Origin of the sequence: Kitasatospora sp. NPDC058406 (assembly GCF_042722765.1) — a bacterium.
Taxonomy (GTDB): domain Bacteria; phylum Actinomycetota; class Actinomycetes; order Streptomycetales; family Streptomycetaceae; genus Kitasatospora.
In genome coordinates this window covers 1-53107 of the sequence record NZ_JBHXKE010000012.1, presented here as the reverse complement: position 1 = coordinate 53107, position 53107 = coordinate 1, and the positions used below count along the sequence as shown (strand labels likewise).

Here is a 53107-nt window from a genome sequence, read left to right as displayed (position 1 = left end):
AAAAAATAGTACGAATAGAATGTCTGATCGATATTAATTCGAGCAAGTGATCCAACGACTTTCGGAACACGACCCTCCGGTTCGCCTCCCGGGCCGCGCACGCCGGACCCACCCCGCGTTCACGCCGACGCAAGGGGCCGCTAAGGTGCCACTTCAAGGGTCACGGGGCCAGTTGACGAGCGCGGCCGCACCGGATGCCCTCCCCTCGTTCACCCCTGCCCTGGGAGGCCTGATGAGCGCCCCCGTCACTGTCTGGCTCAACCGCACGTACGCCGAGAACGTGTTCTTCATCGAACAGTTGCGCGCCGCACCGCGTCCGGTCCGGATCCACGCCACCCACCTCGACCCCGACTCCCCGGTCCTCGCCGCGGCCGACCACGCCGGTCTGGAACCCGCCGACCTCACCCCGGACGCCTACGTCGCCTTCGCGCTCGACTACTGCGCCCGCCACTCCGTCGACGTCTTCCTGCCCCGCCTGCACCAGCTGGCGATATCCCTGCACCGCCACGAGTTCGAGGCGGTCGGCACCTCCCTCGCCTGCCCGCCCGCCGCGGCCATCGCGGCCTTCGCGAGCAAGGCGGACGGCTACGCGGCGATCGCCGACGCCGGGCTCCCCACCCCGCCCTGGTGGCTGGTCCGCACCGCCGAGGACCTGGTCACCGCCGTCGACCGGATCGAGTCGGCCGGCCTCACCGCCTGCCTGAAGCCCGCCTCCGGCGCCGGCGGCGAGGGCTTCCGGATGCTCACCCGGGAACCGTTCGGCCTGCACCGGCTGGCCGGCTGGGACAGCCGGGTCCAGGTCGACCAGGTGGCCGCCGCGCTGACCGACGCCGCGCGGGAGAACCCCGGCGAGCCGGCCGACCTGCTGGTCATGCCCTACCTGGACGGCCCCGAGATATCGGTGGACTGCCTCGCCGACCTCGACGGCACCCTGCTGGCCGCCGTGGGCCGCAGCAAGCACCGGCGCCGCCGCACCTTCACCACCGCGCCCCGGTACCTCGAACCCGCCCGCCGCCTGGTCGAGGCGACCGGGATGGCGTTCCTCTCCAACGTGCAGTTCCGCCACCTGCACGGCGAACCGGTGGTCATCGACGTCAACACCCGCCCCTCCGGCGGCCTGCACCAGCTGGGCCTCTGCGGCCTCAACCTGCCCTGGAACGCGGTGCAGCTGGCGCTCGGCGAACGCCCGGACACCGAGTGGACCGTGGATCCGGCGAGCGTCGAGTACACGCTGGTCTCCGGCGTCCAGCCGGTGCTGCCGCGCCAGTCGCCGTTCGCCCCGCCGCCCGCGCTGCCGTCCGTCGCCCCGGCCGGGCACCCCGAGGTCCAGCTGGTGCACTGACCGCTCCGGAGCGGGCCGCTCACCCCTTCAGAGCGGCCCGTTCCAGTCCAGCGTCGGCTCCAGCACGCCCTCCAGGGTGAGCAGCCAGCGCTTCACGTCGATCCCGACCCGGCCACCGCCGAAGCCGCCGATCCCGTCCGCCGCCACCACCCGGTGGCAGGGCACCAGCATCGCGACGGGGTTGGCCGCCATCATCTGCCCGACCGTCCGGGCCGCCAGCCCGGGCTCCTCGACACCGCCGAACACCCCGCTCCGGGAGGCCAGTTCGCCGTACGTGATGGTCCGCCCGTACGGCACCTCGCGGAACAGCGTCTGCAGCACGGCCCGGTGCGGCCCGGTGCTCAGGCTCCAGTCGATCGGCAGGTCCAGCTCACGGCGCCGGCCCGCCAGGTACTCGCCGACCCGGTCGGTGACCGCGGCGATCTTCGTGTCGTCGGCGCAGCGCGGCAGCTCGCCGGGGTTCCCGAGGTAGCCGATCGCCGCCACCCCCTGCGGCGTCACCGCCACGTGCAGCGGGCCGCTCGGCAGCGGCGTCTCCACCGTCAGCCACGACATCGGCCCCGCCCCGTACCGCTCCACCACGTCCGAACCCCCGCCCAGCCCCGCCGGACCGGCCGCCGGCCACCCCGTCGCCCGGGGGACGCGCGCGGACCACCCGCCCCGCGCGCCATCGTACGGCGGGCCGGGTACGCGGTCCGGTGCGTCCGCCGTTACAGCCGGCCCTTCAGCTCCGCGGCGAGCGCCCGCGACCAGTGGGACAGTTCCGCCCGGTCGGGAGTCCGGCCCTCGCAGAGGGCGCCGAGCTGCGCGTCGTTGATCCGGTTCGGCCCCGGGATCTCCAGCAGGTACGCGAGTTCCTCCAGCACGGTGGCGAGCCGCTTGGCGTCGGTGTGGTCCAGGGCGACGGCCGCCTCGTGGTGGCCGATGGTGAGTGAACCGGGCATGACCTACCTCCTCCGTCCGCCCCCGCACTCCCTCCACCGTACGACCGCCCGGCCCGGCGTGCCCCCCGTACCGCGCGCCGCTACCGCGCTCCCGCGCCGCGCCGCCGTACCGCGCCGCCGTGCCGTGGCCGGTCCTCGGCGGGCCCGGTCAGTCGGGCCCCCCGCCGGGCCCCGGGCGCACGCCCGCCGCAGCCGGCGCCGCCTCCCCCGGCGGCTGCGCCGGCCCGTCCCAGCCCCGGCCGCGCACCTCGCGCACCGCCAGCACGGCCGCCCCGGCCAGCAGCTGCCACCCCGCGCCGAACAGCAGGACGCGGGACACCCCGACCCGGTCGGCCACCGGCCCGGCCGCCGCGAGGCCGAGCGGCCCGAGCACGAACGCGCCCAGTCCGCCGAACGCGGTCACCCTGGCCAGCACCCCGGCCGGCACCCAGCGCTGCCGCGTCGAGTCGAACAGCGCGCCGCAGACCGCCGATCCCGCCCCGGCCACCGACGCGGCCAGGAGCGTCCAGCCCAGCGCCGCCCCGGCCGCGAGCGCCGCGGAGGGCAGCGCCCAACCGAGGCTCGCCACCGTCGCCACCGCGAGCGGCCGGGCCGGCCTGCGTCCCAGCATCAGCAGGCCGCCCAGCACCGCACCGACCCCGTACACGCCCATCACCAGGCCCCAGGCCCGCGCCCCGCCCAGCTCGCGCTGCGCGGTCAGCGGTCCCAGCACCAGGAACGGCGCCCAGACCAGCAGGTTGAAGAGCGCCATCTGCACGGTGGTGACCCAGAGCCAGCGCCGCGAGCGGAACTCCGCCCAGCCGGCGCGGAGTTCGGCCGACATCGAGTCCGCGCCACCCGCGCCCGGCCCGGCCTTCCCGGCCTCCCCGGTCGGCCCGCCCGGCCCGACCGGCCCGACCGCCGAGGTCCGGGCCAGCGCCAGCGCAGCGATCCCGTACGTCACCGCGTCGATCAGCAGCACCGCACCCGGACCGTACCCCGCCGTGATCACCCCGGCGAGCGCCGGTCCGGCCACCATCGACACCGAACGGGCCAGCCCCAGCAGGGCGTTGGCGTCCGGCAGACGCTCCTTCCGGCGCACCAGCGCCGGCACCGACGCGCCCAGCGCCGGTATGAACAGCCCCTCGCCGAGCCCCCAGGCGGCGACCAGCGCCGCCATCGCCCAGACCGGCGCGTGCCCGGTCGCCAGCGCCGCCGCGAACCCGCCCTGCACCGCGCAGCGCAGCACGTCCGACCCCAGCATCACCCGGCGACTGCCCAGCCGGTCGGCGACCACCCCGCCGACCAGCATCACCAGCACGATCGGCAGGATCCGGGCAGCCATCACCCAACCCAGCTCGGTCCCGCCGCCCCCGCCGTCGAGCACCGCGAACGCCACGGCCACCGGCGCCATCGAGGAGCCGACCAGCGAGGTCGCGTAACCGACGAAGAACCACCCGAAATCACGTTCCCCCAGCACGGCCAGACGGCCGTCCGGCCGTCGGCGGCGGGCCCGCCCCCACTCCGCTTCCCCTGTCACGGGCGCCAAGTCTGCCCGCGCACGAAGGCCGCCGACAAGGACTTCCGGTGAAAAACCTGAGCCTATTCGACTCATTTTCTCGAAACCGCGCCACCACCGCAGTAAACTCCCGGAAAACCCTCTCCCACCTGCTATTTACTGCGATGGCAAGCACTACTCCGGCGCCCTCGGACATCGCCGTTTACTGCGGAAAGAAGACGCCGATGCCACCCCAGCCGCCGGTCGAGTACGCCGTCGCCGTCGAGCGCTACCTGGCCGCCTCTGGGCTCGGCGCCGCCTCCCGCCGCGTCTACCGGATCGCCCTGCACACCTGGACCTGGGCCCTGGCCGACCGCCCCGCCCCCACCGGCCCCGAGCGGCGCCGCGCCCGTCCGCCCGTCCTGCCGCTCGCCCGGCTCGACCACCCGGACACCCCCGCCCGCCTCCTGGCCGCCGCCGACCGGCGCGCCGGCGAGGCCGACCCGCGCACCCTCAACCGCGAGCTCGCCATCCTGCGGGCCGCCACCTCCTGGTGGCGCGCCCAGGACTGGATCGACACCGACCCGGCCGCCGGCCTGCGCCCGCACACCGCCCACGCCGCAGCCCCGGCCCCGCTCACCCCCGAACAGCTCCACACCCTCTTCGCCCTCGGCGCGCCGCTCCGCGAGCAGACCCTCTGGCGCCTGCTGCACGAGAGCGGAGCCACCGTCGAAGCCGTCCTCGCCCTCGACGTCGACGACCTCGACCTCCCCGGCCGCCGCACCCGCCCCCCGGGTCCGCCCCTGCGCTGGCAGACCGGCACCGCCCGACTGCTCCCGCTCCTCCTCACCGGCCGCACCGCCGGCCCGCTGTTCCTCACCGACCGGCGGGCCCCCGCGGCCACCCCCGCCGCCGACCGCTGCCCCCACACCGGCCGCGGTCGCCTCTCCTACCGCCGCGCCGCCGAACTCTTCACCGCCCGCACCACCGCCCTGTCCCCCGGCGGCTGGACCCTCCGGCGGCTGCGCCCGGCCGCCCGAACGCCCGCCCGCCGGACGCCCGCCCCCTGAGGCCGGCGGACGTGCACCCCTCGACCGGGCGGAGCGCCCACGGTTGCGCGGCCGAAGGCGCACCGGGCCGCGCGGCGGGCAGCAGAACGGCCGGCCGCGGCACTCACGTGCGGCGACCGGCCGTCCCGGGGGTCACGCCTGGGCGAACCCCCGGCGCACCTCCGCGTCGGTGACGACGCCGTTGTGGTGGTCGAGGTCGAGCCGCGCGAGGCCCGCCAGGTGGGCGACCTGCCGGTCGCCGAGCAGCCCGGCCGCCAGCTCGCTGCGCTCGAACGGCCCGACCGCCTCGACGAGGTGGGAGGGGATCCGCGCCGCCCCCGTGTCCAGGTAGGCGTCGCCCTCGCTGGCCCGGGGGGCCTTGAGGCCGTTCCCGATGCCGTGCCGCACCCCCGCGAGCACGGCCGCGAGGGCCGCGTACGGGTTGGCGTCCGCGCCCGGCAGCCGGATCTCCAGGTGGAGGCCCGCGCCGTGGCCGACCACCCGCACCGCGCAGGCGCGGTTGTCCCGGCCCCAGGTGAACCGGGTCGGGGCGAAGGAGTGGTCGCGGAAGCGGCGGTAGGAGTTCACGTAGGGCGCGTAGAGCGGCGCCGTGACCGGAAGCACCTCCAGCAGTCCGGCCACCGCCTGCTCGCCCAGGTCCGACAGCGCGGTACCGCCGGGCCCGCCGAGCACCGGCCCGTCCGCCCCGTACAGGGAGACGTGCAGGTGCATCCCGCTGCCGGTGCCGGTGGCCGGGGACGCCATGAACGTCGGCGCCAGGCCGTGCCGGTCGGCGACCGCCCGGACGGCGTGCTTGAACAGCACGTGCTGGAGGCAGGCGAGCCGCGGGTCGCCGTACGGGAAGGTCACCTCCACCTGCCCGGGGGCGCCCTCCAGCTTCACGGCCTCCACCGGCAGGCCGGCGCCCGCGAGGGCCCGGCGCAGGCTCCGGGTGAAGTCGGCGACCGTGCGGGGCTGGTCGAGGGCGTAGTCCCGGTTGTCCCAGGTCGCCGGGCGCAGCCGGCGGAAGTCCCGGCCGGCGGCGTCCCGGACGCTCCCCTCGTAGAGCACGAACTCCGTCTCCACACCGACCTGCACGCTCAGGCCGTGCTCGGCCAGCAGGGTCAGCTGGTCGTCCAGCAGCGTGTCCGGCGCCACCGGCAGCGGTTCGCCGCCGGACACCGGGCGGCAGGGCACCAGCGCCGTCGCGGGCAGCCACGGCAGCAGCCGAGCGTCCGCGAGGTCGGCCGCCAGGGCCACGTCGGAGAACCCCGTCCCCCACGAGCCGAGTGCCCCGCTCCCGTCCGCCGACATGCCCAGGTCGGTGTCGAACACGTACCCGCACATCTCCGGGGCGAGCCGCCCGGAACCCAGCCGGTCCAGCAGCACCCCGGCGTCGAACTCCTTGCCCTTGAGCCGGCCCTGCCAGTCCACCGCCGCCAGCAGCACGGTGTCGACCCCGCCGCCGCGCACCAGGGCCCGCAGCGGACCGGTGGCGGGGGCACCGACCGGGCGCGCCTCCGAGGAGGCCGGGAGCGCCGGGGAGGGGGCGGCCGCCCGCCGACGACGGGCGGCCGGTCCGCCGGACATCAGATCACGCTCCCGGTCAGCTCGGTCAGTTCGGCGCTCTGCTGCACCGGCGGGTTGTAGGAACGGCCGGCCTTCAGCCACCACAGGCCCGCGCCCAGGAGCGCCACCAGCAGCGCGACGGGCGCGTAGTTGAACGTGTCCGAGGTGACCGGGTACGCCTGGGGGAGGCAGAACAGCACGGTGACCACCGCGACCCAGCAGACCGCCACCACCCCGATCGGCCGGCTCCACCGGCCCAGGGTCCACGGGCCGGCCTGGAACGCCTTCCCCCTGCGCAGCCGGAGGTAGATCGGGATCGCGTAGGCCGGGGTCATCCCCAGGACGTTGATCGCCGTCACCGCCCCGTACGCCACCGGGCTGTACAGCGCGGGCAGGGCCAGGACCAGTGCCGCGCCCACGGCCAGCCAGACGCCGGCCACCGGGGTCCCGGTGCGCGGCGAGACCCGGCTCCAGAGTGCCGAGCCCGGCAGTGCCCCGTCCCGCGAGAACGCGAAGACCATCCGGCTGGCCGCCGCCGTCTCGGCGTTGCCGCAGAAGAGCTGCGCGACGATCACCACCGCGAGCAGCGCCTTGGCGCCGTTGAGGCCCAGCGCGTCGAGGAAGATCTGGGCCGGCGGCACCCCGGTGGCCGAGTCGATGGTGCCCGCGTAGTCCTGGATCGCGAACAGCATGCCGGCCAGCAGCACAAAGCCGGCGATCCAGCTCACCCAGATCGCCCGGACGATGCCGCGCGCGGCGGAGACCGACGCCCGCGTCGTCTCCTCCGACATGTGCGCCGAGGCGTCGTAGCCGGAGAACGTGTACTGCGCCAGCAGCAGACCCAGGCAGGACACGTAGATCGGGTTGGTCCACCCGGTGTTGTTCACGAAGTGCGTGAACACCCAGGTGGTGTCCTGGTGCTGGGAGGGCACGATCATCAGCGCGCCGACGATCACCACGACGCCGCCCAGGTGCCACCAGACCGAGATGCTGTTGAGCACCGACACCAGCCGCACGCCGCGGAGGTTCAGCCCGGCGTGGACCACCAGGATCACCATGAAGATCAGGAACAGCTTGCCCGGGGTCGGCTCGAAGCCCCACTGGAGGTTGGCCAGCGCGCCGACGAACGACGCGGCGCCGTAGTCGATCCCCGCGATACCGCCCACCAGGCCGAGCAGGTTCAGCCAGCCGGTGGCCCAGCCCCAGCGCGGACCGCCGAGCCGGTGGGCCATGAAGTAGAGGGCGCCGCTGGTCGGGTAGGCGCTGGTGACCTCGGCGAGCGCCATGCCCACCAGGACGACCATCAGCCCGACCCCGACCCAGCCCCAGAGCATCACGGCCGGGCCTCCGGTGTTCAGGCCGAAGCCGAACAGCGTCATGCAGCCGCTGAGGATCGAGATGACCGAGAAACTTATCGCGAAGTTCCCGAACTCGCCCATTCTGCGGTTGAGTTTGGGCTCGTAGCCGAGGCGACGGAGCTGGCTGTCGTCGCTGCTGGGAGTTGCGTGTGCGGGTGGCATCGCCGGACCTCCGGGGGGACGGATTCGTGCGGACGGGGAAGCGGCAGGGCGGGCGGGTTCAGCTCTGGCCGCTCGAACTGCCGACGTAGGCCTGGTGCCTGGCGGTGAGCAGCAGGCTCTCCGCCAGTTCCGGGGAGTCGGCGACGTGGATCCACGGCGCCTGGGACGCGAACGACCCGAGGGCACCGAAGACCTCGACGGCCTCCCTCATCCGGACACCGGCCCACAGCGCGTGGGCGAGATGGCTCAGGTCGACGACCGGCCACTGGTCGGGCTGCTCCGTCGCGGTCCAGCTCTCGAACGCGGCCACGGCGCGGTCCCGGTGGGGTTCCCTCAGCCACTGGCGGCGCGCGATGTCCCGCCGCCGGTCGCTGCGGTACTGCTCGACGGACAGGTACAGCGGCAGCACGAACAGCGGCGAGCCGTAGGGCGCGTTCGGCAGCACGAAGTTGACGAAGTCGGTCGCCGACCAGCGGCGCACGGTCAGCCAGTACCGCAGCATCCGGACGTGCGCCTCGCGGTTGAACGGATCGCGCCGGTTCGCCTCGAAGAACAGGCCCCAGGGGCCCGGCGGCAGCATCATGTCCGGTCCCGGATCGCGGTGTTCGGCCCTCCGCTGCTCGGGGTCCAGGGTGGCGAGGGTGAGCAGGCAGAGCCAGGGCACCGGGTCGGCGGGGTGCTCCTCCACCGCGCGCCAGCTCGACTGCCGCGCGTTCTGCTCCAGCTCGACGGCGTCCCGGCGTCCCGCGGCGTGGGCGGCGGCGGCCCGCTCCACCTCGACCCGGAGCCGCAGGATCGCGAGGTCGGGACTCCCCGGCTCCTCCTGGGCCCAGTGCTCCAGCGCGTCGGAACGGGGCGCGACCACACTCAGCACCTGGGTCCTCGCCGATCTCCGGCTCCAGTCGCGCCCGGTCGAGTCCAGCAGAGTCCGGGTGGACAGCCACCGTCCGACCCGCAGGTCGTCGACCGCGGCTCTCAACTCGGCATCCTGGCCGGCGGGGTGATACACGAGCCGCGCCGGCTCCCGGCCGGGCATCGCGTCCATCTGCCGTTCCTTCCTCAGGGCTCAATTCCGTACGCGGGCAGCCTCACCACCCCGGCCAGCCAGGGGAAACCGCTGCCGGGGAATGGGTCGGCACCGTGCACCTCGTTCTCGGCACGGGCCTGACGCGACGTCAGGATAGTCATGGAATACGCACGTTAGGTGACCGGACCGTGACAACGTTAGCGGCGAACCGGTCTCACACGATCCCCATTGATCCGATCCGTCACCGTGCGCCCCCGGACCCGCGGACCGCCCCGGGCGCACCGGCCGACCCGCTGAGCTGTGGTTCTCGGAGAATCGTCCGGATGTCACGAGGAGCCGCCCGGCCGCGCGCAGGGGGCCCGGCAGCCCCGGACGGCCGTCGCGGCGGCGCGCAGAAAAAAGGTGGCGGGCGGACGGGCGGGCGCCGGTGGCCGCCCCGCCCGCCGGGGACAGGCCCACGCGATCGAGCCCGCCGGCCCACGCGATCGGGCCCACGCGAACGGCCCCGGGCGCATCGCCCGGGGCCGTCGGCCGAGCCACCCGCGGTCCGGAGCCGGAGCCCGGCCGGGGTGACGTGCTGAGCCCCCTGTCGGATTCGAACCGACGACCTACGCTTTACAAGAACACCAGTGGATCGATAGCTTGCTCGGAGAGGTCGGGAGAGGGGCGGATAGCCCGACCGGAGGCGTGCCAGCCCCTCCAACTCCGAGGCTAGGAGAGGGGGAGGGTGGCACAAAGAGTGGGGGTTGTGGACCGGATGTGGACTCAGGACACTGCGCGGAGCTGCGGCTTCTCCCGCTGAGCAAGAGCCGCACGCACCGACTCCACAACCTCTGGACCCGCGTGCTGGTAGAGCCAGGTGACCTTCGACCCGCGGTCGTGGCCCATCACCGCTTGGACGTCCTTCTCCGGCACGTTCGCGTCCTTGAGTCGGGTCGCGAAGCGATGCCGGTAGTCATGCATCCGCGGCCACCACTCCACCCTCCCAGTCTCAGGGTTGGTCACCTTCCGAGCCACCCCGGCGGCCTGGATCGCTTCGATCCACACCCGTCGGAAGTTGTGGTGGCTAATCACCCCGCCGCGCGGCCCGCGAAAGATCAACTCCTCCGGGTGCATCCCGGAGTCCGTGTCAGACCTTGCGTCCTTCGGCTTCCAGCGCGTGATCATCTCGTCCACGGCGGCCAACGCACGGGGGGTGAGGGGGACTGTCCGGAAGCCAGCGTTGGTCTTGGGCGCGGGTTGCCGGAACAGGGTGCCCTTGTCTGCCGCGATGACCTCGGCGACCCGTACGGTGGCTGCCGCACGGTCGACGTGGCAGAGCCGCAAACCGGTGTACTCGCCCCACCGCATGCCCGTCTCGTCCGCGACCGCTATGAGCGGGTGGTAGTAGGTCGGCAGGTGCGCCAGGATCCGATCGCACTGCTCGTCGGAGGGCGGCTTGAGGTCGTCGGGGTGCCGGGCCGGCGGCGCCTCCAGCTCGACGCCGAACGTCGGGTTGGTGGTGATCCGCTTGTCGAGGATGGCGGCCTGCATCATGCGCCGCATGAACTCCAGGCATTTCTTGCGGGTGTGGTAGCCCTTCACCTCGTTCTGCAGCCAGGCGTCGAAGTCGATGAAGCCGATACCGGAGAGCTTCCACCCGCCCCACCGCGGCTGGATGTGCTTGGTCCAGATCCCCTGCTTGCGGTTGCGGGTGGTGGGGCGGCCCTTCTTCTTCTGGCTCTCCCACCAGATCTGGTGCCAGTCGGTGACGGTGATTTGACCGCGCTTCGGGTCGAGGTAGGTACCCTGCCGGACGGTGGTCCGGACCTCGTCGAGGAAGGCGAGTGCTTCTTTCTCCTTCGCGAAGTTCTTCGCCTTCTGCTTTCCGTCCGGGCCTCGATACCGGGCCTGCCACGACCCGATGCAGTCACGCCGGGTCCGCCGGTCGCCGGGGAACTCCTCAAGGCAGGGCCTGCATCCGCAGGTCTTGATTCTGATCTGACGGGGGTTGTTTTGCGCCCTACGAGGCAACTCGGGCTCCTGTAGCCGTCCGCTGGGAGGGGATGTGCGGCAGCAATACAGGCGCGCCGCAGGAGCAGACTGCCTCACTTTCGGGCTGGGGGATGGCGAGTTCGGCCAGGACGGCCCGGACGGCGATGAGCGCTGCCGCAGTACCGAGGCCGGCGGGGATGGTGATGATGAGGGTCGCCGGGTCCCAGGGCGTGAGGGTGACCACTGGAGCGGTACTTCTGCGGACGGTGATACACATGCGCGTCCCCCTCGGGGCATGGTGAAGTGCCAGTAGGGCCGCTGGGGGAGGACGGGTCAGCGGTGTGCTGCGTGGTGCTTGAGCACACGAACATAGCGCGCATAGGCCGCGCACGCGAGCATGAAGGGGGCGTACGGCACCGAGTGCCGCGCCGTCTGCGGGGGATGCCGGCTAGGTGAGGGGATCGACGGCGGCCAGCGCCGCCAGTTGCCTCTCGACGATGCGCTGCTCTTCGGCGGTCAGCCGCCGGTACAGCTCCAGCATGCGCTCTTCGGCGTCCGGATTGAGCGGGCCCGGGGTTCGCCGGTTGGCAGCGGCGAAGACCCGCTCCCGCGGCTCGCCAAGGGCGTCCGCGAGCTTGTCGCAGCTCTTGCGAGAGGGGACGCGGGAGCCGTTGGCCCAGGTGTTCACGGCGGAGACGGACACGTTGGCCCGCCGCGCGATCTCAGTCTGCGTGAGCTCAGGGCGGACGTCCTGCACGCGTCGGATCAGCTGCGGGAGCGTTTCGCCGCCCTCGTCAACCGTGTTCATGTCGCCAGCATGCCGGAATGCCTTCCACATATACAAGCGCAACGTGGAAGGCTGGCGCGATTCCTACCATAGGCGAACTTACGTTCGATTGCAGCCGACGCACCCAAACTCTCCGACACTCCCCGCACCTCTTGACCGACATCCACATCCACTGTAGAAATGTGGATGTCGGCAGCGACCAGCTACCGACAGAGATGCGAGGTCCCCATGTCCCGCCTGCACCGCAAGAGCAACGGTCGGCCGATCCGCGAGGCCATGGCCTCCGCGGGGCTGTCCATCCCGCAGCTCGCCGCGGCCACCAGGGTCGCGGACCCGGACGGCCGAGGCGTCAGCAAGTCCATCATCGGAGCCCTCGTCTCCCGCGGGACTTTCACGCGGGACGTGGTCCGAATCCGGACGGCATGGCTCGTCGCCAGCGCCCTCGACCAGCCGCTCCAGGACCTCTTCGACATGCCTGGAGCTTCTACTTCTACACCGGAAAGGTCAATGCCTCATGAGCGTGACCACGCTTCCGCTCCCCCTCCTTAAGCAGCGTGAGCTGCAGGAGTACTTCGGGGTCTCGGACTGGACCGTCAACGGCTGGATCCGCAAGGGCTGCCCGGTCCAGTACCTCCCCAACGGGCACCGCCGCTTCGACCTGGCCGACGTCCGTACGTGGATGGCCACCCAGGCGCCCGCCGGTCGCGAGCAGCGGCGCCGCCAGTCCGAGCACGCGCTGGCCCAGCGCTCCGCCTAACCCCCCTGACACGGGTTGGGCCGCCCCTCGGCTCCACACCAGGGACGGCCCCACGGCCCACCGATCAACACCCGAACACGGAAGGAGGTAGGCCCACCATGGAGCCTACCCGCACCCCTGCCGGATTCCCCCCGGCGCCCACTCCCGTCGTCCCGCTGCGGACGGTGCTCGCGGGCCTCGCCGTACTCCGGACCCGCGCCGGCCTGCCCGCCCAACCGGTCGACACCGTCGAGATCGCCCCCGACGGCCGTCGCGTCACCGTGACCGCCTCGATCGCCGAACTGTCCACCTGGTACGACACGACGAAGCCCCCCGGTGTCGCAGTCGGCGGTCGACACGAACCCCGCCCGGACGGCCAGATCTACGCGACCGGCGGCCTGGACTGGGTCCTGTCGCTCGGCCAGCTCCCCGGCTGCCCCGGCGTGACCCTGTCGGTCGTCGGAACGTCGGCCGCGGACGAGATCCTGCCGGACACCGCGCTCGTGCGGGAGATGTACCCGCAGGCGGTCCGCCGGCAGCACCAGACCCGCGAGGCCGCGGACGTGCTCCGGATGGGGTGGGTCGCGTGATCTGGCTGCTGTACATGGCGGCCGGGTGGACGGCTCTGGGGATCGTCGCCTGCCGCGAGGAGATCGCGGACGTGTGGCGGTCCTACCACCAGCGGGCGGTACTGCGGTCGCGTCCGTGCCCGTGTGGCTGCGGCAACCCGTGGCGCAAGCACAGCCCGATCCGGGGCGCCCGATGATCCCCCTTCTCCTGTTCGGTCTGCCGATCGCGGCTGCCCTGCTCATCGCCTACTGGCCGTCCCGCGAGCAGCTCGCCCGCCGCCGCCGGCGCCGCGCCTACCGCCGGGCCCGCACCGTCACCATCCCCCGCCAGCGCACCAACGACCTCCCGAAGGACGACCGATGACCACCTTCAGCTTCGTCCCGGCCACCCGCGAGACGGCCCGGGCCCGAATCGGCCTCCAGGGCCCCGCCGGGTCCGGCAAGACGAAGTCGGCGATCCGCATCGCCGAGGGCCTCGTCCAGGGCGGTGACATCGGCATCATCGACACGGAGCGAGGCTCCGCGCTGACCTACGCCCCGGTGCCCGGTCGGCCGGACCTCGGCGGGCACCGGTTCCTGCACCTGCCGCTGGACAACTACGACCCGCGCAACCTCATCGAGGCCACCCGGGCCGCGGCGGACGCCCAGCTGCCCGCCCTCATCGTCGACTCCTGGTCGCACTTCTGGAACGGCAAGGGCGGTCTCCTCGAGATCGTCGACCGCGCAGGCTCCGAACGCGGCGCGGGCGGCACGTTCGGCGGCTGGCGGACGGGCAACCCGATCGAGCAGGACATGTTGGAGGCTCTCCTCAACTACCCGGGGCACGTCATCGTGACGATGCGGACCCGCGGGGACTACGTGATCGAGGGCAAGAAGGTCACCAAGGTCGGCGTGAAGGCGGTGCAGCGCGAGGGCGCGGAGTACGAGCTCGGCCTGATCATCGACATGGTCGAGGGCACCGGCACCGTCACCAAGACGAGGTACGAGCCGCTGGAGGGCCTGGTCGTCCATCACCCGGGCGAGGAGCTCGCCGGGGTGATCCTGGAGCAGCTCGGTCAGGGCGTGGACCCGGTGCAGCAGATCATCGCCGAGCTGTTCTCGGACGGGATGACCTACCAGGGCGCGATCGACCTGCACGCCCGGGCGAAGCAGCGGGGCCTGCTCGACCGGCCGGCTTCCCGGCCGGGCTCGGACGAGGCGTCCACGCTGGGCGAGCTGATCGCCGGGGTCGGGAAGTCCCTGCGCCCGGCCGCCGTCCCCGCCCAGGCGCCGCCGCCGGCGGCCGACCCCGACCCGGCAGCCGGGGCGAACGGCGCGGTGCCGCACTCCCTGTCCGACGCCCAGGCCGCCACCGACCGACTGGACGTCCCGACGCCGGCCACTCCGCCGCAGATGCGGAAGATCCACGCCGCGCTCGGCCAGATGGGGATCACGGACCGCACGGAGCGGCTCTCCGTCCTCGGCGCCATCGTCGGCCGCGAGATCGACAGCGCCAACGAGCTCACGAAGGCCGACGCGGGCGAGGTTATCGACCTCTTGGACGCCGCCCTCTCCCAGGACGACCCGGAGGCGAAGTTCCGCGAGTGGGTGGCGCGGACCACGCAGGCCAACGCGGCCTGACCCACCCCGGGCCGGCGGGGCCGCGCGCCCCATGCCGCTCAGCGCGGCCCCGCCCCCACCCCCCAGAGAGGAGGTACACCGTGGTCACCCCCACCCCCGAACAGGCCGACGCCATCGCCTCGTACGGCGACGGCACCGATCTCGTCATCCAGGCCGGCGCCGGATGTGGCAAGTCCTCGACGCTGAAGCTGATCGCCCGCGCCGACCGCCGACGCCGCATGGCGTACGTCGCCTACAACCGGTCGATCGCCGCCGACGCGAAGCGCTCGTTCCCGGCCAACGTCGCCGCGTCCACCGGGCACGGACTCGCATTCGACCCCCGGCACCTGCCGCGCCTCCAACGGCCGCGCCAGACCGCACTCGACGCGGCCAAGGCCCTCGACATCGACCGCATCACCGGCGGCGTCCAGCGCATCCCCACTGACCTCGGCCACGTCAAGGCCATGACGTCGAAGGTGACGATGCGCGCCGCGCTGGAGACCGTCGAACGCTACTGCCACTCGGCGGACGACGACCTCGGTGCCCGGCACATCCCCCGCTACGACGGGCTCACGAGCCCGGACGCCCGGGCCGCACTCACCACGGTGGTGCTGCCGGTGGCCCGTGCCGCGTGGGCGGACCTGCGGCGCGAGGACGGCGTGCTGAAGCTCAGCCACGACCACTACCTGAAGCTGTGGGCGCTCGGCCGGCCGCGCCTCGCCGCGGACGTCGTCCTGCTCGACGAGGCCCAGGACACCAACGACGTCCTCGCCCGGGTGCTGCTGGACCAGGAGCATGCGCAGCGCATCGCGGTCGGCGACTCCGCCCAGCAGATCTACGCCTGGCGCGGTGCCCGCGACGCCCTCGGCACGTTCGAGCGCGAGCTCGGGGCCCAACTCGCCACCCTCAGTCAGAGCTTCCGGTTCGGCCCGGCGATCGCCGACGCCGCCAACCGGTGGCTGTACCTGGTCGGCACCGACATGCGGCTCACCGGCTGGGCCGGCTGCGAGAGCACCATCGGCCCGGTCGACCAGCCAGACGCGGTCCTGTGCCGCACCAACGCGGGCGCGGTCGGTGTTGTCCTCGAGAGCCTGGCCGCCGGGCGCCGGGTGGCGATGGTCGGCGGAGGCGGGGACATGAAGCGGCTCGCCTGGGCCGCCCGCGACCTCCAGGCCGGCCGCCCCACCGACCACCCCGAACTCATCGCCTTCCCCACCTGGTCCGCGGTACGCGAGTACGCCGAGGAGGAGGACGGCAGCCTCGAGACCCTCGTCAGGCTCATCGACGAGTACGGGGCGGAGGACATCGCTGACGCCGCGGATGCCCTCGCTTCCGAGGACGAAGCCCAGCTGGTCGTCTCCACCGCGCACAAGGCCAAAGGCCGCGAGTGGCCGGAGGTGAAGATCCACGGGGACTTCCGTGCCCCCAAGCCCGACCCGGTCACCAGCCTGCGGATCCTGCGGCGGGAGGAGGCCCGTCTCGCCTACGTCGCCGTCACCCGGGCCCAACTCCGCCTCGACCACGCCGCCCTCGCCTGGGTGGACACCGTCACCGCGGTGACCGATTGACCGCGTACCAGTGCGGCGCCGGTACCGGACCGTGCGGCGCCGACGGCCGGCTCTACCCCTGCGGGTGGCGCTGTCCCACGCACACCCCGGCCGCGCAGGCGGGCCGTCCCGAGCCCGAACCGGGGCCCGGCTACACCCCGCAGGCCCTGCCCACCCCGCAGTCCGCCAGCGCCCTCGTGGACGCCCGCGCGGTCGCCACCGGCAAGCGCCGCTCCAGCACCCAGGACTACCGCCTCGCACAGGCCGCCACCGCCCGCGGCCTCCCCACTTCGAAGGAGAACTGACCCATGGCGTACATCGGACACCGGTGCGGCTGCGGCCACATGGACACCCAGCACAAGGCGGGCGCCCCCAAGTCGACCTGCGAGGCCCGCGCGGGGCTCTCCTGCCGGACCGGCTGCCGCAAGTCCGTGAAGTCGCTGCTCCGCCCGACCTTCGACCTCAAGGGCCGGCCGGTCGAGCGGATCGTCCCGCCCGGCGAGCGCATCGGCGGCAACAACGGCCACGTCACGTGCGCCTGCGACAACTGCGAGGCGCTGTACGCCGAGCTGACCGCCGCGTAGACCGCTGGCGCCGACGGATGACCGCCCGGCCGCCGGCGCCAGCACCAACCACCCCGCTCCCAACCGAAGGGCCCCGCACGTGGGAATCCGCCTAGTCGTCGAGGTGCTGCGACACGCGCCGGAGACGCTGACGCACCGGGAGAAGCTCCTCCTGGTCGCCCTGGCGGAGGATGCGAACGACGACACCCGACTCACGTGGTCCAGCGTCGAAGACTCCAAGATCCTCGTCGGGGCGAAGGTCAACCGGGCCCAGCTCTATGACGTGATCAAGAAGCTGATCGCCAAGAGCGCTCTGGCCAGGGTCACCGCCGGGCAGCGCCACGCCGCCGCGAAGTACAAGATCCTCAACCTCGTTCAGGGTCAGGAAATCCCTGACACTGAACCCGAACTTCAGGGTCAGGAAATCCCTGACACAGACCAGTCTCAGTGTCAGCAAATCCCTGACGCAGAGAAGGGGTTCAGTGTCAGGGAATCCCTGACACGGTCTAAGTCTCAGTGTCAGGAAATCCCGAGTCTCAGTGTCAGGGAATCCCTGACACCTACTCCTCTCCTCCTCGAGATAGATAACTCTCCCTCCCCCCGCGCATCACCCACACCGGTCGAGCAACCCGACCCGTTCGACGCGTTCTGGACGGCCTACCCCCGCAAAACCGCGAAGGCCGACGCAAGGAAGGCCTTCGCCGCCGCCATCAAGGCCGGTGCAGACCCGAACACCCTCCCCAGCACCGTGGCCCGCCACCACGCGCACTGGATCGCCGAGGGCCGCCAGCCCCAGTACTTCCCGTACCCCGCCACCTGGCTCCGCAAGGGCAGCTACGACGACGAGCTGATCGCACCCCAGCCAGCTGGACCCCAGCAGTCGACCCACCAGACCTATGCAGACCGAGGGATCTTCTGATGACCACCGTCGACTACGGCCCCGACCTCGACCTCGACGAGGACACCCTCCTCCGAGCCGAGCCCTCCGACCTGATCGCCGAACAGGCTCTCCTCGGCCGCCTCATCGAGGCCCGAGACACCCGCCGCGCGCTCAACGACACCCGCATCGCCCCCGGCGACTTCTACCGGCCCGCCCACCAGCTCATCCACACCGCCATCACCGCCCTTGCCAACCGCGGCACCGTCGTCGACCCCATCACCCTCACCGCCGAACTCCAGGCCGCCGGCACCCTCACCCGCGCCGGAGGACGCACCTACCTCGGCGAGCTCGGCCAGGCCGCAGGCTACGGAGCCACCCTCGACTGGCTCGCCGCCCGCATCCAGGACCTCGCCCTCCGCCGAGCCCTCGCCCGCACCGGCGCCCAAATCCGCGAGCTCGGCCTCACCCCCCAAGCCCCATCCGACACCTCATTCCCCGGCGCCGAGTACGCCGAGCGCGCCGTCCAGCTGATCCGCGACGTCCGCGACGCCGGACGCGCCGCCGAAGACCAGCCCGTCACCGACATGCTCGACTTCCTCCAGATCGAGGACCCCGGCCACGACTGGGTGATCCCCGGCTACCTCGAGCGCGGCGACCGCGTTGTCTGGACCGCAGGCGAAGGCGGCGGCAAGTCCGTCCTGCTGCGGCAGATCGCCGTCACCGCAGCCGCCGGCATCCTCCCCTTCGACGGCCGGATCTCCGAGTACGGGCCGCAACGCGTCCTCGTCCTCGACTGCGAGAACTCTGAGCGCCAGTCCCGCCGGCACTACCGCGGACTCATCAACACCGCCGAACGCAACCGCACCCCCGTCCGCCGAGGCCACCTCCACATCGACTGCAAGCCCGAAGGCGTCGACCTCACCCGCGGCGACGGTCGGGCCTGGCTGATGCGCCGCGTCGAAGAGGTCCGCCCCGATCTCCTCATCGTCGGCCCGATCTACCGCCTCCACGCTGGCGACCCCAACAGCGAGGAACACGCCCGCAAGGTGACCGTGGCTCTCGACCAGGCCCGGTTGCACGTCAACAGCGCGATGGTCCTCGAGGCCCACGCGGCCAAGGCGAACGGAGTCGGCCCCCGCGGCCTCGCCCCCGTCGGCAGCTCCCTGTGGCTGCGCTGGCCCGAGTTCGGTATGGGCCTCCGTCCGGTGGAGGACGCCCGCTCCGCCGAGGAGGACCGGGCCCGCCGCATCATCCCCTGGCGCGGCGCCCGCGACGAACGCCAGTGGCCCGCCTTCGTGTGCCAGGGCGCCGACGGCTCCTGGCCCTGGCGCTCCTACACCCCGGTCGACGCCGACCGCTTCACCGGCCACAGCCCCACCGGAGCCCTCTCGTGATCACCCCCGCCACCACCCAGCCCCAGACCCACCCGAAGGAGTCCTGACCATGTCCCTGCCCACCATGACTGGCGTCGGCCGCATCGTCGCCGACCCGGAGCTTCGCTTCACCCCCAACGGTCACGCCGTCGCCCGCGTTCGCCTCGTCTTCCAGGACCGCCGCCTCAACCCCCAGACCCAGCAGTGGGAGGACGGCGACACCCTCTGGATCGACGGCACCGCCTGGAACCAGCTCGCCGAACACGTCGCCGAGACCCTCCAGCAGGGCATGGAGGTCCTCGTCACCGGCGAGCCCCGCACCGAGAGCTGGGATCAGGACGGACAGAAGCGGTCGAAGGTCTCGCTGACCATCCGGTCCATCGGCCCGAACCTCGCCTACGCCACCGCCAAGGTCCAGAAGGCCCAACGCGACACCCAGAACAGCCAGCAGACCGGCGGACAGCGCCAGCAGCCCCAGAGGCCCCAACAGGCCCGCCAGCAGCCCCAGAACGACCCCTGGGCCACCGACACCAACACCGGGAGCCAGGAGCCCCCCTTCTGATGACCACCACCACCCTCCCCCAACCCACGACCAACACGACCGGCAACAACGACCTCAACCACGTCTACTGCTGCAGCCCCAACACCGCCCTCTGCGGCACCGACATCACCGACGCCAGAGACGACGACACCGCCGACATCACCTGCATCGTCTGCGCCGACCTCATCTGGGACAACACCCCCTGCAGCCCCACCTGCGACATCCACACCTGGGCCTGACCGCCCGGTCCGCCGCCGAAACGCCGTGAGGTTCCTCGGCGGCGGACCGGTCCGCCCCCGGTCCGCGCGCGGGGCCAGGACCGGACCCACAACAGCCGCGCACAGCCCACCCGGCACCCGACAGCCACCACACCCACCAAAGGCCCCCAGGAGGCCGCTGTGCCGTACTACGAAACCGACACCGTCACCCTCCACCACGGGGACAGCCTCACCACCCTGCCCACCCTCCCCGACCGCAGCGTCGACGCCGTCATCACCGACCCCCCCTACGAGATCGGCATCGCCAGCCACTCCTGGGACTCCACCGGCATCGCCTACAACGTCAACCTGTGGCGCGAGTGCTGGCGCGTCCTCAAGCCCGGCGGCCACCTGATCGCTTTCGGCGCACCCCGCACCTACCACCGCCTCGCCAGCGCCATCGAAGACGCCGGCCTCCACATCGTCGACCAACTCGACTGGATCTACACCCACGGCAAACCCAAGGGCATCGACCTCGCCCGCGCCATCGACCGCCACCGAGACGACCGTCCGCAGGTCCTCCAGGTGACTGCCTGGCTCAAGGCCGCCCGCGACGCCGCCGGCTGGACCACGGAAAAGATCAACCACCTGTTCGGATTCCACGCCCGCGGACAAGCCACCCACTGGACTACCCACGGCGTCGCCGCAGCCATCCCCACCCCCGCCCAATGGGACCGACTCATCACCGCACTAGGCGCCGACGACTCCACGATCCGCCATGTGGTTGAGGACCTTTGGGCCCGCAAGGGCACCGTCGGCGAGGCCTTCGGCACCCGGGAGATCGTCAGTCAGCGACACGAGACCGCCCGCACCACCAGCCACTACCAGGGATACAGCGGGCACCGGGTCAAAGCCCGCGCCGCCAGCGCCGACGCCCGCCGCTGGGAGGGCTGGCACACCGCCATCCGCCCCGCCCACGACCCCATCGTCCTCGCGCGCAAGCCCACCGGCTACGACACCCTCACCGCCGGCGTGCTGCGGCACGGTGTCGGCGGCCTTCACACCGCCGCGTGCACCGCGGCCGGCGGAGGCTGGCCCACCAACATCCTGATCGGCCACGACTGCCCCGACGGCGGGCCGTGCGCCGACGGCTGCCCCGTCCGCGACCTCGGCGCGGCAGCTGCCAGCTTTCCGATCTTCCGCCTGGAGTCCCGTACCCCCGCGGCCGAGCGCATCCAGGTGGACGGCGTCACGCACCCGACCCCGAAGCCCGTCGCCCTGATGCGCTGGCTCGTCCGACTCGTCACCCCGCCCGCCGGCCTGATTCTCGACCCGTTCGCCGGATCCGGAACCACCCTCGAGGCCGCCGTCCTCGAAGGCGCCCGCGGGGTCGGTGTCGAGCAGCACGAGCCGTACGCCGCGCTGTGCCGGGCCAGACTCGACCGCCCGCTCGACCTGCCCCTGTTCACCGCCTGAGCCACCACACACACCCCCCAGGAGCCCCCCGTGACCACCGCCCGCGAACAGCTGCTCGACGCGCTCTCCTCCACCGAGTGCGCCAACGCCGGCACCACCCCCGAGGCCCTTCTCGACGCCTACCGGGCCGAGGTGCTCGCCGCCGCGCACGCTCGCGTCGCAGCGCTCCCCCCGGCCAGGTACGGCGAGCCGATCGCCGCGACCCGCGAACAGATCCTCGACGCGATCACCGCCGCCGGGGCGGGCCGGTGACCAGCCAGCAGGGCTGGGACCGCGCCGAGTTCACCTGCGGGCGCTGCTTCGCCACCGTCACCGCAGAGACGGAGCGCGAGTACATCCGGCTCATCGCCGACCACAAGGCCAACTGCCCGGGCGCGTCCGCCGCCCGCACCCCGACCAGCTGAGGACCAGCCACCATGCAGCTCCCCGACCGCCCCTGGAACGGCCTCACCCTCCTCGACGCCTACTGCTGCCAAGGCGGCGCCTCCATGGGCTACTACCTCGCCGGCTTCAACATCACCGGCATCGACCTCCACCCCCAGCCCCGCTACCCGTTCCCGTTCATCCAGGGCGACGCCATCCAGCACATCCGCGACCACGGCCACCAGTACGACGCCATCGCCGCATCCCCGCCCTGCCAGCGCTACAGCGCCACCCAGCGCATCCAGCGCAACGACCACCCCGACCTCATCGGCCCGACCCGCGACGCCCTCGACGCCACCGGCCGGCCGTGGGTCATCGAGAACGTCGAGGACGCCCTCCCCGAACTCCGGGCGCCCGTCACCCTGTGCGCCGCGCCGCTCGGCCTGCACACCTACCGGCACCGCCTGTTCGAGCCCGGCGGCGGCCTCCAACTCGCCCAGCCCGACCACCCGAAGCACACCGTGCCCTCCGTCAAGATGGGCCGCCCCCTGCGCGAAGGCGACTGGTACCACGCGGTCGGCAACTTCTCGAACGTCCCGTACGTGCGCGCCGACATGGGCGTCCCGTGGATGAGCCGCGACGGCATCCGCGAGTGCATCCCGCCCGCGATGACCCGGCTGATCGGCCAGCAGATCGGCCGCCACCTCGCCGCCCTGCCCGCGCCCGCCGGGGCCGCAGCGTGAGCGCTCACCGCATCACCGTCATCCGCTGCAACGGGCGGGAGGAGTGCGGCGCCGAGACGCACACCCCGCGCTACGCCACCGCCGGCCTCGACCCCGCCCAGATCGCCCTCCGCCTCATCGTCACCACCAGCGCCGTGCGCTCCACCCTCCGGCGCGCCATCCGCAAGCTCGGCGCCCGCGACCTCCACCACGCCATCCAGATCCACAACCAGCCGGACCCCACCGGGTGACCACGCCCGTCCTGCTCGCTGTGGCCGGCAGTCTCGCCGCTGCCGGCCTCGGCGCCTGCCTCACCGCCGCACTCGGCCACCGCGCGGCCCGCGCCGACCAGCCCCCGCCCGACCCCGACGATCCCGTCCGCGAGGCCGCCGAGCACTCCGGCCTCATCCCCCGCCCCGCCGGACCCAGCCCCACCACACACCAGGAGGACCTCACATGGTGACCCCGCCGCCTACCCGCACCGAAGCCCTCGTCAAAGCCGCCGAATGGGCCAAGTCCGCCCACCGCTGCTACGCCCGCTCCGCCCAGGCCCGCGACGACGCTCAACGCCTGGTCGCTGCTGGCACCAGCATGTTCGCCCCCGAGGTCGAGCGCCTCATGACCCGATCCGCCGTCGACGCGGCCGACTGCGAGACCGAGACCAAGCTCGCCACCGCCTGGGCCGCGATCGCCGACGCCGCCCACGACGAGACGCACGTGGTCCTGGAGGTAACCGAACCGTGACCGCCCTCACCGACCGGCAGGCCGAAGTGATCCGCCTCACCGCCGAGGGATACACCCCGATTCGCATCGCCGGAATCCTCGGCATCGCAGCCAGCACCGTCCACGGTCACCTTCGCCGGGCCCAGCAGAAGACCACACCCCCACCGCCACCTCCGCCTCCGCCCGCGCCCCGCCCCGTCGACCCGCTGCTCACCCTCGCAGCCACCGCCAGCCAGCGCCCACTCACCCCGGACGAGACCCGTCTCCTCACCAGGCTCATCCGGGACTACCACCGCCTCCGCGCCCTCACCGCCGACTACGAGCAGACCATCACCAGCCAGCGCACCGAGCTGATCCACACCCGCGCGTCGCTCGCCGGCACCGCCAAAGCCCTCCGCACCGTCACCGCCCGCGCCACCCATGCCCTGCCCTGACGACGAGTGGGACCCCGCCCTCCTCTTCGACGACCCCGACGACGAGTTCCCCCTCGACCCGCCACCCCGCCCCATCCATGACGTCATCCGCGACCTCGACGACTACCAGCCCAGCTGACCGCAACCCCCGCACAGGAGACCGGACATGCTCACCCCCGCCGCCACCACCCGCCTCGCCCGCGAGCTCACCGAGATCCCCGAACTGATCGTCCGCACCCACCTCGCCCTCCAGCCCGCCGCAGGCCGACGCGGAGCCCGAGTCTCCGGTGCCACCCGCACCGCACCGCTGCCCTGCCGCCTGGACGTGCTCTCCACGATCGGCCCCACCGCGGCCGCCGTCCACGACGGCCACCACGACCAGGCCGCGACGCCCAGCGTCGGCATCCTCGCCGGATGGGCCGAGGTGGTGCTCGACGACCGCCGGCGGGCCAACGACTGGTCCGCCTGGGTCCGGCCGGCGTCCGGCGCCACCGAGCGCACTGCCTCCGTCGCCATCAAGGTCCTGCTGCTGCACCTCGACTTCGCGGCCCAGCGCGACTACGCCCGCGACCTCGCCAACGAGGTCACCGACCTCCACCGCCACCTCGCCCGCGTCACCGGCTGGACCCCCGCCCCGCCCCGCCCGGTCCGGATCGTCTGCCCGCTCTGCGACCTCCTCACCGTCGGCGAGCGCACGGACGGAATCCGCCAGTGCACCAACCCCGCCTGCCAGCACGAGCTGACCATCGAGCAGTACCAGGTGCTCGCCGAACAGCGACTCACCCGCGCCGCCTGACTCACCCCGAGGCCACCCACCCATGACCGCCACACCCGACCTGACTCACGCCATCACCGCCGCACTCGCCGGCCCCCACGTCTACCGCACCACGATGCCGCCCCAGGGCGGCCCCGAACTCACCGCGCTGAATCAGCTGAATCAGGCGACTCAGGGCCGCCGATCCACGCTCCCCGACCACACGATCGTTGCTCTCCACCGCTGCTGGTGCCGCCGCACGTCGACACGCGCCGCCGCCGCCGAGTGCGGCGTGAGTCAGGCCACCGCCGGCCGCTACTACCGCCGATTCAGGAGCGCCGCGCAGTAGCCGCTTGCACATGATCCACCCGGTGTGTCACGCTGCTGACAGCACCACACGTGCGCCTACATCACGAAGGGCCCGGAGCAACGCTCCGGGCCCTTCGTCGTTCCCCAGGGAGGCAGCATGGACCACCTGCTGACCGGCCCCGAGGTCGCCGCCCTCTGCGGCGTCGACCCCGCCACCGTCCGAAAGTGGAAGGAGCGCGGCATCATCACCCCCGACGGGCTCGACGATCGCGGCCGCCCCCTCTACCGCCAGCTCACCGCCGCCCGGGCCGAGCGGGCCACCCGCGACCGAGCGCGCCGCACCGTCGGCTCCGTCGCCGCCTGACCTACGGCACCAACGGCCCCTCGCCCACACCGCGCCGCTTCGGCTCCTCCTCCACCGGGTTGGCCGGGACGGTCGCTTCCAGCTTCGGACGCGCGGCCAGACCACCGAACAGCCCCGCGGCCCCGGCGGTCAACAGCATCCACGCCGGCGCCTGCCGCTCGCTGATCTTCAGCGTGCACTCCGCCGACACGTCCCGCGAGTAGCTCGACTCCTTCGGCGACCACGGCGACCCGCAGTCGTCACCCACCGGGAAGAAGCCCAGCGCGAAGCCCCCGGCGGCCAGCGTCAGCCCGCCCACGATCACACCCTGCGTCACCTGAGACGCCATCACGACCCCCTCGGTCCAGAGGGCGCACAGCCTAGAGGCAGGTGATCCGAAGTGGCCAGACGCAGAGCACGCACCGTCTGCACCGTGCCCGGCTGCCCCACGATCACCGACAGCGGCCGCTGCCCCGCCCACCGCGCCGAGGCCGACCGGGCCCGCGGCACCACCACCCAGCGCGGCTACGGTCAGCAGCACCGCACCCGCTTCCGCCCCGGCGTCCTCGCCCGCGACCCGCTGTGCGTGTGCACCGCGCAGGACCACGGACACGGCGCCCCGTGCGGCCAGCCCAGCCGGCACGCCGACCACCACCCGCTCAGCAGACGCGACCTCGTCGACGCCGGCCACGACCCCGACGACCCCGCCCACGGCCGCGGCCTCTGCCACAGCTGCCACAGCCGCGAGACAGCAGCGCATCAGCCCGGAGGGTGGAACGCATGAGCACGGTCCTGCTGACCATCACACCCACGCAGATCGACAAGCACCGCGAGCTGCTGTGCCACTGGCTCACAGCCAACGGCATCGCCCCGGAGGACGTGTCCGCCGACCTGCCGCTCACCATCGAGCAGACCGCCGACCACAGCGTCATCTGCTACCACGAGCTCCAGCGATCCAGCACCGGCCACAAGCTGGTCGACCCGGACAACCGCAACCGCGTCTGGACCGTCCGCCGTACCGTCGACCAGCAGGTCCTGATCCCCGGGGTCGTCGTCTCCCAGGTCGACGTGACCGCACTCGGCGACCTCGGCGCCAGCTACATCACCGTCTACCGGATGCCCGCCAGCACCGATGGGTGAGCACATGGTGGAGCTCTACCGGCTGCCCGGAGGCGGCCTGATGGTCGCTGAGGAGCACACGTGGACCGCCGAGGAGTGCCCGGCCGTCCAGTGTGCCCTGGCCGGCCGGTCGCTACCTGCTGGCTCCCTCTGGCTGTCAACCACGGAGGGTGACTGACCCCAGGGGGGTGACCCCCTCCGCCCAGCCCGGCGGGACCCGCGGGGGAGGTATCTCGCGGCGTGTACGGGTCTGGGGGTTCCCGGCGGCCCCGATCGGCTACCCACAGCAACGACTGGAGAGGAGGCGATCAGCTATGGCTGGTGTCGGTCCCACGCCAAACCCGAACCACCGCCGCCGCAACGGCGACGCGCCCGTCGGCACCGTGCTGCCGGCCGAGGGCTACACCGGACCGGCCCCCGTCCTGCCGGGCGGCCACGACTACGACTCCCGCACGCTGGCCTGGTACGACACCTGGAAGGGGTCGCCGCAGGCCGCGACCTTCCTGGCCACGGACTGGCAGCGACTGCACATGCTCGCGCAGTTGGTCGAGTTGTTCTGGGCAGAGCCGAAGAAGGAGCTGCTCGCCGAGATCCGGCTGAACGAGGCCGCTCTCGGCGGAACGGCGGCGGACCGGCTGCGGCTGCGCTGGTCGCTCGGCTCGGCCGAGGTCGGCAAGGGGGCGACGCGTGCCGCCGAGCGTGCCGCCGCCCGCCGCTCCGCCGGGGACGTTCGGGACAGGCTTCGGGCGGTCGGTGACGAATGAGGCGGCCCGGCGTCCGGCGCTCCCTCGGGTACGCCGTCGCCGACTGGATCGAGTACTACCTCCTCCACGGCCCCGGCGACGTGCAGGGACAGCCGATCGAGCTGGACGTCGAGATCCTGCACTTCCTGGCGTGCACGTACGCGGTCGACGGCGAGGGCCGACGGCGCTTCGACGAGGTGCTGCTGTCCCGCGCGAAGGGCCGCGCCAAGTCGGAGATCGCCGGCGCGATCGCCTGCGCGGAGGCGCTGGCGCCGGTGCGCTTCGACCACTGGGCCGAGCCGGGCGAGGTCTCGGACTGGGGCTACGAGTACGCGCCCGGCGAGCCGGTCGGCGTCCCGATCACGTACCCGTTCATTCGGTGCCTAGCGACCGAGGAAACCCAGGTCGGCAACACCTACGCGAACATCACCTACATGCTCGCGCACAGCGAGCGGATCGCCGAGGACTACCCCGGCATCGACATCGGCAACGACTGGCAGACCTCCACCCGGGTGTTCCTCCCGGACGGCGGCGAGATCCGCCCGTCGACATCGTCCTCGGCGGCGAAGGACGGCGGCAAGGAGTCGTTCTCCGTCGCGGACGAGACGCACCTGTACGTGCTGCCCGAGCTGCGGGGCATGTACGAGACGGTCGAGCGCAACACGATGAAGCGCAAGGCGGCCGAGCCGTGGTTCCTGCAGACCAGCACGATGTACGCGATCGGCGAGGACTCGATCGCCGAGCGGACTCACCGCAACGCCAGGTCGGGCAAGGCGCCGCGGCTGTACTTCGACCACAAGCAGGCGCCCGCCGCCCTGTTGGAGGACGAGGCGTACGACGACCCGGTCCAGTTGAAGGCCGGCCTGATCGCGGCGTACGGCCCGTTCGCCGCGCACATGGACCTGGACCGCATGATCGCCCTGGCCCGCAAGCCCACCCAGGACCGGGCCAAATTCAGGAGGTACTTCCTCAACCTGCCGGTCAGCCTCAGCGAGACGTGGCTGTCGAAGCACCTGTGGGAGCGGTGCGCGCTGCCCCAGGACGTCGAGCCGGGCGAGCTGATCACGGTCGGGTTCGACGGCAGCGACCACGACGACTGCACGGCGATCACCGCGTGCCGGGTGTCCGACGGCTACGTCTTCACCCCGCGGTTCCCGGACGGCCGTCCGATGATCTGGACGAAGTGGGACGACGGCGACCCCGACGCGTGGCGGGTCCCGCGCGCCGAGGTGAAGGCCGGCATGACCTACGTCTTCGACACCTACCGGGTGGCGCGGGCGTACGGGGACCCGCCGGACTGGCGGGACGAGTGCGACGACTGGTCGGCCGAGTTCGGCGAAGACACCTTCCTCATCTTCGAGACGCGGATCGCGACCCGCATGTGCCCGGCCCTGGACCGGTTCAAGACGTCCGTGCTCGCAGGCGAGCTGACCCACGACGGCCACCCGACGATGGCCGACCACGTCGGCAACGCCAAGCCGATGAGGCGTCCGGGCGGGCTGGTCGCGATCGCCAAGCCGTCCCACGACCGGAAGATCGACAGCGCGGTGACCGCCGCGCTCGCCGTCGAGGCCCGTGCCGACCACCTGCGCCGCGATGCCGGCGGTACGGCCTCGTCCTCGTTCACCGGCTACAGCTGACCAGGAAGGGGGGCTCGCATGGCCATCTCCGAGCGGGAGGCCCAGGTCCTGGTCCGTCGGCTGGAGGACCAGCTGGACCGGCGCCAGGGCGACATCACCCACTGGAACGACTTCTACAAGGGCAAGCACAACCTGGGCTTCGCGTCGGCCCGCTTCAAAGAAGCGTTCGGCGGCCTGTTCGCCGACTTCTCGGACAACTGGTGCGGCATCGTCTGCGACGCGCCCGCCAAACGCATGACCCCGCTGGGGTTCCGGTTCGGGGGCGACGGCGACGGCGAACCGGCCCGGGCCGACCGCGACGCCCAGCGGTTCTGGCAGGCCAACGGCATGGACGCCTGGGCCCGCATCGCGCACACCGAGATGATGGTCAAGGCCCGCGCGTTCGTGCTGGTCTGGGCCGAGGACCCGGACGACAACGAGACCGGGCCCGAGATCACGGTCGAGGACGCGACCCAGTGCATCGTGGCGTACGAGCCGGGTAACCGGCGCCGCCGCAAGGCCGCGCTGAAGCGCTGGGCGGACGACGACGGCTCCGTCTACGCCACCCTGTACCTGCCGGACCAGATCTGGAAGTGGCGCCGGCGCGCGGCCCTGGCCTCCGGGCTGGTCCTGCCCGCGGGCGCGGAGCTGCGCGGCTGGACGCCCCGGTCCGACGGCAAGCTCGACCCGGCCGTCATCGCCAACCCGCTCGGCCGGGTACCGATGCTGGAACTGGCCAACGCCCCGCGCCTGGTGGACCCCTCCACACCCGAACACGCCCAGGTCATCCCGATGCAGCGGGCCGTCAACAAGCTGATCATCGACCTGCTGACCGCCTCGGAGGACGGCGCATTCCCGGCCCGCTGGGGCACGGGCATCGACCTGCCGAAGGACCCGCGCACCGGCCAGGAGATCGACGACCCGGAGCTGTGGCGCCTGTCACTGTCCAAGATGCTGCGCGCGAGCTCACCGGACGCGAAGTTCGGGAACTTCGCAGCCGCCGACCTGCGCAACTTCCGCACCGGCGTCGAGCTGCTGGTCGAGCACATCGCCGCGATCAGCTCGACCCCCGCCACGTACTTCATGGGCAAGGTCGAGAACGTCGCCGCCGACGCGCTGACCGCTTCCGAGGCCGGCCTCATCTCCAAGACGAAGGACAAGACGTCCTTCGTCGGGGAGACGTGGGAGGAGATGGCCCGCCTGTGCTTCCTCGTCGAGGACGACAAGAAGCGCGGCAACGACCCGCTCGCGGAGACGATCTGGGCCTCGGTCGAGTACCGGACCGAAGCCCAGCACGTCGACGCGGTCCTGAAGAAGAAGTCCATCGGCGTGCCGTGGCGCCAGCTCATGGAGGACCTCGGCTACACCCCGACCCAGATCGACCGCATGGAGGCGATGCTGGAGCAGGACGCCAACCGGGCCGCGAGGGCCCTGGCGTTCTCCGGCGTCGACGACCCCGGCCCGCTGGAGCCTGCGGGCGACCCGGCGGCCGCAGGGGTGGCCTGATGCCCGCGCTGGAGGTCTCCGAGCAGCGGGCGGCCCGCCAGCGCGCCGTCACCGCACGGGCGGTGGCCTCCGCCGACGCCCTGTGGGCCCGGGTCGACGGCCGACTGATCCGAGCCTCCTGGCAGCAGGTCGCCGAGCAGATGTTCGCCGTCCTTGTCGCAGCCCAGCAGGCGAGCGCGGGCGGCGCCCAGGACTACGTGGCGGCCGCCGTGCTCGCCGCCGGCGCCGCACCCGACCCGGCCGGGGAACTCAACGTGGCCGCGTTCGCGGGCCTGGCCGCCGACGGGCGCGACCTGCGCTCGCTCCTGGAGCTGCCCTCGATCACCGCGGTCACCGACGTCGCCGCCGGCCTGCCCGCAGACCTGGCCCTCCAGCGAGGCCGCTCCCAACTCCTGCGCACGGTCACCTCGGAGGTCACCGACGCGGGCCGGGTCGCCTCCGGGGCCGGCATCGTCGCCGACCGCCGCTGCACCGGCTACGTACGCGTGGTGGGCGGCCGCGGGTGCGCGCGCTGCATCATCCTGGCCGGGCAGGTCTACGGCAGCGCCACCGCGTTCGACCGGCACCCCAACTGCCAGTGCATCCACGAGCCGACCGTACGGGGGCGCCGCGGCGCGCACCTGGAGCCGCGGCGCTACTTCGACAGCCTCTCCCTCTCCGAGCAGCGCAGGCGGTTCGGCGAGAAGGGCGCCCAGGCGATCCGGGACGGCGCCGACATCGGACAGGTGGTCAACGCGCGCCGCAAGGGCAGGTTGTACACCACCGCCGACGGGGTGAAGGCGACCCGAGAGGGCACCACGAAGCGCGGCACGTTCTACCGGCGCGAGCGCGCCCGGGCGATCGCCGCAGGCCGGGTACCGGCCGACATCGGCCGCCGGTTTCAGCTCCGCTCGGCGCGGCTGATGCCGGAGGAGATCTACCGGCTGGCCGCGACCCGCGACGAAGCGATCGAGCTTCTGCGCCGGTACGCCTACCTGATCTGACCCCCCGGGCGGCGCGACGCCGCCCACGACACCACGGAGAGCGCGATGCTCGACACCACCCTGCCCCTGCACACCCTGACCGGCCTGCGCGCCGTCGGCTGGCGACGGCCCCGGTTCGGCGAGGACGGCCCCCAGCCGATCTGGCCCATCCGCGGCGGCGACGGCACCGACGACGACGGGCAGGACGACGGCGACCAGGGCGACAACGACGAGACCGATGACGACCAGGACGACGACCGCGACGGCGACGACCAGGACGACGAGAAGGATCTCGGCGACGCCGGCAAGAAGGCCCTGCGCGAGCTCCGCAAGGAGAACCGCCAGCTGAAGTCCCAGCTGCGCACCGCCCGGCAGGACGGCGGCCGGCAGGACGACACGAAGAAGGACGACGACAAGGACCCGGAGGCCCTGCGCGCCCAGGCTCGCGAGGAGGCCCGCGCCGAGGTGTGGACCGAGCGCGTCGAGGCCGCGGCGATCGCGTCCGCCGCCGGCCGTCTGGCCAACCCGCAGCTCGCCGCGCGCCTGCTCGACCTGTCCGACATCCCGACGAACGACAAGGGCCGACCCGACCGCGACGCGATCAACGAGCTCATCGACGAGCTCCTGGAGGACGAGCCTTACCTGGCCGCCCGGTCCGAGAAGGACGGCGGCGGCCGGCGGTTCGCCGGCGGCGCCGACGGCGGCGCCCGCAAGCCCCCCACCAAGCGCGCGGCCAGCCTCGGCGAGGCGGTCGCGGCCCGTCTGGCCGCACAGTCCGGCCGATAGGAGAAACCCATGCCCGTGACGCTCGCCCAGGCGAAGCTCAACGCGACCGACGACATCGACCGGACCGTCATCGACGAGTTCGCGAAGTCGTCCTTCCTGCTCGACAGCATGACGTTCGACGACGTCGTCAACGTCGGCGGTTCCGGCGGGACCCTGACCTACGGCTACCTGCGCCTGATCACCCAGGCGAACGCCGACTTCCGCGCGATCAACTCGGAGTACACCCCGGGCGAGGTCACCAAGCAGCAGTACACGGTCGACCTGAAGCCCCTCGGCGGGTCCTTCCAGATCGACCGCGTCCTGAACGCCGTTGCCCGGGCCGCCGAGACGACCCTGCAGATGCAGCAGAAGATCAAGGCCGCCCGCGCGAAGTTCGCCGACGCCGTGATCAACGGCGACACCGCGGTGGACGCCAACGGCTTCGACGGCCTGTCCAAGATCCTCACCGGTAGCTCCACCGAGTACCTCCCCCTCGGCAACGGCGTGTCCACCGGGTACGTCGACTGGACCACGGTCAGCGACAAGGCCGGTGCGCTGGCCGCGCTCCGGCACGTCGACACCTGGCTGTCCACCATGGACGAGGCGCCCGGCGCGATCCTCGGCAACAAGAAGACCCTGGCACTCTTCAAGACCCTGGCGATCTGGAGCGACCAGTACGACAAGACCCAGGACGCCTTCGGCCGGCCCATCGAGCGCTACAACGGCATCCCGCTGGTCAACCCCGGTGCCAAGGCGGGCAGCAACAACGACGTCATCGGTCTGGTGACCCGCGACCCGGACGCGGGCGGCGCGGGCGGCAACATCACCAGCCTCGGCGACCTCTACGCCGTCCGGTTCGGCCTGGACGCGTTCCACGGCGTCTCCATGGCCGGTCAGCCGCTGGTGACCTCGTGGATGCCCGACTTCAGCACCTCAGGCGCCGTCAAGACCGGCGAGGTGGAGCTCGGCCCGGTCGCCGTGGCCCTCAAGGCCACCCGGGCCGCCGCGGTCTTCCGCAACATCAAGTCGGCCTGAGCGAGGAGAGCACCGTGGCCACCATCCGCACGCCCGTGCCCGGCTACACCGGGCCGGGCCCCGGCAACATCCACTTCATGGACGGCACCGCCGAGACCGACGACGAGGCCGTCATCGGCTACTGCCGGGGCGCCGGCTACGAGGTCGACGGCGAGATCCTCAACCCCCTGCGGCCCGTCGCGCCCGCGGTGGACGCCCGGGACGTCACGGTGCGGCGCGTCGGCGCCCCGCTGCGGGACGCCGCCGTCGACCCGCGCGCTGGCGACCACCAGGCGCCGACCGGCGCCGGGGCGGGCGACCCGCACGGTCCGGCCGTCACCGCACCCGGCCTGACCACCCACACCCCGCCGGCCCCGCAGGAGGAATCGGCCCCGCCGGTGGAGGGAACCGGCGAGCTCCAGCGTCCGGTGCAGGCCGCGCCGGTCGCCGAGTGGCGCGCCTGGGCGCTGGCCCAGACCGAGGCCGACGACGAGGCCGGGCGGGCCGAGATCGAGAAGGCCACCAAGGCGGAGCTGATCAAGACGTACGGGGGCTGACATGCTCGGCGCGTTCGCCTCGGTGGCCGACCTGATCGGCCGCCTGCCGCCCGAGCGGGTACTGAGCGTCGAGGAGCAGGCCCAGGCCGAACGGCTCCTCGGCGACACCTCCCACCTCATCCGCATGACCGCCGGGTACCAGCAGATCAGCCGCGTCGACAACGACACCGTCGTCCTGCGCGGCTCCGGTGGCCCGTGTCTGACGCTGCCCCAACGCCCGGTCCTCGCGGTCACCGCCGTCGCCGGGCTGACCGCCGACCAGTGGGAGTGGGACGGCGGTGACAGGCTCACCCGCCTCGACGGCTGTGTGTGGCGGGGCGCCACCACCGTCACCTACTCCCACGGCCTGGACGAGGACCAGCCCGCCTACCAGGTCGCCCGGGCGATCTCCTGCGACGCGGTCAAGCGGACCCTGCTCAACCCCACGATGATCCGCCAGCACGCCGTGGACGACTTCTCGGAGACCCTGGCGGACGCCCGGGCCTCCCTCCTCGATGGCGAGGCCGAGACCATCCGGCTCGCCTTCGCCGGACCGAAGGTGAGCGTGAGCGGATGACCACCGAGGCCGCCGCCCTCACGGCCGGTCGGGCGATGGCGGAAGCCCGGATGCAGGAGAGCATCCGCCTGTCCCACCCCGGGCCCGACGTCTACGACCCCGTCACCGGCGAGACCACCACCTCGTCCACCCTGCTCTACACCGGCAAGGCGCAGGTCAAGCCGCTCCAGAGCATGCCCGAGGACGTCCAAGCCGGCCAGCGTGAAGCCGTCCTGATGCGCTACGAGGTGAAGCTGCCCTTCGCCGCCGTCCCGGCCGCCCCGGTCCTGCCCGGCGACACGGCCACCGTCGACACCAGCCCCGACCCCCGAATGCCCGGTCTCGTGCTGCACGTCACCGGCGTCGCCTACAGCGCCACCGCGACCGCGTGGCGGATCAGTGCGGAGGACCGGTCGTGAGCGCGGACATCAGCGGCCTGGAGGCCGTCATCCGAGACCTCGCCCGGGCGGGTGCCGAACTGGACCGCGAGTGCCGGCAGGTCGTCAGCCGCGGCGCACTGAACGTGAAGCGTGACTGGGCGGCCAACGCGCGGGCCACGGCCGGGCGGTACGCGCCGCACTACCCCGGCACGATCGGCTACGACCCCGAGGTGCTGCCCGGCGGCGGCCCCGCGGCGGTCATCGGCCCCGACAAGGGCGCGAAGCAGGGCTCGCTCGGCAACCTGCTGGAGTTCGGCTCCTCGAGGAACGCCCCGCACAACGACGGCGGCCGGGCCCTGATCGCGGAGGAGCCGCGCTTCGTGGCCGCTGTCGAGCAGCTCGCCCGGAGGCTGCTGTGAGCGTCCCCGTGCCGGAGGACCTGCCGCACGTCCTCGCCGCGAAGGCCGCCATCGCCGCGGCCGGGCTGACCGTCTACGTCGGCGGCGCCCCGCCGGGTGCCGCCCTGCCCAAGACGTACGTGGTGCTGTACCCGTCGCCCGGCATCGAGTCCGCGGCGAGCCTCGCCGACGACCGGACCGACCTCGATCTCCCGCTGCAGGCGACCGCGGTGGCCAGCACGCCCGAGGGCGCGATCGGCACGGCCGGCCGCGTCCGGCGTGCCCTCACCGCAGGCCTGATCGTGGACGGCCGGGTGTGCTGGCGCCCCAGGACGCTCGGCGGCCCGCCCCTGCAGCGGGACGACGACGTCACCCCGCCCTGCTGGTACCTGCCGGTCCAGTACGGGCTCCGATCCATCTCCGACTGATCTGGAGGGCCTCATGGCCACGCTCACCCCTGCCGCGATCGCCGCGGCCGGCACCCTCGAATCCCCGGTCGCCGCGTCCGCCGGCGGCGACAAGGTCGCCCCGGTCGGCGACCGCGTGTGGGTGGAGGTGACCAACGGCGGCGGGGCGCCGATCACCGTCACCGTCCCGTCCTACGCCGCCGTCCGCGGCCAGGCCGCCGCCGACCGCACCGTCACCATCGCCGCCTCCGCGACCAAGAAGATCCCGATCTTCGCGGAACTCAACACCAACCCGTCCGACGGGCTGGCCTCGATCTCCTACTCCGGCGTCACGTCGGTGACCGTCGCCGCCTACCGGTCCTGACCCGTCCCCGCACCTCGTTCCCGCTCGCCCCGTGCCATCGGCCGGGGCGCTTCTCATGCCCGAGGAGTCTCCTGTGTCCGACCTCATCAGCGACGGCCTCACCAAGGTGGTGTGGTGCGCCTCGCTCTCCAGCCAGAGCGCACCGGGCGCCACCGAGCTGAACGCCGCCCCCGACTACACCCTGCGCATCACCCCCGACGGCCTGAAGGCCGACCCGTCCACGGCCGGTGTCGACACCGGCAGCCTCGGATCCACCACCGACACCGAGGAGGTGGGCCGGGTCAAGTGGGACCTGGAGCTGACCTTCAAAATCGGGTCGACGCCCACCGAGCAGCTGCCCTACACCACCCTCACCCGCGGCACCCACGGCTTCCTCGTCGTGCGCCGCGACATCCCGTTCGCCACCGCGTTCGCCAGCGGCCAGTCCGTGGAGGTGTACCCGGTCGCCTGCGGCCAGCGGGCCCGCAAGTCCCCGGCGGCCAACGAGGTCGCCAAGTACAGCGTCCCGCTGAAGGTGACGTCCGAGGCGACCCCGGATGCGGTGGTCGCCTGATGGCCGGCAAGGGACCCGCCCCGCGCCCGGCCGGGCCGGACATCGAGAGCATCATCGCGAACGCGACCCTGCGCGAGACCACCGTGCCGCTGTGCATGGCCGGTCACCTCCAGGGCGAGTACGAGGACCTGGAGCGGCAGCTCACCGCGGCGGCCACCTTCGTCGGCGACTCCCTCGCGGGCAGCCCGACGACCACGATCGCCGTGCGCATGGAGGAGCTGCGGGCCGAGATGGCCGAGCACCTGGTCGAGTACCGCTTCCGCGCGCTGGTGCCCCAGGCGTGGTCGGACCTGCTCGCCGCCCACCCCGGCGACGCGGGCCGCCTGTTCGACCCGGACACGTTCGGGCCCGCGGCCGTCGCCGCGTGCGCCGTCGCACCGGTCATGACCGTCGAGCAGTACCAGCGGCTGGACAAGAAGCTGACGGCCGGCCAGCAGGAGGCCCTGTTCGACGCCGTGTGGAAGCTGAACACCAGCGTGGTGCAGGCCGTCCCTTTTTCGTTGCTCGCCTCCGCGACCGCCGCCTCCCTCACCGCCGGGAAGTAGAGGCCGCCCGCGCCTGGGGCGTCCCGAGGTCGGTGTTCCTGGGCCGGGCGCCCGGGCCCGGTGAGGCGCTGTGGACCGACTCCGATCGGGCGTGGGCGCTCGCTCTCCTGCAGGTCGAGGACGAGACGTGCCGCGGCTGCGGCCAGCCGCTCGGCGAGTCGACCAGCCCCGAGTTGGAGGAGGGGTGGACGGCCGAGGTGATCCGCTGCCACGCCTGCACCACCGCCGCCTACACCACCCGCGCGTTCCAGAAGGACGGCGACAGCGACGGCGTCCACGTCCACGTCCACCGGAAGGAGGGCCGCCGTGGCTGACCGCACCGTGACCGTCCGCCTCGGACTGGACAACTCGGCCGCGCGCCGGGGCGCGACCCAGTCGGAGCAGGACTTCCGGCGGGTCGGCCAGGCCGCTCGGGCGTCGGCGGACCAGCAGGAGTCCGCGTTCCAGCAGGCCGCCGCGTCCGCGCAGCGCTCCTTCGAGCAGACCGCGGCCGCCGCCCGCACCTCGGGCCGATCCACCCAGGAGTCCCTCGCGGCCACGACGGTCAGCGTGGAGCGGCTCGGCCTGGTGACCGCGGACATCCCGGCCGTCTTCCGGGCGGCCGGGATGTCCGCCGCGGGCGCGTTCGGCGAGATCTCCACGTCGGCCACCGGCGCCTCCGAGGCTCTGTCCCGCACCGGTGCCACCACGGTGAGCATGTCGGCGACCGCAGGCGAGGCACTGGCCCGGCTCGCCGCCACCGGCACCGGCAGCCTCGCCGAGGTCACCGCTGCCGCCCGGCCGGCGGCCGCCGCGACCGAGCGGATCGCGGCCGCCGCCGGGCCGATCCCGGCCACCTTCCGGGCCGCCGGGGCGTCCGCCACCCGCTCCCTCGACGGGATCGCCGTCTCGGCGACGACCGCCAGCCAGGCCCTGGCCCGCACCGGCACCACCACGGTGGCCCTGTCCGGCGAGGCCTCGGCCGCGCTCGGCCGGCTCGGCGCGGTAGGCCGCTCCGCCCTGACCGAGGTCACCACCGCGGCCCCGCCGGCCGCCGCCGCCACCCGGGGCATCGCCGCCGCCGCGGCCGAGATCCCCCCGACGTTCGCCGCCGCCGGTGCCGCCGCGACCGGCACCCTGGCCCAGATCACCGCCGCCGGCACCCGCTCCTCGCTGGCTCTCGCGCAGGCCTCGACGACGCTCACGGCCAGCACCCTCGCGGCCGCCACCGGCGCCCTGCGCGCCAGCCAGCGCGTCACCGCCGTCGCCGGGGAGATCCCCCCGGCGTTCGCAGCCGGGGGCACCGCCGCGACGGCCTCGCTGGCGCAGATCACCGCGGCGAGCACCCGCTCGTCGCTCGCCATCGGCCAGGTCTCCACCACCCTCACCTCCGCCAACCTGGCCGCCGCCACCGGGGTGGAGCGGATCGGCCTCGCGTCCCGGATCGCCCTGACCGAGGCGGCGGCCGCCGCCGGCATCGTCACCGCCGAGGCCGCCGCCGCGCAGGCGTCGCTTTGGGGCCGCGCGCAGATGGCCGTCACGAGCTGGTCGGCCGCCACCCGCACGAATGCGGCGGCGGCCGGCTCGGCCATGGTGTCCGCGGCCGAGCGCGGCGAGAAGGCCTTCGGGACGATGCGCACCGCCGGCCTGCTGATGCTCGGCGCGTTCGCCGCGGCCTCGATCACTGCCGCCCGCTTCGAGAAGGCGATGAGCGGCGTGCAGGCCGTCGCGGGCGCCACCGCCGAGGACATGACCCGGCTGCGTGACGCCGCGCTGGACGCCGGACGGCAGACCGCCTACTCCGCGTCCCAGGCCGCGCAGGCCGAGGCCGAGCTCGCCAAGGCGGGCGTGTCCGTGAAGGACATCCTGGGTGGCGCGCTCAAGGGCGCCCTGGCCCTCGCCGCCGCCGGTCAGGTCGACCTCGCGGAGGCGGCCGTCGTATCCGCGCAGGCCATGAACTCCTTCGGCCTGAAGGGCAAGGACGTCACCCACATCGCCGACCTCTTGGCCGCAGGTGCGAACAAAAGTGCGGCCGACGTCCACGGGCTGGGCGAGTCCCTGCGTATGGGCGGTCTGCTCGCCCGCCAGACCGGCCTGTCCCTGGAGGACACCGTCGGCGCGCTGTCGGCCTTCGCGGACAGGGCGCTGATCGGCTCGGACGCCGGCACGTCGCTGAAGACGATGCTGCAGCGCCTGGTCCCGCAGTCCGACGAGGCGCTCGGCATCATGCAGCAGTTGGGGTTCTCCGCCTACGACACGGGCGGCAACTTCGTCGGCCTCACCAAGCTCGCAGGCAACCTGAAGAGCAGCTTCTCGGACTTGACGCCGGAGGCGAGGAACGCCGCGTTCGCGACCATTTTCGGCTCGGACTCCGTGCGCGCGGCGACCATCCTCTACGAGCTGGGCGCCGAGGGCGTCGACCGGTACCGCGACGCGGTCAACGATCAGGGCGCCGCGTCCCGGATGGCCGCCACCCAGCTCGACAACCTGGCGGGCGACCTGGAGGCGCTGAAGGGCGCCCTGGAGGTCGCGCTGATTCAGACCGGCACCGAGGCCAACAAGACCCTGCGGAGCATGGCCCAGTGGGTCACCGACCTCGTCAACGCCTACACCTCCCTGCCGAGTTGGGCGCAGAACTCGGCCGCGGGGGTCCTGGCGTTCGGCGGCGCGCTCCTGATCGCCGCCGGCGGCTTCATGCTGATCCTCCCGCGCATCGCGGCATTCCGCGCGGCCGTCACCAGCCTGGCGCTGACCATGCCGCGGCTCACGGCGGCGGCGACGGGCACCATGTCCGTCCTGACCGGCCCGTGGGGTGCGGCCATCGGTCTCGCGGTCGCCGCGCTGACCATCTTCGGCCTGTCCACGAAGGACGCGAAGCAGCAGACGCAGGACCTCACCGAGGCCGTCAAGGCCGACGGCAACGCGATCGGCGCGGCCACCAAGGCGTGGGTGGCGCACAAGCTGGAGACCGACGGGGTCCTCAAGGCCGCCCAGACGATGGGGCTCAGCACCGCTGACCTCACCGAGGCGATCCTCGGCAACGGCTCCGCCCTGGAGCGTGTCAACGGCCACCTCGCGTCCTTCCGGACCGCGTCCGGCGAGTCCACCAACGTGCAGTTGGCGGCCGTCGGCATCGCGAAGGACTGGCAGAAGAACCTCGACAAGGTCGACGGGTCACTGGGCAGCCTGACCGGCAAGGTCAACGACTCGGTGGCCGCCGCCAAGCGTGAGGCGGAGGCCACCAACGCGGCGGCCTCCGGCACCGCCAAGCTCGGCGAGGCCGCCCAGGTCACCGCCTCGGACCTGGCCGACACCCGGTCCGAGGCCGAGAAGCTGACCGACGCCCTCAACTCGCTGAACGGCGCGAACATCTCGTCGATGCAGGCCGCGATCCGTGTCGAGGAGTCCTTCGCAGGCCTGCGCAAGGAGGTCAAAGACTCGGGCAACGAGTTGGACATCACGACCGAGAAGGGCCGCAAGGTCAAGGGCGCGATCCTGGACGCCGCCGCGGCCGCCCAGGCGCACGCCGAGGCCGTGATGAAGCAGACCGGCAGCACGGAGCAGGCGACCATCGTGCTGGGCGAGGACGTCGAAGCGCTGAAGAAGGTGATGACCCAGGCGGGCTTCACCAAGCAGCAGATCGACAGCCTGACCATGGCCTACGCCCAGGTCCCGGCCGCCAAGCAGACGCTGATTACCGACCCGGGCGCACTCCAGACGATCAAGGACCTGCAGGACGTCAAGGCAAAGGTCGAGGACGTCCCGCCCGGCAAGAGCATCACGATCCGGGCGCCAAGCACCGACGCGATCCGCGACCTGCAGAGCATCGGCCTCACCGTCGAAAAGGTCCCGGGCACCAAGGACGTCAAGGTCACCGTCCCGGTCAGCGACGCCGTGTCGGGATCGACCCGGATCCAGCAGCTCATCAACTCGATCCAGGGCCGCACGGTGACCGTGAACGTGCAGACCGCCTACTCGGCGGGCCTGCACCGCGCGGGCGACCGCCCGGAGGAACAGGCCGCCGGGGCGATCCGGTACGCCGACGGCGGCCTCCGGATGGCCGCCAACGGCTGGGCCGACAGGGAGGCCATGGTCTCCAGCCGCCCGATCCTGTGGGCGGAGGCCGGGCGGGAGGCGTACATCCCGCTCGACCCGGCCAAGCGGATGCGCTCGATGATGCTGCTCGGCCAGGTCGCGAGCCTCTTCGACCAGCAGCTCATCCCGGCCCGCCCGTCCGCCCGGGACCTGATCCCGGCCCGGGCCCTGGCCGGGCCACCCGCTCCGGCCGCCGCCGGGCGCTCCCGCGGCGACACCACCATCATCCTCCAGGGCGCCCGCCAGACCGTCGAGGAGCAACTCGCCGACCTGGCGCGCCACATGGAGCACATCGGCTGAGAGGAGGTGGCGGTGGCCGGATACCCACCGGGCCTGGTCCTGGGCCGTCAGGTCACGCTCGGCGCCCTGCAGCTGGGCGTGGTCGACGGCGCCGGGGTCGCCTGGTCCGTCGGCAAGGACGGGCTGGGCGGCTGGGCCGGGCCCGCGACCCGCACGCAGTACTCGGACCGGCAGGCCGACCACGGCGTGTGGGCCGGGAGGACGTACCTGGGGGCGCGGGTCATCACACTGGCGGGCACGATCACGGCGCCCGATCTGGCAGCGCTGGACGGGGCGGTCGAGCAGCTGCTCGATGCGGCGGCGATCACCGACACGACGCTCACCGTCGCCGAGACGATCCCCAAGCAGGTGGTGGTGAGGCGGTCTGGGGAGCCCTTGGTCTCCTACGAGACGGACCGGGTCGCCCGGTACAGCGTGATGCTGACCGCCGAGGATCCGCGCCGGTACGCGACCGTCCTGCAGACCGGGACAGCGGGACTGCCGACGTCCTCGGGCGGGGTGACGCTGCCGATCACGCTGCCGCTCACCATTCCGGCGGGCAGCAGCGCCAGCACCATCACCCTCACCAACGCCGGGTCGATCGCGACTTGCCCTCTGCTCACCGTCGCCGGCCCGGCGCCCGGGTTCACCATCCTGACGCAGTACCCGGACGCGACCGTGCGCGCACTCACCTACTCGGACGCCCTGCTCGCCGGAGAGGTCCTGACCATCGACACCGCCACGCACACCGTGACCCTCACCGGCGGGGTGTCACGCCGCCGGTACCTGTCCGGCCAGTGGCCGCAGATCGGCCCCCGCCAGTCCGTCACGGTCTCGTGGACCAGCCCCGCCTACGACCCCGCCGCGCTGCTGACCGCCTCGTGCCGGTCGGCCTGGATGTGAGGAGCCCCGCCCGTGCCCACTGATCCGCTCTGGCTCCCGACACTCGGCTACGACGAGGGCGAGTTCCGCCTGATGGACTCGCCCCTCCTCATGTCCGACGGCACCGCGCGCGGCTCCAGGCCCGGCGTCCGCCCCGGTGACCCCGGGTTCAACGTGACCCTGGCCGGGACCGCGGTCAACGTCTCCGCCGGAGTGGCCTCCCTCCACCGGTCCGGCCAGGGTGTCTACCGGGCCCAGCTGCCGGCCAGCAACCCGGGCAACCTGGTCGCGGCCGACGGCACGTACAGCCGCATCGACCTGGTCTACCTGCGCGTCTGGGACACTGCGGTCGACGCCTCGGGCCTGAGGAAAGCCGACACGGTCTACCTGGCGGGCACCCCCGGGTCGACGCCGTCGGCCCCGACCCCGGCCGGCACCCAGATCTGGATCACGCTGGCCACGATCACCGTGCCGCCCACCGGCTCGGGCGGCACCGGTGCGGCCACCGTCTCCACCGCCGCCCGGCAGTACACGGTGGCACCGGGCGGTGTGCTGCCGGTCAGCCTGGCCGCCGACATCGCGGCCCCGGGCTCGTACGTCGGGCAGGCTAGGTTCAACGTCGCCCGGCTGGTGCCGGAGTACTGGTCCGGGTCGGCGTGGGCCGCCCAGGGCGACTGGGCGGCATACACGCCGGTCTGGACCGCGCCCGGCTCCAACCCCGTGATCGGCAACGGCACCCTCTTGGGGCGCTGGACGCGGATCGGGCGGACGATCATCTACAAGGGCCGGCTGGAGCCCGGCACCACGAGCACGGGCGGCGCCGGCACCTGGCAGATGTCCCTGCCGGTGGGCGCCGCGTCCGACAGCATCTTCACCGAGGGCTCCTGCGCCTACATCAACACCGGCGACAACAGCTACCTCGGCGTCGCGGAGATCGCCAGCGGCGGCACCGTGCTCACCTTCAACGTCAAGACCGGCCTGAACTCCAGCTCGGCGGCGCTGGTCACCACGTCGTCACCAGTCACCGCCAGCCTCACCACCAGCCTCCGCTGGACCATCACCTACGAGGCCGCCACGTGACCGGTGACCCGGTCGAACTGGCCTGGTACGGCTGCGACCTGCTCACCGGCGCGATCGCCGAGGAGCTGCCGTCGCTGACGCAGGGCGGCCCGATCGGCCGCCGTCTCGGCGCCTACACCTCGGCCGTCTTCGACCTCCACCTCGGCGGCGCGCCGGACGACTGGGAGGCGGCCACAGACCCCGGCCGCACGATGCTCGTCGCCGTCGATACAGCCACCGACCAGCCGACATGGTGCGGCATCACGCTGGTGCGCGAAGGCGGCTCGGAGGACAGCGTGCGCCTCGCCGCCGCCACCCCCGAGGTGTACCTCGACCGCCGCTACCCGGGCGACTACACCGCCAGCGGCCTCGACCAGACGTCGGTGATGGCCGCGCTCTCGGCCCCGGCACTGACCGGCGGCCCGCCCATCACCCTGGACACGGTGGCCTCCGGTACCGCGATCGACTACGCGGTCGTCGACGGCGACGACCGCGGGGTCCTGTCCTACCTCCAGGAGATCAGCGCCATGGCCGGCGGGCCCGAGCTGACCGTGGACGCCCTGTGGGCGGACGCCGCCCACAGCCGCGTCAGCCTCGTCCTGCGACTCCGCCCCACCATCGGCGTTCAACTCGCCCAGCCCGAGGCCGTTTTCGACATGCCCGGCTGCGTCGCCTCCTACTCCCTCACCGAGTCCTACGAGCGCGGCCGCGGCGCCACCTCGGTCACCGCGCGCGGCGACCGGGCGCTCGGCGAGCGGGCCACCAGCACCGCCCACACCGCCTCGGCGCTCCTCGCGGCCGGGTGGCCGCTGTGGGAGCACCGATGGTCCCCGGGCCAGGGCATCACGGACGCCGACCAGCTGGAGCGGCACGCCGCCGAAGCGATCGCCCTGATGGGCACCGGCACCAGGGCGTGGGCTCTGCAGGCGGTCGCCTCCCGCGCGCCCCGGCTCGGCACCGCCTGGGGCCTGGGCGACAGCGTGCGCCTGAACGTCGACTCCTCACCGAGGCACCCGGCCGGTGTCGACGTCGTCGCCCGCGCGTGGGGCTGGTCCCTCGACCCGGCCGCCGACCGACTCACCCCGATCATCCTGGAGGACGAGTGAGCAGCAGCATCCGAGACCAGCAGCTCCCGCGCGAGCCGTCGTGGCTGGCGCGCCGCATCGAGGAGGTGGCCGCGGCCCTCGACCACCTGCGGGCCCGCACCCCGGACTCGGCGGCCGCCGATGCCCTGCTGCCGCCGCTGGACGCGGACCTCTCCCGGTGGCCGCAGACCACCTCCACGACCTACACGCAGATCAGCCGCGCCTCCAACATCGCCTGGAAGAGGCGACTGCGCCTCATGGTGGCGACGACCACGTCCGGCGGGTCGACCGGCACCGTCCGCGTGCTCATCAACGGCGCCGTGTGGGCGACCGGCACCGCGGGCGCCACCCTCGACACCACCGCGCCCCTGCCCACCTCGGTCTCGATCGGCGATCAGTACCTGATCGCGATCGAGGCCGTCCGCACGTCCGGCACCGGGGCGGTCCACGCCCAGGTGCAGCTCATCCGCGCCACCGACTGAGGAGCCCTGTGCACACCGTTACCACCCTGCGCGCCGACACCCCGCAGCAGCTCGCCGAGCGCCTGGCGCCCCTCGCGGCGCAGGAGTTCATGGCCGGCCGGGCGGGCACCCTGTCGTCCGCGTCGGCCGGACAGCCGCAGATCCACGGCGACCTGTGGCTGCTGGCGCTCGCCCGGCCGAGCCTCGACCCCGGCGAGTGGGTCGTGTACGCGCTCACCCCGGCTGAGGACATCCCGGGTTGGCCGCACCAGACCGGCTACTACACGGGCGGTGTGCGGGACCCGCGCCAGATCGCCCAGGCCCTCGCCTCCGCCGGCCACCAGGTCGCGCTCCGCCGCTACAGCGGGCTCGCCGTGGCGTACACGGACCAGGACGTCCCGCTCACCTGACCACCCCGCCCCGCGCCGGATCGGCCGGGGCTTTCCCATGTCTGGAGGCCTGATGGCCTGGTTCCCCGGTGCGGAGAAGATGGAACTCCAACCCGAGTCGGACGAGCAGCCGGCGATCGTGCCGACGCAGCTAATCTTCCACAGCATCGCGGCGGCGTGGACGCCACGGCGTACGTACCAGTACTGGCGGGACTCGACGAATCTGGAGTCGCACTTCGGGGTCGGGTACGACGGGTCGGTCGGCCAGTTCGTTGGCACCGAGACGAGGGCGGACGCGAACGCGGCGGCGAACCGGCGGTCGAACGGGACCGGTGCGGTGAGCGTCGAGACCGCGAGTGACGACCAGGCGACCGACCCGTGGACGGATGCCCAGGTCGAGGCCCTGGTCCGGATCGGGGTGTGGATGCACCAGCAGCACGGCATCCCGCTCCGGATCTGCCGGACCGCCAGCGACCCCGGCTACGGGATCCACCGCATGTTCCCGGAGTGGTCGGGCGGCGGGACGGTCTGCCCCGGCGACGTCCGAGCCCGGCAGTTCCGAGAGCGGGTGTTCCCCGCGATCGTGGCCCGCGCGACTGGGGCGACCGCCCCGCCCACCCCCAAGCCCACTCCCGAGGAGGACCCCTTGGCCGGCATCACCATCGGCGACATCGAGGCCGCCGTCCGGCGCCAGCTCGACGCCACCCGCGACCTCGACACCCACTCCGTCCTGTACTGGCTGCTCCAGTCCCTGAAGCCGGACCCGGCCGATCCGGGCGACCACCCGCTCCGCTGGGTCGTCGGGCCGCTCGGGCAGGCCCTGCGGTCGCTGCCGCAGACCACCCAGGACCAGGTGCGCGCCGCGGTCGAGCAGGCCCTCGCCGACGGCCTGGAGCTCAACGTCACCACGAAGGGGAACTGACGATGCGCGACTCCACACGCCGTACGATCCGTACCACCGTCCAGACCGGTCTCGGCATCGCGGCTGCGCTGCCGCTGATCGTCCAGGCATCCGGCATCCCCGAGGCAACGCCCGGTGTCGGCGTCGGCCTGGCCGTAGCCGCCGGCGTCACCAAGGTGATGTCCCTGCCCGCGGTCGACAAGCTGCTGCCGCGCTGGCTGCGCGCCGTGCCGGACCCCGACGACGACGCGCTCACCCGGGCGGTCCGCGAGTGACCAGCCCGACTCCGGACCCTCTCACGACTATGGCGGTCAATCTGGCAGAGATCCGGGGCGAGCTGAACACCGGCCTCGCCAACATCAACGGGACTTTGCGCTTGCTCCAGCAGTCCGACCGCCACACGGGGCAGACGCTGGCCGAGCACGGCGCCACCCTCACCGACCACGAGCGGCGCATCGTCGACGCCGAGCGGGCCCGGGCCGCCGCCGAGGAGGTCCGGCAGTCGGACCGGCGGCGGGTGCAGGTGATGGCGGCGGTCGTCGGCATCGCCTCGGGGATCCTGACTGCTCTGGTCACTGCGCTGGCGATCATTCGACCGTGAAGCACCGCGCCCCCGTCCTCCTTCGGGAGGGCGGGGGCGGTTTCGCGTGTGGATGGAGATCTGCCGAACCCGCCCCTTCAACCGCTGGCAGCAGCCATCCTGGTAGCCCACCCGGCAGAGAGGGAGAGCACCGTGAAGCTCAAGTTCCTTGGCAGCACCAGCGAAGACGGTAAGTGCCCCACGCTGTACGAGACGGAGACCGGCGACATCGTGGTCCAGGGCTACCAGCTCACGGATCCCGAAGCCCTCGCCCAGTTGCGGAACGTGCTGCCTGGCGAGACCTTCGTTGTCGTCCCCCGCGACCTGCTGACCCGCTTCACTCCTAAGGTCTGACCCATGCCCAAGTTCATCAGCGACGCCCAGTTCGACCACTTCTTCGGCGACGGGTTCGCCCACACCGCATGGCGGTTGGAGAGCCGCCGCAGCTACGCGTCCGACCGCGCCGGAGACGGCTTCAAGCGGTGGCTACGCGGCGAGGACCCGCGGACGGACCCGACTCGCCCGTGGTGCCTGAACATCGCGGCGCAGACCGCGGCCGGCAAGCGCGTCGGGCGGGTGCGCATCGCTGACGACCCGATCACCGACGGACAGGCCTACCTGCTGCACGTCGGATGGGCCAACGTTCAGGCAGGCGAGACCATCGAGCACCTGCCACGGGCGACGGCCCGACGCCTGAACCTGCCGGAGCGCGACTTCTGGCTGTTCGACTCCAAACACTTGCTGGAGATGCACTTCGACCAGGACGACAACTACCTCGGCGCGGAGCTGATCGACGCCTCCGAGGCCGTTCTCGACGCGTGCCAGATCCGCGACCGCGCACGGCACTACGCCGTGGCCCGGGTCGACTTCGCTGACCGGGCGGCGTCCCGGGTGTGAGCGACTTCCAGCGGGCCCGTGAAGCCCTCGGGGTCCGTCTCCAGCAGCTTCGCGGCGACGCAGGGCTGACCGGCCGGGCTCTGGCCGCCGGCCTAGGGTGGCCCCACTCGAAGATCAGCAAGTTGGAGAACGGCCGCCAGACCGCCACACCCCACGACCTCGCCGCATGGGCCAAGGCGACCGGCCACCCCGCTCTGTCCGCTTCCCTGCAAGCCGATCTGAGCGCGCTGGAGACGCACTACCGGTCTTGGCGCCGCCGCCTGGCCAGCGGCCACCAGCCGGCCCAGCAGGAGGCCGGGGCCCAAGAGCGCGGCGCCCAGCTCGTGAGGGCCTACGAGCCGAACATCGTACCCGGCATGCTCCAGACCCCCGACTATGCCCGCCACGTCCTGCTCGCCTCAGCCGCGCTCCACCAGTCGCCCCGGGACACGGACGACGCCGTACGCGAGCGGATGCGCCGCCAGGAACTGCTGTACGCGCCCGGACGGCACTTCCGGTTCGTCCTCTGGGAAGGTGCGTTGAGAGCCCGGGTGTGCCCGTCCGGGGTGCTCGCCTCCCAGCTGGACCGGCTGTCCGGGCTGGTCGGGCTCGACACGGTCAGCATCGGGATCATCCCGTTCTCGGCCGACCTGCCGTTGACGCTGCGGCACGGCTTCTGGATCCACGACCAGTCGTATGTGACCGTCGAGACGATCAACGCCGCGCTGCATCTCGACGACCAGGCCGACGTGACGCTCTACCTTCGAGCCTGGGGGATGTACGAGCGGACCGCGGCCATGGGCTCTGAGGCCCGCCGCATCATCGTCGCGGCCCGTCACTCGCTCGGCGCAACCTGAGAAGCACCGGGAAGCACCGAGAACCCGCCTCGAAACATCGAGAAACACAGCCCCTTCGCTGAGAAACCCCGCCCTACCGTGCTGGATGCAACAGGCCAACCGCCTCCCCGGCACGGCCTGTCTGCCCGTACCCCAGCACGGCCAAGGGAGGACAGGCACATGGCCTTGACCAGCGACGAAGACTGGACCGTGAGCGTTGACGGGCGCCTGGACCCCCAAGCCCTACCGCCGACGGCGGCTCTGACCGCTGTCTGGCAGGCCGTCCGAGAGCTGGAGCTCGGGGAGCAGCAGCACGCCGCGCTGAAGCTTCTCTTCGGCACCGGGGGCACCGAGATGGTCGAGGCGGCCCTCGACGGCGGGACGCTCGACTTCCCGGTCGTCCTCCCGACCCGGCGGATTCTCATCCGGGTCCGTCGTGGCGACGGCCGGACCGCCAGGCAGAGGCATGCCGGACGGTACCGAGTGATGCAGGAGCCGCGGCAGGGGCGGAACCCCGGGCTGTGGGTGGTGGTGGACAGCAGGACGGGCGAGCCGGTCCGTGAGGAGGGGCGCGTCCTGCGGTGGGGCATCGCGGCAAGCGCGCAGTCCTGGATTAGCAGAGAGCTGGCCCGCGGCGACTACCAGGGGAAGGCTGGCCATGCCCACGCTTCCTGAGGAGGAGACCGACACGCCCCTGCCGGACGCGGGCCGCGTCGAGCTGGGGACGTGCATCGGCTGCGGGGCGCGGGCCGTGGGGTACTTCGTCGAACAGCGGCCGGGTCGTCCCGCGCTGGTCGAGCACTGTACCGGGGACGAGGCTCACCGCGACTCGCCGCAGTTGACGGCTGCCGCGGCGGTCTCGGTCGCCGCCGTCGTGCTGGTGTGCGTGCTGCTGCTGACCATCTGGCGCTGACCGCGCCCCACTCTCCACGAGGGAAACATCTTGGGAATCTTCCGCAAGTCCACCCCGCCCGCTGCTGCTGCCGTCGACCGCGCGGATGCGGCTGCCGCTCAGGCCGAGCTGGCCCGCTACTCGGTCGAGGACGGCGACGAAGGCGCCGCCGAGCACCGGCGGCGCAAAGCCGTTCGGGCGGCGAAGGGCCTCCGCCTACCTGCCCGCGATGAGTCGGAGGCCGACATCGACTGATCGGCCCCACCGGGCCCGGGCCGGGCGCCAGGATGGACGCCCGGCCGACCGGCCGGCAGAGAGAGGAGAGCTTCCGTGAGCGGCATCATCCCGCCCGACCGGCAGGGCCGGTGGGGCGTACGACGAGGCGGCGGCAGCCGCGGCCCCAGCCGGACACTCCGCCACCCCACCATGCCCCCGCAGGGAGTCCTCCCGGCGGTGCCCGAGGATCCGGACCAGCCGGACGAGACCGAGGAGAACGAGATGACGCCACAGAAGGATCCGAGCGGCGGCTCCGGCGGGATCGGCGGGCCGAAAGCTCCGCCGGCTGCGCCGAAGACCCCGCCCCCGCCCCCGCCGCCGCCATCGGAGTAGCCCCACCGCACACCAGGTCCTACTCGTCCCGGAACAGTCTCCAGGTGGCCACGCGTAAGCCCTGCGCGATCCGGTAGACCACGTCGATGCTGATGGCGTGGACGCCGTTCTCAGCCCTGCTGATCGTCCGGTGGTCCAGCCCCGCCCGGTCAGCGAGTTGGACCTGGGAGAGCTTGGCAGCCAGGCGGTGTGTACGGATACGTCGTCCCACCTCCCAGCGGTGGCGCTGAACCGGGTCATTGTGATCATCAGTGGGCACTAGCCAACGCTTACGGCCACTGACCTGCCGTGTCTTTGCCAAGCATGGCAAATCTGGCGACAATCAGTCGCCCCCCGACAGCTCCGCGAGGAGCCTGGAAGCGGTGCTGGAGGTTGCGTATCCCCCAGCACCGTCAGATGCCGATCACCGGCGTCCCGCCCCGGCGCCGTTTGGCGCCGGGGCGGTTTAGTGTGTAAGCAAGAGAGCCCCCGTCGATGTGCACGACGGGGGCTCTTGCGTGGTCGGCCTGCGGTTGTCCTCCCCGGCCGGCCACGTCTACGCGAAGGGGGCGTATCCGGCCGCGCGAAGCTCGACCGCCCCTACAGGAACGACTGTACGCGACGGACCTGACAGCGGCGCAAGGGTTTGTTGAACGTTCCTTTGCTTTCCCCTGGCGGGGTAGTGGACTTTTTGCGGACTCTCAAGATCAAAAAAGGGCCCGGAGCTTGATCGCTTCCGGACCCTTTCGCCTGGTCAAAGGCCCGAGCCCCCTGTCGGATTCGAACCGACGACCTACGCTTTACAAGAGCGGTGCTCTGGCCAGCTGAGCTAAGGAGGCATGGTGACCGTCCGCGACGTGGTCACGGCGGCACCGGGGGCAGTCTACCGGGCGTGAACGGGCCGGTGGGGGGATATCCGGGGGTTGGGCGGGAGCCGCCCCCGGGGAGCGGACGTGATGGAACCGATGCCGAATTCCGATCGGCCGGGGGCTGACAATCGGCGGAAGCGCAGGTAGCGTCGCCGGAAGCCGGTGCGCGCCGTGGTTCAGACCACGGCCGATCGAGCCGGCGACAGCGATTCCCCCACCTTTACTCGGATCGTCCGGCACGTTCCTGCCGGTGAAGGAGAGCACAGCCATGGCTTCTGTGACGTACGACAAGGCGACCCGTGTCTACCCCGGGGCCGACAAGCCCTCGGTGGACGCCCTGGACCTGGACATCGCGGACGGCGAGTTCCTCGTCCTCGTCGGCCCCTCCGGCTGCGGCAAGTCGACCAGCCTCCGCATGCTGGCCGGCCTGGAGGACGTCAACAGCGGCGCGATCCGCATCGGCGACCGCGAGGTCACCCACCTGCCGCCGAAGGACCGGGACATCGCGATGGTGTTCCAGAACTACGCGCTGTACCCGCACATGACCGTCGCCGAGAACATGGGCTTCGCGCTCAAGATCGCCGGCGTCAACAAGTCGGAGATCCGCGCCAAGGTCGAGGAGGCCGGCAAGATCCTCGACCTCACCGCGCTGCTGGACCGGAAGCCGAAGGCGCTCTCCGGCGGTCAGCGCCAGCGTGTCGCGATGGGCCGCGCGATCGTCCGCGAGCCGCAGGTCTTCCTGATGGACGAGCCGCTGTCCAACCTGGACGCCAAGCTCCGCGTCTCGACCCGTACCCAGATCGCCGGCCTGCAGCGCCGCCTGGGCATCACCACGGTGTACGTGACCCACGACCAGACCGAGGCGCTCACCATGGGCGACCGGGTCGCGGTGCTCAAGGACGGCCTCCTGCAGCAGGTCGACACCCCGCGCAACATGTACGACCGGCCCGCCAACCTCTTCGTCGCCGGCTTCATCGGCTCGCCCGCGATGAACCTGGTCGAGGTGCCGCTGGTCGACGGCGGCGTGAAGTTCGGCGGCTCGGTCGTCAACATCTCCCGCGAGGACCTGTCCGGCGCCGGCACCGACAAGACCGTGACCGTCGGCATCCGCCCGGAGCACTTCGAGATCGTCCCCTCGGGCGGCATCGAGGGCGTCGCCGTCACCGTCAACGTGGTCGAGGAGCTCGGCTCGGACGGCTTCGTGTACGGCACCACCCAGATCGGCGGCGCGGACAAGGACCTGGTGGTCCGCGTGCACGGCCGCCAGATCCCGGCCCGCGGCGAGACCATCCACGTCGTGCCGATCGCCAACGAGACCCACGTGTTCTCCACCAGCAGCGGCGCCCGCCTCTCCAACTGAGCGGCCCCGACCGGCTCCGGCCGGCCGTGGCGCGCAGCACCCCGTCGGAGCCCCGTCGGACCGTCACCGGTCCGGCGGGGCTCCGCCGCGTCCGGCCACCCCAACGGGTGATGACGTCAACACGGTGCAGGGACGAACCCGGACATCCTGTCACCCGATGGTGTAACGGAGGGCGATGTGGCGCCCACCCACCGCTACTCTCCTGAGCGTGAAGCAGCTAGTTCGCCGAATCGGCCAGACCGTCGCCCTCGCCCTGCCCGTCGTCCTGGTGACCACCGGCACCCTCGCCGTGACCAGGGTGCCGTGGGCACCGCCGACCGCGCTGGACCAGCAGGTCGTGGCGGCGTCCAGCGGGGACGGCGCCGGGATCGGCCGGACGGCGACCGCCGGCAGGGCCCCCGACGGGCTCGCCCCCCAGGACGCGCTGCGCGTCGTGCTCCTGGACGAGCTGCGGGCGCACAACCCGGGCAGCGCGCTGGACCTGCTGGAGCGCTCCATGCGCGAGCAGCCCGCGCTGACGCCGTACTGCACCTCGCTCGCCACCGAGCTGGGCAAGGCCGCGGTGCGCAAGTACCAGGGCGACGTCCAGCGCGCCCGGTCCTTCGCCCGCCCGGTCTGTGACGGCGCCTTCGCCTCCGGCGCCTCCGCCTGACCCGGGGCACCACCCGGCCCGGTGTCGCCGACCGGCGGGTGGCCGGCCGGGGTGTCGTCGGCCCGAGCGGCCCCGGTGACGGGCGCCACCGACCCGGGTGGTGCCCCGGCCGACCGCGTCCGTCACCGGTCCGCGCGATGCCGGCCCGCGGGCCCGGTACCGCGCCTATTGTTCAGCCATGAGCGCTGACTCCGGCCCCGCCGCCGCCCAACCGGCCCACCAGCCCCCGCCCGGCCCGGTACCCGTGACCCAGGCCGTCATCCTGGCCGGTGGCCAGGGCTCGCGGCTGCGGCCCTACACGGACGACCGCCCCAAGCCGCTGGTCGAGATCCCCGGCACGGGCACGCCGATCCTCGGCCACCAGCTGGCCTGGCTCGCCTCCGAGGGCGTCACCGACGCGGTCGTCTCCTGCGGCCACCTCGCGGACGTGCTGGAGGAGTGGCTCGACAAGGCCGACCTTCCGATGAAGGTCCGCACGGTGGTCGAGGCCGAGCCGCTCGGCCGAGGCGGCGGGCTCAAGTACGCCGCCGCGGCCCTGCCACGCCCCGACGAACCCTGGTACGCCACCAACGGCGACATCTGGACCCGGTTCAGCCTGCGCGACATGGCCGCGTTCCACCACGAGCGCGACGCCGTCGCGACCCTCGCGCTGGCCCGCCCGCGGATCCCGTGGGGCGCGGTCGAGACCGACCAGTTCGGCAACGTCCTCGACTTCATCGAGGCCCCGCCCTCGCCGTTCCTCATCAACGCCGGGCTCTACGTGTTCAGCCCGGAGTTCGCCGAACTGCTGCCGGACGTCGGCGACCACGAGCGGACCACCTTCCCCCAGCTGGCCCGCAGCAAGCGGCTGGCCGGCTACCAGCTGCCGCAGGGCGTCTACTGGCGGGCCATCGACACCGCCAAGGACCTCACCGAGGCCGCCAAGGAGCTGGCCGCCGGCGCCGGCCGCGCCCCGCAGTGATCCGCCCCCGCCCCGTCCCTCGGTCCGCCCCCGGTGATCCGTCTCCCCCGGTGATCCGTCCCCCTCGGCGGGCCTGATCCCCGCGGTGGCCTCCCGCAG

General features: G+C 72.6%; 72 protein-coding genes and 2 tRNA genes. 61 read left to right on the top strand and 13 right to left on the bottom strand.

The features are described 5' to 3' along the window. Nucleotides 1-232 precede the first annotated feature (232 nt). Nucleotides 233-1342: an ATP-grasp domain-containing protein gene (locus ACFWOG_RS04605; RefSeq protein WP_380354754.1), complete on the top strand. Its 1110-nt coding sequence runs from the start codon at nt 233-235 to the stop codon at nt 1340-1342. Nucleotides 1343-1369: 27 nt separating this feature from the next. Here the strand turns inward: ACFWOG_RS04605 and ACFWOG_RS04600 are convergent, their stop codons facing one another. The 3 genes from ACFWOG_RS04600 to ACFWOG_RS04590 all read right to left on the bottom strand — a co-directional run bounded on the left by ACFWOG_RS04600 (nt 1370) and on the right by ACFWOG_RS04590 (nt 3805). Then, entirely contained in the window at nt 1370-1897 is a 528-nt protein-coding gene (locus ACFWOG_RS04600; protein ID WP_329951395.1) for a methylated-DNA--[protein]-cysteine S-methyltransferase, read from the bottom strand. Nucleotides 1898-2052: 155 nt separating this feature from the next. Then, the gene (locus ACFWOG_RS04595; RefSeq protein ID WP_329885586.1) at nt 2053-2286 is read right to left on the bottom strand and encodes a hypothetical protein; all 234 of its coding nucleotides are present in this window, start codon (nt 2284-2286) and stop codon (nt 2053-2055) included. A gap of 148 nt (nt 2287-2434) precedes the next feature. Next, entirely contained in the window at nt 2435-3805 is a 1371-nt protein-coding gene (locus tag ACFWOG_RS04590; RefSeq protein ID WP_380354750.1) for an MFS transporter, read from the bottom strand. Nucleotides 3806-4008: 203 nt separating this feature from the next. Between ACFWOG_RS04590 and ACFWOG_RS04585 the strand changes: the two genes are divergently transcribed. Further along, nucleotides 4009-4833, top strand: coding sequence for a hypothetical protein (locus ACFWOG_RS04585; RefSeq protein ID WP_380354747.1), 825 nt, complete (start codon nt 4009-4011; stop codon nt 4831-4833). 132 nt (nt 4834-4965) lie between these two features. Here ACFWOG_RS04585 and ACFWOG_RS04580 read toward each other — a convergent pair whose 3' ends face one another. The 7 genes from ACFWOG_RS04580 to ACFWOG_RS04550 all read right to left on the bottom strand — a co-directional run bounded on the left by ACFWOG_RS04580 (nt 4966) and on the right by ACFWOG_RS04550 (nt 11710). After that, nucleotides 4966-6402, bottom strand: a complete 1437-nt coding sequence (locus ACFWOG_RS04580) for a glutamine synthetase family protein (protein WP_355408356.1) — start codon at nt 6400-6402, stop codon at nt 4966-4968. Next, nucleotides 6402-7901, bottom strand: coding sequence for an amino acid permease (locus ACFWOG_RS04575; RefSeq protein ID WP_329951391.1), 1500 nt, complete (start codon nt 7899-7901; stop codon nt 6402-6404). The genes ACFWOG_RS04580 and ACFWOG_RS04575 overlap by 1 nt, the downstream gene beginning before the upstream one ends. 58 nt (nt 7902-7959) lie before the next feature. After that, on the bottom strand, nt 7960-8946 hold the full coding sequence (locus tag ACFWOG_RS04570; RefSeq protein WP_355408354.1) for a hypothetical protein: 987 nt from the start codon (nt 8944-8946) through the stop codon (nt 7960-7962). Nucleotides 8947-8960: 14 nt separating this feature from the next. Continuing rightward, on the bottom strand, nt 8961-9089 hold the full coding sequence (locus ACFWOG_RS04565; protein ID WP_329885593.1) for a hypothetical protein: 129 nt from the start codon (nt 9087-9089) through the stop codon (nt 8961-8963). Nucleotides 9090-9508: 419 nt separating this feature from the next. After that, nucleotides 9509-9640, bottom strand: a tRNA-Thr gene (locus ACFWOG_RS04560). Nucleotides 9641-9693: 53 nt separating this feature from the next. Next, nucleotides 9694-10941, bottom strand: coding sequence for a tyrosine-type recombinase/integrase (locus tag ACFWOG_RS04555; RefSeq protein ID WP_380354744.1), 1248 nt, complete (start codon nt 10939-10941; stop codon nt 9694-9696). Nucleotides 10942-11350: 409 nt separating this feature from the next. Continuing rightward, a complete protein-coding gene (locus tag ACFWOG_RS04550) occupies nt 11351-11710 on the bottom strand; it encodes a helix-turn-helix transcriptional regulator (RefSeq protein WP_380354741.1) in 360 nt (119 codons plus the stop codon). Between the two features lie 493 nt (nt 11711-12203). On the opposite strand from ACFWOG_RS04550, the gene ACFWOG_RS04545 reads away from it, so the two are divergent. From ACFWOG_RS04545 to ACFWOG_RS04430, 24 genes are all read left to right on the top strand, one after another. After that, complete coding sequence (locus ACFWOG_RS04545) at nt 12204-12446, top strand: hypothetical protein (RefSeq protein WP_380354738.1); 243 nt, start codon at nt 12204-12206, stop codon at nt 12444-12446. A 98-nt stretch (nt 12447-12544) separates the two neighbouring features. Next, nucleotides 12545-13015: a hypothetical protein gene (locus tag ACFWOG_RS04540; protein WP_380354735.1), complete on the top strand. Its 471-nt coding sequence runs from the start codon at nt 12545-12547 to the stop codon at nt 13013-13015. Next, nucleotides 13012-13191 carry a hypothetical protein gene (locus ACFWOG_RS04535; protein ID WP_380354734.1) on the top strand — a complete coding sequence of 60 codons (180 nt, stop codon included), beginning with the start codon at nt 13012-13014 and terminating at the stop codon, nt 13189-13191. The genes ACFWOG_RS04540 and ACFWOG_RS04535 overlap by 4 nt, the downstream gene beginning before the upstream one ends. Continuing rightward, nucleotides 13188-13358 carry a hypothetical protein gene (locus tag ACFWOG_RS04530; protein ID WP_380354731.1) on the top strand — a complete coding sequence of 57 codons (171 nt, stop codon included), beginning with the start codon at nt 13188-13190 and terminating at the stop codon, nt 13356-13358. The genes ACFWOG_RS04535 and ACFWOG_RS04530 overlap by 4 nt, the downstream gene beginning before the upstream one ends. Next, complete coding sequence (locus ACFWOG_RS04525) at nt 13355-14614, top strand: AAA family ATPase (RefSeq protein ID WP_380354729.1); 1260 nt, start codon at nt 13355-13357, stop codon at nt 14612-14614. The genes ACFWOG_RS04530 and ACFWOG_RS04525 overlap by 4 nt, the downstream gene beginning before the upstream one ends. Nucleotides 14615-14694: 80 nt before the next feature. Beyond that, nucleotides 14695-16161: a UvrD-helicase domain-containing protein gene (locus tag ACFWOG_RS04520; protein ID WP_380354726.1), complete on the top strand. Its 1467-nt coding sequence runs from the start codon at nt 14695-14697 to the stop codon at nt 16159-16161. Further along, entirely contained in the window at nt 16158-16445 is a 288-nt protein-coding gene (locus ACFWOG_RS04515) for a hypothetical protein (protein ID WP_380354724.1), read from the top strand. Before ACFWOG_RS04520 ends, ACFWOG_RS04515 begins: the two co-directional genes overlap by 4 nt. Before the next feature lie 3 nt (nt 16446-16448). Next, nucleotides 16449-16724: a hypothetical protein gene (locus ACFWOG_RS04510; protein ID WP_380354721.1), complete on the top strand. Its 276-nt coding sequence runs from the start codon at nt 16449-16451 to the stop codon at nt 16722-16724. Between the two features lie 79 nt (nt 16725-16803). Further along, nucleotides 16804-17622: a hypothetical protein gene (locus tag ACFWOG_RS04505; RefSeq protein WP_380354718.1), complete on the top strand. Its 819-nt coding sequence runs from the start codon at nt 16804-16806 to the stop codon at nt 17620-17622. Further along, on the top strand, nt 17622-18977 hold the full coding sequence (locus ACFWOG_RS04500) for an AAA family ATPase (RefSeq protein ID WP_380354715.1): 1356 nt from the start codon (nt 17622-17624) through the stop codon (nt 18975-18977). The genes ACFWOG_RS04505 and ACFWOG_RS04500 overlap by 1 nt, the downstream gene beginning before the upstream one ends. Nucleotides 18978-19026: 49 nt before the next feature. Next, the gene (gene ssb / locus ACFWOG_RS04495) at nt 19027-19518 is read left to right on the top strand and encodes a single-stranded DNA-binding protein (protein WP_380354713.1); all 492 of its coding nucleotides are present in this window, start codon (nt 19027-19029) and stop codon (nt 19516-19518) included. Continuing rightward, nucleotides 19518-19736, top strand: coding sequence for a hypothetical protein (locus tag ACFWOG_RS04490; RefSeq protein WP_380354710.1), 219 nt, complete (start codon nt 19518-19520; stop codon nt 19734-19736). Before ssb ends, ACFWOG_RS04490 begins: the two co-directional genes overlap by 1 nt. Before the next feature lie 159 nt (nt 19737-19895). Continuing rightward, entirely contained in the window at nt 19896-21170 is a 1275-nt protein-coding gene (locus ACFWOG_RS04485) for a DNA-methyltransferase (RefSeq protein WP_380354708.1), read from the top strand. 30 nt (nt 21171-21200) lie between these two features. Beyond that, nucleotides 21201-21422 carry a hypothetical protein gene (locus tag ACFWOG_RS04480; RefSeq protein WP_380354705.1) on the top strand — a complete coding sequence of 74 codons (222 nt, stop codon included), beginning with the start codon at nt 21201-21203 and terminating at the stop codon, nt 21420-21422. Continuing rightward, complete coding sequence (locus ACFWOG_RS04475; RefSeq protein WP_380354703.1) at nt 21419-21574, top strand: hypothetical protein; 156 nt, start codon at nt 21419-21421, stop codon at nt 21572-21574. Before ACFWOG_RS04480 ends, ACFWOG_RS04475 begins: the two co-directional genes overlap by 4 nt. Nucleotides 21575-21586: 12 nt before the next feature. Continuing rightward, the gene (locus ACFWOG_RS04470; RefSeq protein WP_380354700.1) at nt 21587-22276 is read left to right on the top strand and encodes an SAM-dependent methyltransferase; all 690 of its coding nucleotides are present in this window, start codon (nt 21587-21589) and stop codon (nt 22274-22276) included. Beyond that, on the top strand, nt 22273-22506 hold the full coding sequence (locus ACFWOG_RS04465; protein WP_380354698.1) for a hypothetical protein: 234 nt from the start codon (nt 22273-22275) through the stop codon (nt 22504-22506). Before ACFWOG_RS04470 ends, ACFWOG_RS04465 begins: the two co-directional genes overlap by 4 nt. Beyond that, nucleotides 22503-22718: a hypothetical protein gene (locus tag ACFWOG_RS04460; RefSeq protein WP_380354695.1), complete on the top strand. Its 216-nt coding sequence runs from the start codon at nt 22503-22505 to the stop codon at nt 22716-22718. The genes ACFWOG_RS04465 and ACFWOG_RS04460 overlap by 4 nt, the downstream gene beginning before the upstream one ends. Next, on the top strand, nt 22712-22999 hold the full coding sequence (locus ACFWOG_RS04455) for a hypothetical protein (RefSeq protein ID WP_380354692.1): 288 nt from the start codon (nt 22712-22714) through the stop codon (nt 22997-22999). The genes ACFWOG_RS04460 and ACFWOG_RS04455 overlap by 7 nt, the downstream gene beginning before the upstream one ends. Continuing rightward, complete coding sequence (locus tag ACFWOG_RS04450; RefSeq protein ID WP_380354690.1) at nt 22996-23412, top strand: LuxR C-terminal-related transcriptional regulator; 417 nt, start codon at nt 22996-22998, stop codon at nt 23410-23412. Before ACFWOG_RS04455 ends, ACFWOG_RS04450 begins: the two co-directional genes overlap by 4 nt. Beyond that, nucleotides 23399-23530, top strand: a complete 132-nt coding sequence (locus ACFWOG_RS04445) for a hypothetical protein (RefSeq protein ID WP_380354687.1) — start codon at nt 23399-23401, stop codon at nt 23528-23530. Before ACFWOG_RS04450 ends, ACFWOG_RS04445 begins: the two co-directional genes overlap by 14 nt. Nucleotides 23531-23557: 27 nt before the next feature. Continuing rightward, nucleotides 23558-24187 (top strand): hypothetical protein, encoded by a 630-nt coding sequence (locus tag ACFWOG_RS04440; protein WP_380354685.1) that lies wholly within the window; start codon nt 23558-23560, stop codon nt 24185-24187. 22 nt (nt 24188-24209) lie between these two features. After that, nucleotides 24210-24494 (top strand): hypothetical protein, encoded by a 285-nt coding sequence (locus tag ACFWOG_RS04435; protein ID WP_380354682.1) that lies wholly within the window; start codon nt 24210-24212, stop codon nt 24492-24494. A 117-nt stretch (nt 24495-24611) separates the two neighbouring features. Further along, nucleotides 24612-24818, top strand: coding sequence for a MerR family transcriptional regulator (locus ACFWOG_RS04430; RefSeq protein WP_380354680.1), 207 nt, complete (start codon nt 24612-24614; stop codon nt 24816-24818). 1 nt (nt 24819) lies between these two features. On the opposite strand, the gene ACFWOG_RS04425 is transcribed toward ACFWOG_RS04430, so the two are convergent. Further along, nucleotides 24820-25146: a hypothetical protein gene (locus ACFWOG_RS04425; protein WP_380354677.1), complete on the bottom strand. Its 327-nt coding sequence runs from the start codon at nt 25144-25146 to the stop codon at nt 24820-24822. A gap of 51 nt (nt 25147-25197) precedes the next feature. Between ACFWOG_RS04425 and ACFWOG_RS04420 the strand changes: the two genes are divergently transcribed. From ACFWOG_RS04420 to ACFWOG_RS04265, 32 genes are all read left to right on the top strand, one after another. Beyond that, nucleotides 25198-25581: a holin gene (locus tag ACFWOG_RS04420; protein WP_380354676.1), complete on the top strand. Its 384-nt coding sequence runs from the start codon at nt 25198-25200 to the stop codon at nt 25579-25581. After that, nucleotides 25578-25937, top strand: a complete 360-nt coding sequence (locus ACFWOG_RS04415; RefSeq protein WP_380354673.1) for a hypothetical protein — start codon at nt 25578-25580, stop codon at nt 25935-25937. Before ACFWOG_RS04420 ends, ACFWOG_RS04415 begins: the two co-directional genes overlap by 4 nt. Before the next feature lie 293 nt (nt 25938-26230). Beyond that, on the top strand, nt 26231-26680 hold the full coding sequence (locus ACFWOG_RS04410; RefSeq protein ID WP_380354670.1) for a hypothetical protein: 450 nt from the start codon (nt 26231-26233) through the stop codon (nt 26678-26680). Next, nucleotides 26677-28299, top strand: coding sequence for a terminase TerL endonuclease subunit (locus tag ACFWOG_RS04405; RefSeq protein ID WP_380354668.1), 1623 nt, complete (start codon nt 26677-26679; stop codon nt 28297-28299). Before ACFWOG_RS04410 ends, ACFWOG_RS04405 begins: the two co-directional genes overlap by 4 nt. An 18-nt stretch (nt 28300-28317) precedes the next feature. Further along, the gene (locus ACFWOG_RS04400; protein ID WP_380354665.1) at nt 28318-29784 is read left to right on the top strand and encodes a phage portal protein; all 1467 of its coding nucleotides are present in this window, start codon (nt 28318-28320) and stop codon (nt 29782-29784) included. Continuing rightward, nucleotides 29784-30767 carry a hypothetical protein gene (locus ACFWOG_RS04395; RefSeq protein ID WP_380354662.1) on the top strand — a complete coding sequence of 328 codons (984 nt, stop codon included), beginning with the start codon at nt 29784-29786 and terminating at the stop codon, nt 30765-30767. The genes ACFWOG_RS04400 and ACFWOG_RS04395 overlap by 1 nt, the downstream gene beginning before the upstream one ends. A 45-nt stretch (nt 30768-30812) precedes the next feature. Further along, complete coding sequence (locus ACFWOG_RS04390; protein WP_380354660.1) at nt 30813-31532, top strand: hypothetical protein; 720 nt, start codon at nt 30813-30815, stop codon at nt 31530-31532. A gap of 9 nt (nt 31533-31541) precedes the next feature. Then, a complete protein-coding gene (locus ACFWOG_RS04385) occupies nt 31542-32546 on the top strand; it encodes a major capsid protein (protein WP_380354657.1) in 1005 nt (334 codons plus the stop codon). A 14-nt stretch (nt 32547-32560) separates the two neighbouring features. Continuing rightward, nucleotides 32561-33082 carry a hypothetical protein gene (locus tag ACFWOG_RS04380; protein WP_380354656.1) on the top strand — a complete coding sequence of 174 codons (522 nt, stop codon included), beginning with the start codon at nt 32561-32563 and terminating at the stop codon, nt 33080-33082. A gap of 1 nt (nt 33083) precedes the next feature. After that, the gene (locus ACFWOG_RS04375) at nt 33084-33638 is read left to right on the top strand and encodes a hypothetical protein (protein WP_380354653.1); all 555 of its coding nucleotides are present in this window, start codon (nt 33084-33086) and stop codon (nt 33636-33638) included. Continuing rightward, nucleotides 33635-34036: a DUF6093 family protein gene (locus ACFWOG_RS04370; protein WP_380354651.1), complete on the top strand. Its 402-nt coding sequence runs from the start codon at nt 33635-33637 to the stop codon at nt 34034-34036. The genes ACFWOG_RS04375 and ACFWOG_RS04370 overlap by 4 nt, the downstream gene beginning before the upstream one ends. Then, a complete protein-coding gene (locus ACFWOG_RS04365) occupies nt 34033-34416 on the top strand; it encodes a hypothetical protein (protein ID WP_380354648.1) in 384 nt (127 codons plus the stop codon). Before ACFWOG_RS04370 ends, ACFWOG_RS04365 begins: the two co-directional genes overlap by 4 nt. Beyond that, nucleotides 34413-34823 (top strand): hypothetical protein, encoded by a 411-nt coding sequence (locus tag ACFWOG_RS04360; RefSeq protein ID WP_380354646.1) that lies wholly within the window; start codon nt 34413-34415, stop codon nt 34821-34823. Before ACFWOG_RS04365 ends, ACFWOG_RS04360 begins: the two co-directional genes overlap by 4 nt. Nucleotides 34824-34836: 13 nt before the next feature. Then, nucleotides 34837-35166, top strand: a complete 330-nt coding sequence (locus ACFWOG_RS04355) for a hypothetical protein (protein WP_380354643.1) — start codon at nt 34837-34839, stop codon at nt 35164-35166. 73 nt (nt 35167-35239) lie between these two features. Continuing rightward, entirely contained in the window at nt 35240-35719 is a 480-nt protein-coding gene (locus ACFWOG_RS04350; protein ID WP_380354641.1) for a hypothetical protein, read from the top strand. Beyond that, on the top strand, nt 35719-36264 hold the full coding sequence (locus tag ACFWOG_RS04345; RefSeq protein WP_380354639.1) for a hypothetical protein: 546 nt from the start codon (nt 35719-35721) through the stop codon (nt 36262-36264). The genes ACFWOG_RS04350 and ACFWOG_RS04345 overlap by 1 nt, the downstream gene beginning before the upstream one ends. A gap of 32 nt (nt 36265-36296) precedes the next feature. After that, nucleotides 36297-36578, top strand: coding sequence for a hypothetical protein (locus ACFWOG_RS04340; protein WP_380354636.1), 282 nt, complete (start codon nt 36297-36299; stop codon nt 36576-36578). Then, nucleotides 36571-40638 (top strand): phage tail tape measure protein, encoded by a 4068-nt coding sequence (locus ACFWOG_RS04335; RefSeq protein ID WP_380354633.1) that lies wholly within the window; start codon nt 36571-36573, stop codon nt 40636-40638. Before ACFWOG_RS04340 ends, ACFWOG_RS04335 begins: the two co-directional genes overlap by 8 nt. 12 nt (nt 40639-40650) lie before the next feature. Beyond that, nucleotides 40651-41520 (top strand): hypothetical protein, encoded by an 870-nt coding sequence (locus ACFWOG_RS04330; protein WP_380354630.1) that lies wholly within the window; start codon nt 40651-40653, stop codon nt 41518-41520. Nucleotides 41521-41532: 12 nt separating this feature from the next. Beyond that, a complete protein-coding gene (locus ACFWOG_RS04325; RefSeq protein WP_380354627.1) occupies nt 41533-42579 on the top strand; it encodes a hypothetical protein in 1047 nt (348 codons plus the stop codon). Next, entirely contained in the window at nt 42576-43664 is a 1089-nt protein-coding gene (locus tag ACFWOG_RS04320; protein WP_380354625.1) for a hypothetical protein, read from the top strand. Before ACFWOG_RS04325 ends, ACFWOG_RS04320 begins: the two co-directional genes overlap by 4 nt. Continuing rightward, nucleotides 43661-44125: a hypothetical protein gene (locus ACFWOG_RS04315; protein ID WP_380354623.1), complete on the top strand. Its 465-nt coding sequence runs from the start codon at nt 43661-43663 to the stop codon at nt 44123-44125. Before ACFWOG_RS04320 ends, ACFWOG_RS04315 begins: the two co-directional genes overlap by 4 nt. Nucleotides 44126-44133: 8 nt before the next feature. After that, entirely contained in the window at nt 44134-44514 is a 381-nt protein-coding gene (locus ACFWOG_RS04310; protein WP_380354620.1) for a hypothetical protein, read from the top strand. Nucleotides 44515-44566: 52 nt separating this feature from the next. Further along, nucleotides 44567-45415, top strand: a complete 849-nt coding sequence (locus tag ACFWOG_RS04305) for an N-acetylmuramoyl-L-alanine amidase (RefSeq protein WP_380354617.1) — start codon at nt 44567-44569, stop codon at nt 45413-45415. A 2-nt stretch (nt 45416-45417) separates the two neighbouring features. Next, on the top strand, nt 45418-45669 hold the full coding sequence (locus ACFWOG_RS04300; protein WP_380354614.1) for a hypothetical protein: 252 nt from the start codon (nt 45418-45420) through the stop codon (nt 45667-45669). Between the two features lie 29 nt (nt 45670-45698). Beyond that, nucleotides 45699-45995, top strand: coding sequence for a hypothetical protein (locus tag ACFWOG_RS04295; protein WP_380354611.1), 297 nt, complete (start codon nt 45699-45701; stop codon nt 45993-45995). 132 nt (nt 45996-46127) lie between these two features. Beyond that, nucleotides 46128-46328, top strand: a complete 201-nt coding sequence (locus ACFWOG_RS04290) for a hypothetical protein (protein WP_380354608.1) — start codon at nt 46128-46130, stop codon at nt 46326-46328. Between the two features lie 3 nt (nt 46329-46331). Beyond that, on the top strand, nt 46332-46871 hold the full coding sequence (locus ACFWOG_RS04285) for a DUF6879 family protein (protein ID WP_380354605.1): 540 nt from the start codon (nt 46332-46334) through the stop codon (nt 46869-46871). Beyond that, entirely contained in the window at nt 46868-47707 is an 840-nt protein-coding gene (locus ACFWOG_RS04280) for a helix-turn-helix domain-containing protein (protein ID WP_380354602.1), read from the top strand. The genes ACFWOG_RS04285 and ACFWOG_RS04280 overlap by 4 nt, the downstream gene beginning before the upstream one ends. A 159-nt stretch (nt 47708-47866) precedes the next feature. Then, on the top strand, nt 47867-48361 hold the full coding sequence (locus tag ACFWOG_RS04275) for a hypothetical protein (RefSeq protein ID WP_380354599.1): 495 nt from the start codon (nt 47867-47869) through the stop codon (nt 48359-48361). After that, nucleotides 48345-48599 carry a hypothetical protein gene (locus tag ACFWOG_RS04270; RefSeq protein ID WP_380354595.1) on the top strand — a complete coding sequence of 85 codons (255 nt, stop codon included), beginning with the start codon at nt 48345-48347 and terminating at the stop codon, nt 48597-48599. The genes ACFWOG_RS04275 and ACFWOG_RS04270 overlap by 17 nt, the downstream gene beginning before the upstream one ends. 30 nt (nt 48600-48629) lie before the next feature. Further along, a complete protein-coding gene (locus ACFWOG_RS04265; RefSeq protein WP_380354592.1) occupies nt 48630-48833 on the top strand; it encodes a hypothetical protein in 204 nt (67 codons plus the stop codon). A 373-nt stretch (nt 48834-49206) separates the two neighbouring features. On the opposite strand, the gene ACFWOG_RS04260 is transcribed toward ACFWOG_RS04265, so the two are convergent. Continuing rightward, nucleotides 49207-49398, bottom strand: a complete 192-nt coding sequence (locus ACFWOG_RS04260) for a helix-turn-helix transcriptional regulator (RefSeq protein ID WP_380354590.1) — start codon at nt 49396-49398, stop codon at nt 49207-49209. A gap of 533 nt (nt 49399-49931) precedes the next feature. Further along, nucleotides 49932-50005 (bottom strand) — tRNA-Thr (locus ACFWOG_RS04255). Nucleotides 50006-50303: 298 nt separating this feature from the next. Here ACFWOG_RS04255 and ACFWOG_RS04250 point away from each other — a divergent pair. The 3 genes from ACFWOG_RS04250 (at nt 50304) to ACFWOG_RS04240 (ending at nt 53008) form a co-directional block, all read left to right on the top strand. Then, the gene (locus tag ACFWOG_RS04250) at nt 50304-51395 is read left to right on the top strand and encodes a sn-glycerol-3-phosphate ABC transporter ATP-binding protein UgpC (protein ID WP_329885594.1); all 1092 of its coding nucleotides are present in this window, start codon (nt 50304-50306) and stop codon (nt 51393-51395) included. Nucleotides 51396-51603: 208 nt separating this feature from the next. Further along, on the top strand, nt 51604-52047 hold the full coding sequence (locus ACFWOG_RS04245) for a hypothetical protein (protein ID WP_329885595.1): 444 nt from the start codon (nt 51604-51606) through the stop codon (nt 52045-52047). 178 nt (nt 52048-52225) lie between these two features. Continuing rightward, entirely contained in the window at nt 52226-53008 is a 783-nt protein-coding gene (locus tag ACFWOG_RS04240) for a nucleotidyltransferase family protein (RefSeq protein WP_329885596.1), read from the top strand. The last annotated feature ends 99 nt before the right edge of the window (nt 53009-53107 follow it).

Excerpts from the sequence above, each read along its gene's own strand:
- ACFWOG_RS04430 (WP_380354680.1), top strand. The coding sequence starts at position 24,612 with ATGGACCACCTGCTGACCGGCCCCGAGGTCGCCGCCCTCTGCGGCGTC.
- ACFWOG_RS04435 (WP_380354682.1), top strand. The coding sequence starts at position 24,210 with ATGACCGCCACACCCGACCTGACTCACGCCATCACCGCCGCACTCGCC.
- ACFWOG_RS04285 (WP_380354605.1), top strand. The coding sequence starts at position 46,332 with ATGCCCAAGTTCATCAGCGACGCCCAGTTCGACCACTTCTTCGGCGAC.
- ACFWOG_RS04570 (WP_355408354.1), bottom strand. The coding sequence starts at position 8,946 with ATGGACGCGATGCCCGGCCGGGAGCCGGCGCGGCTCGTGTATCACCCC.
- ACFWOG_RS04580 (WP_355408356.1), bottom strand. The coding sequence starts at position 6,402 with ATGTCCGGCGGACCGGCCGCCCGTCGTCGGCGGGCGGCCGCCCCCTCC.
- ACFWOG_RS04550 (WP_380354741.1), bottom strand. The coding sequence starts at position 11,710 with ATGAACACGGTTGACGAGGGCGGCGAAACGCTCCCGCAGCTGATCCGA.
- ACFWOG_RS04600 (WP_329951395.1), bottom strand. The coding sequence starts at position 1,897 with ATGTCGTGGCTGACGGTGGAGACGCCGCTGCCGAGCGGCCCGCTGCAC.
- ACFWOG_RS04295 (WP_380354611.1), top strand. The coding sequence starts at position 45,699 with ATGGCGGTCAATCTGGCAGAGATCCGGGGCGAGCTGAACACCGGCCTC.
- ACFWOG_RS04345 (WP_380354639.1), top strand. The coding sequence starts at position 35,719 with ATGGCCGGCAAGGGACCCGCCCCGCGCCCGGCCGGGCCGGACATCGAG.
- ACFWOG_RS04400 (WP_380354665.1), top strand. The coding sequence starts at position 28,318 with ATGGCCATCTCCGAGCGGGAGGCCCAGGTCCTGGTCCGTCGGCTGGAG.
- ACFWOG_RS04395 (WP_380354662.1), top strand. The coding sequence starts at position 29,784 with ATGCCCGCGCTGGAGGTCTCCGAGCAGCGGGCGGCCCGCCAGCGCGCC.
- ACFWOG_RS04385 (WP_380354657.1), top strand. The coding sequence starts at position 31,542 with ATGCCCGTGACGCTCGCCCAGGCGAAGCTCAACGCGACCGACGACATC.
- ACFWOG_RS04415 (WP_380354673.1), top strand. The coding sequence starts at position 25,578 with ATGAGCACGGTCCTGCTGACCATCACACCCACGCAGATCGACAAGCAC.
- ACFWOG_RS04405 (WP_380354668.1), top strand. The coding sequence starts at position 26,677 with ATGAGGCGGCCCGGCGTCCGGCGCTCCCTCGGGTACGCCGTCGCCGAC.
- ACFWOG_RS04525 (WP_380354729.1), top strand. The coding sequence starts at position 13,355 with ATGACCACCTTCAGCTTCGTCCCGGCCACCCGCGAGACGGCCCGGGCC.
- ACFWOG_RS04470 (WP_380354700.1), top strand. The coding sequence starts at position 21,587 with ATGCAGCTCCCCGACCGCCCCTGGAACGGCCTCACCCTCCTCGACGCC.
- ACFWOG_RS04540 (WP_380354735.1), top strand. The coding sequence starts at position 12,545 with ATGGAGCCTACCCGCACCCCTGCCGGATTCCCCCCGGCGCCCACTCCC.
- ACFWOG_RS04355 (WP_380354643.1), top strand. The coding sequence starts at position 34,837 with ATGGCCACGCTCACCCCTGCCGCGATCGCCGCGGCCGGCACCCTCGAA.
- ACFWOG_RS04300 (WP_380354614.1), top strand. The coding sequence starts at position 45,418 with ATGCGCGACTCCACACGCCGTACGATCCGTACCACCGTCCAGACCGGT.
- ACFWOG_RS04250 (WP_329885594.1), top strand. The coding sequence starts at position 50,304 with ATGGCTTCTGTGACGTACGACAAGGCGACCCGTGTCTACCCCGGGGCC.
- ACFWOG_RS04595 (WP_329885586.1), bottom strand. The coding sequence starts at position 2,286 with ATGCCCGGTTCACTCACCATCGGCCACCACGAGGCGGCCGTCGCCCTG.
- ACFWOG_RS04305 (WP_380354617.1), top strand. The coding sequence starts at position 44,567 with ATGGCCTGGTTCCCCGGTGCGGAGAAGATGGAACTCCAACCCGAGTCG.
- ACFWOG_RS04240 (WP_329885596.1), top strand. The coding sequence starts at position 52,226 with ATGAGCGCTGACTCCGGCCCCGCCGCCGCCCAACCGGCCCACCAGCCC.
- ACFWOG_RS04530 (WP_380354731.1), top strand. The coding sequence starts at position 13,188 with ATGATCCCCCTTCTCCTGTTCGGTCTGCCGATCGCGGCTGCCCTGCTC.
- ACFWOG_RS04375 (WP_380354653.1), top strand. The coding sequence starts at position 33,084 with ATGCTCGGCGCGTTCGCCTCGGTGGCCGACCTGATCGGCCGCCTGCCG.
- ACFWOG_RS04575 (WP_329951391.1), bottom strand. The coding sequence starts at position 7,901 with ATGCCACCCGCACACGCAACTCCCAGCAGCGACGACAGCCAGCTCCGT.
- ACFWOG_RS04410 (WP_380354670.1), top strand. The coding sequence starts at position 26,231 with ATGGCTGGTGTCGGTCCCACGCCAAACCCGAACCACCGCCGCCGCAAC.
- ssb (WP_380354713.1), top strand. The coding sequence starts at position 19,027 with ATGTCCCTGCCCACCATGACTGGCGTCGGCCGCATCGTCGCCGACCCG.
- ACFWOG_RS04275 (WP_380354599.1), top strand. The coding sequence starts at position 47,867 with ATGGCCTTGACCAGCGACGAAGACTGGACCGTGAGCGTTGACGGGCGC.
- ACFWOG_RS04270 (WP_380354595.1), top strand. The coding sequence starts at position 48,345 with ATGCCCACGCTTCCTGAGGAGGAGACCGACACGCCCCTGCCGGACGCG.
- ACFWOG_RS04565 (WP_329885593.1), bottom strand. The coding sequence starts at position 9,089 with ATGACTATCCTGACGTCGCGTCAGGCCCGTGCCGAGAACGAGGTGCAC.
- ACFWOG_RS04370 (WP_380354651.1), top strand. The coding sequence starts at position 33,635 with ATGACCACCGAGGCCGCCGCCCTCACGGCCGGTCGGGCGATGGCGGAA.
- ACFWOG_RS04425 (WP_380354677.1), bottom strand. The coding sequence starts at position 25,146 with ATGGCGTCTCAGGTGACGCAGGGTGTGATCGTGGGCGGGCTGACGCTG.
- ACFWOG_RS04510 (WP_380354721.1), top strand. The coding sequence starts at position 16,449 with ATGGCGTACATCGGACACCGGTGCGGCTGCGGCCACATGGACACCCAG.
- ACFWOG_RS04390 (WP_380354660.1), top strand. The coding sequence starts at position 30,813 with ATGCTCGACACCACCCTGCCCCTGCACACCCTGACCGGCCTGCGCGCC.
- ACFWOG_RS04445 (WP_380354687.1), top strand. The coding sequence starts at position 23,399 with ATGCCCTGCCCTGACGACGAGTGGGACCCCGCCCTCCTCTTCGACGAC.
- ACFWOG_RS04490 (WP_380354710.1), top strand. The coding sequence starts at position 19,518 with ATGACCACCACCACCCTCCCCCAACCCACGACCAACACGACCGGCAAC.
- ACFWOG_RS04545 (WP_380354738.1), top strand. The coding sequence starts at position 12,204 with ATGAGCGTGACCACGCTTCCGCTCCCCCTCCTTAAGCAGCGTGAGCTG.
- ACFWOG_RS04605 (WP_380354754.1), top strand. The coding sequence starts at position 233 with ATGAGCGCCCCCGTCACTGTCTGGCTCAACCGCACGTACGCCGAGAAC.
- ACFWOG_RS04585 (WP_380354747.1), top strand. The coding sequence starts at position 4,009 with ATGCCACCCCAGCCGCCGGTCGAGTACGCCGTCGCCGTCGAGCGCTAC.
- ACFWOG_RS04455 (WP_380354692.1), top strand. The coding sequence starts at position 22,712 with ATGGTGACCCCGCCGCCTACCCGCACCGAAGCCCTCGTCAAAGCCGCC.
- ACFWOG_RS04500 (WP_380354715.1), top strand. The coding sequence starts at position 17,622 with ATGACCACCGTCGACTACGGCCCCGACCTCGACCTCGACGAGGACACC.
- ACFWOG_RS04440 (WP_380354685.1), top strand. The coding sequence starts at position 23,558 with ATGCTCACCCCCGCCGCCACCACCCGCCTCGCCCGCGAGCTCACCGAG.